Raw genomic sequence first — 57671 nt, 5'->3', positions numbered from 1 at the left:
GCTATTCGTTCCTTGGCCGATCGGGCGAGGTCGCATCTGAAAAGGTCGGTGGCGTATCGTGAACAGCGGGACGGTACTCCCGCATGAGGCCGTGGGGTCATTCCCCCCCGCAAAAACAAAACCCCAGCACGAGTGCTGGGGTTTTGCCATTCAACACCTCGGTCCGTAGCCGACCGAGCGAACCGTTCTTAGTGGAACTGGTTCATGGTGTTGTCTTTACCGCTTGCCTTCAGAGCCGCTTCGCCAGCGAAGTACTCTTTGTGGTTGTCGCCGATGTCGGAACCAGCCATGTTCTGGTGCTTGACGCAGGCGATGCCCTGACGCAGTTCCTGACGCTGGACGCCTTTCACGTAGGCCAGCATGCCCTGGTCGGCGAAGTACCCTTTTGCCAGGTTGTCGGTGGACAGCGCGGCAGTGTGGTAGGTCGGCAGGGTGATCAGGTGGTGGAAGATGCCGGCGTGGGCCGAGCCGTCGCGCTGGAAGGTGCGGATCTTCTCGTCGGCGATCTGGGCCAGTTCGGTTTCGTCGTACTCGACGCTCATCAGCTTGGCGCGATCGTAGGCGGATACGTCCTTGCCTTCGGCAACCATGGCGTCGAACACCTGCTGGCGGAAGTTCAGGGTCCAGTTGAAGGACGGGCTGTTGTTGTACACCAGCTTGGCATTCGGAATGACTTCGCGGATGCGGTCAACCATGCCCTTGATCTGGCCAACGTGCGGCTTCTCGGTTTCGATCCACAGCAGGTCGGCGCCGTTCTGCAGCGAGGTGATGCAGTCCAGGACGCAGCGGTCTTCGCCAGTGCCGGCCTTGAACTGGAACAGGCCGGAAGCCAGGCGCTTCGGCTTGAGCAGCTTGCCGTTAGCCTTGACCACGACGTCGCCGTTGGCGATGTCGGCGGCGCTTTCGATGTAGTCGCCATCCAGGAAGCTGTTGTACTTGTCGCCCAGGTCGCCCGGCTCTTTGGTCACGGCGATCTGCTTGGTCAGACCGGCACCCAGGGAGTCGGTACGGGCAACGATCACGCCATCGTCAACGCCCAGTTCGAGGAACGCGTAGCGAACGGCGTTGATCTTGGCGAGGAAGTCTTCGTGCGGGACGGTCACTTTGCCGTCCTGGTGGCCGCACTGCTTCTCGTCGGAAACCTGGTTCTCGATCTGGATGCAGCAGGCACCGGCTTCGATCATCTTCTTGGCCAGCAGGTAGGTCGCTTCGGCATTACCGAAACCGGCGTCGATGTCGGCGATGATCGGTACTACGTGGGTTTCGTAGTTGTCGATCTGGTTCTGGATCTCGGCAGCCTTGGCCTGGTCGCCGGCTTCGCGGGCAGCATCCAGAGCGGTGAACAGCAGGTCCAGCTCACGGGCATCGGCCTGGCGCAGGAAGGTGTACAGCTCTTCGATCAGGCTGGAGACGGCAGTCTTCTCGTGCATGGACTGGTCGGGCAGCGGGCCGAACTCGGAGCGCAGGGCGGCGACCATCCAGCCGGACAGGTAGAGGTAGCGCTTGTTGGTGGTCTTCAGGTGCTTCTTGATGGAGATCAGCTTCTGCTGACCGATGAAACCATGCCAGCAACCCAGGGACTGGGTGTACAGGGAGGAGTCGGCGTCGTACTCGGCCATGTCTTTACGCATGATGGCCGCGGTGTACTTGGCGACATCCAGACCGGTCTTGAAGCGGTTCTGAGCGCGCATGCGAGCGACGGATTCGGGGTTGATAGCGCTCCAGCTGCTGCCGAATTTTTCTTTCAGGGCGGCTACAGCCTTGATGTCGTTCTGATAAGCGGACATGGTCAATCCTTCAAGTTGAATGTGGTTGAGCACCGACTTTCCCACCTAACACCTGCGTATCGATGCTGTAGCAGACGATGCGCGGCAGGGCGTGGAGATCGTGACCGGACGGATTGACCGAGGAGGAGGGGTGTGACGAGACGAACAGTCCGATAACCACAGGGCTGTGGAAGACCTGGTGCGAGCGCTTGCCGGCTCGTGGATGCCGTTGGGCGACCTGCGGGTCTGTCAATCTGGCTGACGCTAAACGCTTCCCCGTCCCTCAGGACAACTTTCGTTCCAGTCGCAACCTCATCGAACTGCCTTGTGGGCGGTAACAACACAGATCGGCCCGAGGGTAACCCGGTGCGCGACCCGGAGGCCTTTAGGGCCTCTGGTTAGCGGGAGCGGCGCCATCATGCGCTTCAAACGCTTGTTCGTCAAATGCTTTGTAGTGCCGTCCGTCTTGCACTACATAATTGCCGACGGGCGACCGGTCGGTCACCGATTCAGTCGAGAACCTCAACCTTGAGGCGCATGCTCATATCGTCACGGCCCTGGGTCGAGTGGCGCCGCAGGAAGTCGCTGTCGGTCCCCTGGCTGCTTTGATTGACGCCGCCGACGGCGATCCATTCGCCGACCCGGCCGTTGACCCGGGTATCGGTACTCTGGATGTCGATGACACCCGGCTGGGACTGGCTGAGACGATCATTGTTGCTGCTCAGGGTCACCGTCACCCGATCGCCGGAGAGATTCGCAGTGACATAGAAACCTCGGGTGACGTTTCGATACTGGGTATTCTGGTAGACTTGGCCGTAGCCGTTGGTGCCAGTGGTGGTAATGGGCACGCTCTGGCCGACCTGGATCAGCGCGGGATAGCCCTCGGTGGCCTGAACCTGCTGGACGCCGCCGCCGCGGCTGTCGGTGCTTCGACGGATGATGCGCACCTGATCGCGGCCCTGGACTTCACCCTGGCCGCTCTGGATCACCACGTTGCCGCCGCTAATGGCGCCATCCACCGCGTAGCCTCGGTCCTGCTGGAAGCTGGACTCGTTGGTGTCGACGCTGATCAGGAGGTGCTTGGGCTGGCTATCGAGGCGGGCGAGCAGTTCGCGCAGTTCCTCGATCTTCTCCGGCGAGGCGTTGACGACCAGTTGGTTGCCATAGGCATTGACCCGTCCTTCATCGCCCAGCAGCGACTCGGCGATGGGTAGCACATCCTCTGCCATGCGGTAGTTCAGCTGGATGATATCGGTGGCGGCCAACGTCGGCAGGCTGACAGCGAACAGCAGGGCGGCGAACAGCGCGCGTGGGGTCATAGCAGGAAGCTCCGCAGGTCCGGATCGGTGATGCTGGTGTCCCAGGCCTGGTCGAACTGCGCCTGGCGCAGTCGCACGCGACCGGGATCACGATAAAGGGCATAGCCGGCATATTGGTCCGGCTCGGGCCGCAACAGCAAGCCGCTGGCATCGGCCAGCAGGAATGCGGCTTCCTCGTTGGGGTAGTCCGGATGCAACTTGCGAATCTGGCAGTTGCTGGGCAGCCGGCGCGATAGGGTGAGTAGCCGATGACCCTCCTTCACCGCACGCGCACTGTCGCGTACAAGGATGCGCAGGCGGTTCCTGGGATGGGCGAGGAGAAAGCGGGTGCAGGCGTCCTGCATGCTGCTGTGGTGGTAGAGCCAGGGCTCGAGATCCGGGCTGTACAGGCACAGGTTGCGCTGGGCCTGCTGCAGCAACGCGAGGGCATGGGCGCGAACGTCATCGGGCAGGCTGAAGCGCTCCAGCCGGTCGTGCTCGCCAAGGCGAAAGGGGGCTGGTTCCCAGCGCTCGGCCTCGGGCAGAAGCGAATCGGGATTGTGCACGGCAAAACGCCCCGGAGAGTGGAAGTCGATGGCTGGAAGATCTTCTTCCGTCGGCAGGTCATCCACTGTCGGGGCGTTTTCGTCGTTCATTGCCTGATCTCAGCCGCTGTGGCGCAGCATGTCGACGTGGGGAATGCCGGCATCGAGGAATTCACCACTGATCACGCTGAAACCGTGCCGTTCATAGAAGGGGGTGGCATGGACCTGGGCGCTGAGTCGTTGCTCGCGCAGGCCGCGGCGTTCGGCTTCGGCGATGACCGCCTTGAGCAACGCATCGCCGACCTTCAGGCCTCGCCAGTCCTTGAGCACCGCAACGCGGCCGATGTGGCCGTCCGGCAACAGCCGCGCGGTACCGATAGGATAGTCGCCCTCGAATGCGAGAAAGTGCACCGCGCTCGCATCTTCGGCATCCCATTCGAGTTCCGGCGGCACCGCCTGTTCGGCGATAAACACCGCTTCGCGTATGCGCCGCAGCTCGGCATTGTCCTTCTGCCAATCGGCGATGCGGACATGAATATCACTCATCGGCAAACTCCAGACTGCCTTGTTTGACCAATTCCCATAGAAGATTACGCCCCTCGTCGTCTGCCAGCCATGGTCCAAGGTTTTCCAGATGCAACGCATCGGCCGAGCAGATCGACTTGAGCAGATCGCGCAGGTGGCCAGGCAACAGGCGGCTCTGGCCGCTGGCGAACAGCAGCAGGCCCAGGTCGACCTCGCTCCAGGCCAGGCGGGCGCTGGGGTTGCGTACCAGTACGGCACCGTCTTCCAGGGCGCCGAGAAACTCTGCTTCCGCCAACTCGGGGCCGGCCACCAGCTCGGGATAGCGTGGCTCGGTCATGTACTGGCCGAACCAGGTGAGCAGCAGGCGCTCGTCGCTCATGTGCTCACTGAGCAGGGCTTTCAGGCGATCGAGGGCATCGTGCTGGATCTGGTGCGGATCGCTGCTGGGTGCTATGCCGGCGTCGCTGTAGCGCTCCTCGTCGGGCAGGAACTGGGCGAGGAAATCGGTGAAATGTGTCAGTACCTCGGCCGCACTGGGAGCGCGGAAGCCCACCGAATAGGTCAGGCAATCGGTCTCGGCAGTGCCGAAGTGCGCCAGGCGCGGTGGCAGGTAAAGCATATCGCCAGGCTCCAGGACCCATTCGTCGGTGCCGTGGAAGTCGGCGAGGATACGCAGATCGGCGTGCTCCAGCAGGGCGCTGTCGGCATCGCACATCTGGCCAATCTTCCAGCGTCGTTGACCTTGCGCCTGTAGCAGGAACACATCGTAGTTGTCGTAGTGCGGGCCGACGCCACCGCCCGGAGTGGCGAAGCTGACCATGATGTCGTCGATGCGCCAACCCGGCAGGAAGCGGAAGTGCTCCAGCAACTCGGCGACCTCTGGAACGAATTGGTCGACCGCCTGCACCAGTAGGGTCCAGTCGCGCTCCGGCAACTGGCTGAAAGCATCCTCGGCGAAGGGGCCGCGACGCAGCTCCCAGGGGCGTTCGCCATGCTCGATCACCAGTCGCGATTCGACTTCTTCTTCCAGGGCCAGGCCAGCCAGCTCATCGGGGGAAATAGGGCTCTCGAAGCCAGGCAGGGCCTGGCGGATCAGCAGAGGCTTCTGCTGCCAGTAGTCGCGCAGGAACTGCCGTGCGCTCAGGCCGCCCAAGAGTTGCAGTGGTGCGTCAGGATTCATTGCTAACACCTTGCTTTAATTAGAAAAGCTGTAAACAAAAACGCCCGGCACTGCCGGGCGTGCAAAGGCTTGAGCTGGCTCAGATACGCTTGGCCTGGGCGACCGCGTTGCCGATGTAGCTGGCCGGGGTCAATTTATGTAGCTCGGCTTTGGCTTCGGCTGGCATCTCCAGGCTGTCGATGAAAGTCTTCAGCGCCTGCGGGCTGATGCCTTTGCCGCGGGTCAGTTCCTTGAGCTTTTCGTAGGGATTCTCGATGGCGTAGCGGCGCATCACGGTCTGGATCGGTTCGGCGAGCACTTCCCAGCAGGCGTCCAGGTCTTCAGCAATTCGTTGAGTATTCAGCTCCAACTTGCTGATTCCCTTGAGGCTTGCCTCGTAGGCGATGACGCTGTGGGCGAAGCCGACGCCGAGGTTGCGCAGCACGGTGGAGTCAGTCAGGTCGCGCTGCCAGCGCGAGATCGGCAACTTGCTGGCCAGGTGCTGGAAGATCGCGTTGGCTATCCCTAAGTTGCCTTCGGAGTTCTCGAAGTCGATCGGGTTGACCTTGTGCGGCATGGTCGAGGAGCCGATCTCGCCAGCGACGGTCTTCTGCTTGAAGTAGCCAAGGGAAATGTAGCCCCAGACGTCGCGGTCGAAGTCGATCAGGATGGTGTTGAAGCGGGCGATGGCGTCGAACAGCTCGGCGATGTAGTCGTGCGGCTCGATCTGCGTGGTGTAGGGGTTCCACTGCAGGCCCAGGTCACCTTCGATGAACTGCTTGGCGTTGGCCTCCCAATCGACGTGCGGGTAGGCGGACAGGTGGGCATTGTAGTTGCCCACGGCGCCGTTGATCTTGCCCAGCAGCGGCACGGCGGCCACCTGCGCGATCTGCCGCTCCAGGCGGTAGACGACGTTGGCCAGTTCCTTGCCCAGGGTGGTCGGCGAAGCCGGCTGGCCGTGAGTGCGAGAGAGCATCGGCACGTCGGCGAACTGCACTGCCAACTGGCGGATGGCATCGGCAACCTGGCGCATCAGCGGCAGCAGCACGTTGTCGCGACCTTCGCGCAGCATCAGCGCGTGGGACAGGTTGTTGATGTCTTCGGAGGTGCAGGCGAAGTGGATGAACTCGCTGACCTTGGCCAGCTCCGGCAGCTTGGCGGCCTGCTCCTTGAGCAGGTACTCCACGGCCTTTACGTCGTGGTTGGTGGTGCGCTCGATTTCCTTGACCCGCTCGGCGTGCTCTATCTGGAAGTTTTCCGCCAGTTGGTTGAGCAGGGCATTGGCTTCTGCAGAGAAGGGCGCCACTTCGGCGATGCCTTCGTGGGCGGCCAGGCGCTGGAGCCAACGGACTTCCACCAATACGCGGCAACGGATCAGGCCGTATTCGCTGAAGATCGGGCGCAGGGCGCTGGTTTTGCCGGCGTAGCGGCCATCGACGGGGGAAACCGCGGTGAGCGAGGAGAGCTGCATGGGGGCGTTCTCGGGCAGTCGGGCAACGAAAGGGGGCGCGTATTTTACACGAAATGTGTTCGCTCACACGCTTGTGTTCGCTCGTCGGGCGCGACGTGGGATCGACAGCAAGCTGGCGGAGAAGATGAGTGCGGCACCGATCAGCGACGTGAGTCCCGGTGCCTCATCCCAGCGCCACCACGCGATGATGCCGGCGAACACGATGGCCAGGTAGGCGAACGGGCCGATGACGCCAGGGGGTGCCAGGCTATAGGCCTTGGACATGACCAATTGGCTCGTGGTGGCCAGCAGGCCGGCGATCAGCAATAGCCACAGTTCGTGGTCATGCAGCGGTTGCCAGGCCCAGCTCAAGGGGACGGCCGAGATCAGCGCACTGAACAGAGAGAAATAGAACACGATGCGGGAAACCGGTTCGGTATCGCTCATCTCGCGAATCGAGACGAAGGCGAAGGCCGCCAGTAGGCTGGCGGCGATGCCGACCAGGGATTGGCTGTCGAGGAGTGCGGCAGATGGCTTGGCCACCAACAGCACGCCGATCAGGCCGATGCCGCTGGTCGCCAGCATGCGCCGGGTCAGCGGCTCCTTCAGCCACCAATGGGCAATCAGCGGAGTGAACAGGGGAGCCGAATAGGTGAACAGCATGGCGTCGGCCAGCGGAAGATGTGCGATGGCGTAGAAGAAGCAGTACATCGCCGCGAGGCCGAAGGCGGTACGCCACAGGTGCGAGTTCAGGCGCTGGGTGCGCAGCGGGCCGAAGCCCTTGAGCAGCAACAGTGGCAGGAAGAACAGCACGCCCACCAGATTGCGGAAGAACACCACCGACTCGTTGTTGACGGTCAGCGAGGCTTCGCGGATGGCGACACCCATCAGCGAGAACAGCAATGCCGACAGGGCTAGCAACAGGGCGCCCTGCACCGGCTTGACCGAGCGGGCGGCGGCGTCAGCCACGCATCAGGCCGTAGAGTTCGTCGAGCAGCTTGCGGCGCTTGATCAGCAGGTGCCAGCGGCGTCCGCCGAGCTGGTGCCATAGTCGCGCCGAGCGAATGCCGGCCAGCAACAGGGCGCGAATTTTCGCGGCATTGTCGGACTGCTGCAGGTGGCGCATGTCGCCGTGAACCTGGATGCGCTGGCGAAAGGTGCTGAGCGTGTCCTGGTAGAGCCCGCCACAGGCGGCGATAACGTTGTCGTGAACCAGCCCGAAGTGCTGCACCTGCTGCTGGATCTGATCCAGGCGGCTGCCGATGATTTGCAGCATGTCGTCCCGCCGCGCCAGTTGCCGTTCCAGACCGAGCATGCCCAGTGCATAGCGCAGGGGTTCGCGCTGCAGGCTGCTGGGTTCGCGTTCGAGGGCGCTGGTCAGGGCTCGATAACCTTCGCGCAGGTTCAGGTCGTCGCCACCGTAGACCTCCAGGGTGCTCTTGGGGCTGCGCACCAGCAGACTGCCGAGCATGCAGCCGAGCGGCGCTTCGCCGGTCTGACCGGTCTTGGCCACCTTGTCGACCAGCGCGGCAGCATTGAACACCGCGCCGAGAGCGACCAGTTGCTCCTGAGTGGGCGTCATGCCGGCTCCTTCCAAGGTTCGGCGGTTTCGATCACGCCGCCACCGAGACAGACTTCTCCGTCATAGAACACCACCGACTGGCCGGGTGTCACGGCCCGTTGTGGCTCGTCGAAGACGGCGCGATAGCCGGAGGCGGTGCGTTCCAGCGTGCAGGCCTGATCGCTCTGGCGATAGCGCACCTTGGCGGTCAGCCGGCGCGGCGCCGAGAGGTCGACGGGGTTCACCCAGTAGACCTCAGAAGCCAGCAGGGAGCGGGAGAACAGCCACGGATGCTCGTTGCCCTGGCCGACCACCAGCACATTGCGTACCACGTCCTTGGCCAGTACGTACCACGGCTCGTCGCTCGCTTCTTTCATGCCGCCGATGCCCAGGCCCTGGCGTTGGCCGATAGTGTGGTACATCAGGCCGTGGTGGCGGCCGATCACTTCGCCTTCGGTGGTTTCGATGTCGCCGGGCTGGGCCGGCAGGTATTGCTTGAGGAAGTCACTGAAGCGACGCTCGCCGATGAAGCAGATGCCGGTGGAGTCCTTTTTCTTCGCCGTGGCCAGGCCGTACTTCTCGGCGATGGCACGTACCTGGGGCTTTTCCAGCTCACCCACCGGAAACAGGGTCTTGGCGATCTGCTCGCCGCCAACGGCATGCAGGAAGTAGCTCTGGTCCTTGTTCGGGTCCAGCCCCTTGAGCAGTTCGGTGCGTCCCCCGGTGTCGCGGCGGCGCACGTAATGGCCGGTGGCGATAAGGTCCGCACCGAGCATCAGCGCGTAATCGAGGAAGGCTTTGAACTTGATCTCGCGGTTGCAGAGGATGTCCGGGTTCGGCGTGCGCCCGGCCTTGTACTCGGCGAGGAAATGCTCGAATACATGGTCCCAATATTCGGCGGCGAAGTTGGCGGTGTGCAGCTTGATGCCGATGCTGTCGCAAACAGCCTGGGCGTCGGCCAGGTCTTCCTTGGCGGTGCAGTATTCGGTGCCGTCGTCCTCTTCCCAGTTCTTCATGAACAGGCCTTCCACCTGGTAGCCCTGTTCAAGCAGCAGCAGGGCGGATACGGAAGAGTCCACGCCGCCGGACATGCCGACGATCACGCGTTCTTTGCTGGAGGCTGGAGTTGAGCTGGGCATGGCGACTGGGTAGTGGCTGTGAAAAGGCGGCGATTCTACCAGAAGAGCGAGAGGCGGGCCGACGAAACCCGGGCCGGGTTAGCGGATCAGGCCAAGGGGGAAGCGGGCACCATCGAGGTAGTCATCGATGCAGCGCAGGACCAGTTCGCTTCTCCAGCGATCCGGCTGACCGGCCAGTTCGTCGCGGGTCAGCCAGTGCGGCCCGATGATGCCATCGTCCAGCGGGTGGTTCGGACGCTGCCGTAGTGGGCGAGCGGCAAAGCACACACGCTGGTAGGTCACTCCGTTGCTCGGCGCGGTGTACAGGTAGAGACCGGTGACCGCAGTCAGCTCCACGTCCCAGCCGGTTTCTTCCAAGGTTTCGCGAAGCGCTGCCTGGGTAAGACTTTCGTCGGCTTCCAAATGCCCGGCCGGCTGGTTAAATACGGCGCGGCCATCGGCCATCTCCTCGACCAGCAGAAAGCGGCCGTGGTCTTCCACTACGGTGGCAACGGTGACGTGCGGGGTAAATCGCATGGGGTTCTCCTTGAAAAGCGACCGCATGTTAGCTGCAAGCGCATGGTCCGGCGAGGGAGGGAGTGAGCTGCTAGGATGAATAGCGTCCTGCGCGGGGTGCGCCGCCCTGCGGACCGCTCGAAGGCCGTCTACGTCGCGCCACGGCCTATATGCCTAGATGGAAAACACGTGACTTTTTGTAGAAAAACTACAAAAATGGCGCGCTTTTCCGAGACCTAAATAACCATCCGCTTCGCCATCCGCGAGGCGGTATGACAGACCACGAGAGCAACGGAGTCCAGCATGGGATACCAAAAGATCCAGGTGCCGGCCAACGGTGACAAAATCACCGTCAATGCCGACATGTCCTTGAACGTGCCGAACAATCCGATCATTCCCTACATCGAGGGTGACGGCATCGGTATCGATATCACCCCGGTGATGATCAAGGTGGTGGATGCCGCCGTCCAGAAAGCCTACGGCGGTGAGCGCAAGATCGCCTGGATGGAAGTCTACGCCGGCGAGAAAGCCACCCAGGTTTACGACCAGGACACCTGGCTGCCGAAGGAAACCCTGGAAGTGGTGCGCGACTATGTCGTCTCCATCAAGGGTCCGCTGACCACTCCGGTCGGTGGCGGCATCCGTTCGCTCAACGTTGCCCTGCGTCAAGAGCTCGACCTGTACGTTTGCCAGCGCCCGGTGCGTTGGTTCAACGGTGTGCCCAGCCCGGTCAAGAAGCCGGGTGACGTGGACATGGTGATCTTCCGCGAGAACTCGGAAGACATCTACGCCGGTGTCGAGTGGAAGGCCGGCTCCGCCGAGGCAGAAAAGGTCATCAAGTTCCTCACCGAGGAAATGGGCGTCAAGAAGATTCGCTTCACCGACATGTGCGGTATCGGCATCAAGCCGGTTTCCGAAGCGGGCACCAAGCGCCTGGTGCGCAAGGCCCTGCAGTACGCCGTGGACAACGATCGCAGCTCTGTGACCATCGTGCACAAGGGCAACATCATGAAGTTCACCGAAGGTGCCTTCAAGGAATGGGGCTACGAAGTGGCTCAGCAGGAGTTCGGCGCCGAACTGCTGGACGGCGGTCCGTGGATGCAATTCAAGAATCCGCGTACCGGCAAGAACATCGTGGTCAAGGATGTGATCGCCGATGCCATGCTGCAGCAAATCCTGCTGCGTCCGGCTGAGTACGATGTTATCGCGACCCTCAACCTGAACGGCGACTATCTGTCCGACGCTCTGGCTGCCGAAGTGGGTGGCATCGGTATCGCTCCTGGCGCCAACCTGTCGGACAACGTGGCCATGTTCGAAGCTACCCACGGTACTGCGCCGAAGTATGCCGGTCAGGACAAGGTCAACCCGGGTTCGCTGATTCTCTCCGCCGAGATGATGCTGCGCCACATGGGTTGGGTCGAGGCCGCCGACCTGATCATCAAGGGCACCGACGGCGCAATCACCGCCAAGACCGTGACCTACGACTTCGAGCGACTGATGGACGACGCCAAGCTGATGTCCTGCTCGGAATTCGGCGACGCCATGATCTCGCACATGTAAGAGCTTTCTGCGAGTAAAAGAAAAGCCGGTCGTATGACCGGCTTTTTTATGCCTCTACCGCCTCGCTCATACTTCGATCGCAGTCTTCTGCGGCTGGCTGGCGGTTGCGGGCGCTTCTGTGGCGACCTGGAGCGGGCTGATATTTATTGCATGCAGTCCCTTCGGGCCCTGCAAGATGTCAAAGGTTACCGCCTGGCCTGCCTTGAGCGTCTTGTATCCGTCCATCTGGATGGCCGAATAATGGGCAAACAGGTCTTCATCACGGCCGTCAGCCAGGATGAATCCATAGCCCTTGGCGTTGTTGAACCACTTGACCTTACCGCTGAGCATGCTGATATCCCTCTGCAAAGGACTCCATCACTGGAGTATCATCCACTTCGACTTCACGCTCTGAACCGGGTTGGGCGAGAGCGCGAAGCCCCGGATACCCGAGAACGGGTATCCACTGTTTGTAACACCGTTTTGCCGATAGTCAAGACTTTGCTGCCGTCGGCTGAGAAACGGGTCAAAATCCGTCTAGCACCTATATCGCCCGCCCCAGAAGCTTTTTGTCCAGCATGCATGCAAGCAGCAAGATTCGACTAACATTCAATCAGGATCGTCCCTCGACGCACGAGGACGACTCCACCGGTCTGGCTGTCCAGGAGTCCAAGCCGGCGTTGCAGGCGCCACCGATGTACAAGGTGGTTATGTACAACGATGACTACACACCGATGGATTTTGTGGTCGAAGTACTTGAAACGTTCTTCGGCCTCAACCGGGAGCTGGCAACAAAGATCATGCTGACGGTACACACAGAGGGGCGAGCGGTGTGTGGGTTATTCACCCGCGACATTGCTGAAACCAAAGCGATGCAGGTCAATCAATACGCAAGAGAATGCCAGCATCCGCTACTCTGTGAGATCGAGAAGGACGGTTAACACCGACCGCTTGGGTAAGAGGTGAACTATGTTAAACCGTGAGCTCGAAGTCACTCTGAACCTCGCCTTCAAAGAGGCTCGCTCCAAGCGTCATGAGTTCATGACGGTCGAGCACCTTCTGCTGGCTTTGCTGGATAACGAGGCTGCTGCCACCGTTTTGCGCGCTTGTGGCGCAAATCTCGACAAGCTGCGGCATGACTTGCAGGAATTCATCGACTCCACCACCCCGTTGATTCCTCAGCATGACGAGGAACGCGAAACCCAGCCAACGCTGGGCTTCCAGCGCGTGTTGCAGCGAGCGGTTTTCCACGTGCAAAGCTCCGGCAAGCGCGAGGTGACCGGCGCCAACGTGCTGGTGGCTATCTTCAGCGAACAGGAAAGCCAGGCAGTCTTCCTGCTCAAGCAGCAGAGTGTCGCTCGCATCGATGTGGTCAATTACATCGCTCACGGCATCTCCAAGGTGCCGGGTCACCATGATCATCCCGAGGGTGAGCAGGAGATGCAGGACGAAGAGGGCGGTGAATCGTCGGCGTCCGGGCACCCCCTGGAAGCCTACGCCAGCAATCTCAATGACCTGGCCCGTCAGGGGCGTATCGATCCGCTGGTTGGGCGCGAGCATGAGGTCGAGCGTGTCGCCCAGATCCTGGCTCGTCGCCGCAAGAACAATCCGCTCCTGGTGGGAGAGGCCGGCGTCGGCAAAACCGCCATTGCCGAGGGGTTGGCCAAGCGCATCGTCGACAGCCAGGTCCCGGACCTTTTGGCCGACAGTGTGGTGTATTCCCTCGATCTTGGGGCGTTGCTGGCCGGCACCAAGTACCGTGGCGATTTCGAGAAGCGTTTCAAGACGCTGCTGAACGAACTGCGCAAACGTCCCCATGCGATTCTGTTCATCGACGAAATCCATACGATCATCGGCGCCGGTGCGGCATCCGGTGGGGTGATGGATGCCTCCAACCTGCTCAAGCCGTTGCTCTCGTCCGGTGAGATTCGCTGCATCGGCTCCACGACCTTCCAAGAATTCCGCGGCATCTTCGAGAAGGATCGGGCGCTGGCGCGGCGCTTCCAGAAGGTGGATGTCACCGAGCCGTCGGTGGAGGACACGATTGGCATTCTTCGTGGCCTGAAGGGGCGCTTCGAGCAGCATCATGGCATCGAATACAGCGACGAGGCCCTGCGAGCCGCGGCCGAGTTGGCCTCGCGCTATATCAACGATCGGCACATGCCGGACAAGGCGATCGACGTGATCGACGAGGCGGGTGCCTATCAGCGTCTCCAGCCCGAGGATCGCAGGGTCAAGCGCATCGATGTGCCTCAGGTCGAGGACATCGTGGCGAAGATCGCGCGCATTCCTCCCAAGCACGTATCCAGCTCGGACAAGGAGTTGCTGCGCAATCTGGAGCGCGACCTCAAGCTCACTGTGTTCGGGCAGGACGCGGCGATCGACTCTCTGGCAACTGCCATCAAGCTATCCCGTGCCGGACTCAAGGCACCGGACAAGCCGGTCGGTTCCTTCCTGTTCGCCGGTCCGACCGGTGTGGGCAAGACCGAGGCGGCGAGGCAGCTGGCCAAGGCGATGGGTATCGAACTGGTGCGCTTCGATATGTCCGAGTACATGGAGCGGCATACCGTCTCCCGGCTCATCGGTGCGCCGCCCGGCTATGTCGGGTTCGACCAGGGTGGTTTGCTGACCGAGGCGATCACCAAGCAGCCGCACTGCGTGCTGTTGCTCGATGAGATCGAGAAGGCGCATCCGGAAGTCTTCAACCTATTGCTGCAGGTGATGGACCACGGCACGCTGACTGACAACAACGGGCGCAAGGCGGACTTCCGCAACGTCATCCTGATCATGACAACCAATGCGGGTGCGGAAACCGCGGCGCGGGCGTCGATTGGCTTCACTCAGCAGGATCACTCGACCGACGCCATGGAAGTGATCAAGAAGAGCTTTACGCCGGAGTTTCGCAACCGTCTGGATACCATCATCCAGTTTGGCCGCCTGAGCCACGAAGTAATCAAGAGCATCGTCGACAAGTTCCTCACCGAACTGCAGGCGCAGCTCGAAGACAAGCGTGTTCAGCTTGAAGTCAGCGATGCCGCGCGCGGCTGGCTGGCGGAGCGGGGCTATGATGTGCAGATGGGCGCAAGGCCGATGGCGCGTTTGATTCAGGATCGGATCAAGCGTCCGCTGGCAGAGGAAATCCTGTTCGGCGAGCTGGCTGAGCATGGCGGTGTGGTGCACATCGACTTGAAGGGCGACGAGCTGACCTTCGACTTCGAAACAACCGCCGAAATGGCATAGAGCCACTAAATGGCAGGCAACAAAAAACGCCCGGCACTAGCCGGGCGTTTTCTATCTGGACGTTCTAGCGGGCGCGATAGGTAATGCGGCCCTTGCTCAAGTCGTAAGGCGTCAGCTCGACACGTACTTTGTCGCCGGTCAGGATGCGGATGTAGTTCTTGCGCATCTTGCCGGAGATATGCGCGGTAACGACGTGCCCGTTTTCCAACTCCACACGGAACATGGTGTTGGGCAGGGTGTCGACGACAGTGCCTTCCATCTCGAAGCTGTCTTCTTTCGACATGCAGTAAAGCCCTCGGTGTTCAATGAATGGCCCGGCGCAAGAGGTGACCAGGCAAAAGCGGCGTGCATTGTGCACGAAAATTGGACCGCAAGCCAAGGGCTTCAGCTCAGCGTGACCCAGCGCTGATTGACAAAGAGCTCGATTGGTCGGTACTGGGTCTTGTAATTCATCTTCCGGCAATTCTTGATCCAGTAGCCGAGGTAGACAGCGTGCAGGCCCAGCCTGGCGGTTTCGCCGATTTGCCAGAGGATGGCGAAGCGGCCCAGGCTGCGACGCTCCTCGTCGGGGTCGTAGAAGGTGTAGACCGCAGACAGGCCGTTGGGCAGCAAGTCGGTGACCGCCACCGCCAGTAGGCGACCGGACAATCGGAATTCGTAGAAGCGGGCGAACGGCAGGTCGCGTACCAGGAAGGTAGAGAACTGGTCACGGCTCGGTGGGTACATGTCGCCATCGGCGTGGCGTTGCTCGATATAGCGCACGTAGAGGGCGTAGTACTCTTCGCTGAAGACAGGGCGAACCGGCCGGATCTCCAGGTCTTCGTTGCGCTTGAGGATACGTCGCTGCTGCCGGTTGGGCCTGAATTCGTTGGCGGGAATGCGCGCCGGCACACAGGCAGTGCAGCGCTGGCAGTGGGGGCGGTAGAGATGGTCGCCGCTGCGGCGGAAGCCCATTTCCGATAGCTCGGCATACACCGCCACATCCATGGGCTGACTGGGGTCGAGGAACAGCGTAGTCGCCTGTTCGTCGGGCAGATAGCTGCATGGATGCGGTTGAGTGGCGTAGAACTTCAGGCGGGCCAGCTCGGTCATGGTGGATTCTCGCGGTTGCCCTCGGTCAAGTGTAAGCCAGGCAATGGAAAGCGCACACTGTCCGTAGTCGGTTGCGCTGCTAGGCGGCCCCAGTCACGCGCCAGTCTGCCTGGCTGGGGGTATCCAGATAGCGATGCAGATAGTCGGCGAACGCGCTGCGAGCGATGGGCTTCGCGCCAAGGCTGTGCAGGTGCTCGGTGGGCATCTGGCAGTCGATCAGCACGAACCCCCAGCGGCGCAGGTGCGTGACCAGCGTGGCGAAGCCGACCTTCGAGGCGTTGTCGGCGCGGCTGAACATGGATTCGCCAAAAAACAGCCGTCCCATGGCCAGGCCGTACAGACCGCCAATCAGCTCTCCAGCTCTCCAGACCTCCACCGAGTGGGCGACTCCGCGCTTGTGCAGTTCTTGATAGGACTCCTGCATGCGAGAAGTGATCCAGGTGCCATCGGCATAGCTGCGGGGTTCGGCGCATCCCTGAATGACGGCGGCAAAGTCATGGTCGAAGCTCACCTCGAAACGGCCTTGGCGCATGCATTTGGCGAGGCTGCGGGAAATGTGCAGATCTTCCGGAAGCAGCACCGTGCGGGGGGCTGGAGACCACCAGAGGATGGGTTGTCCGTCCTGGTACCAGGGGAAGCAGCCGTGTCGATAGGCCTGAATCAGGCGCTCGGGAGACAAGTCGCCGCCGGCCGCGAGCAGCCCGTTCGGCTCATGTAGGGCCTTCTCCAGGGGAGGGAAGTCCAGGGTGTCGCGCTTCAGCCAGGTCAGCATGGGGGAGGGCGGGCGCGTGGCCCGCCTGGCTGGGTCAGATGTCAAGGAATTTTTCGGCGTCCAGTGCTGCCATGCAGCCGGCGCCGGCGGAAGTGATCGCCTGGCGATAGACGTGATCGGCCACGTCGCCGGCGGCAAAGACGCCTTCGATGTTGGTGGCGGTTGCGTCGCCCTCGCTACCGCCCTTGATCAGCAGGTAGCCGTCGCGCATCTCCAGCTGACCCTGGAACAGGTCTGTGTTGGGCTTGTGGCCGATGGCAATGAACACGCCGGTCAGTGGCAGTTCCTTGGCCTCACCGCTGAGGGTGTCGCGCAGGCGCACGCCGGTCACTCCGCTCGCGTCGCCCAGTACTTCGTCGAGGGTGTGGTTCCAGTGCAGGCGAACGTTGCCGTTGGCGGCCTTGTCGAACAGCTTGTCCTGCAGGATCTTCTCGGCACGCAGTTTGTCGCGGCGGTGGATCAGGTGCACTTCCTTGGCGATGTTGGACAGGTAAAGCGCTTCTTCGACCGCGGTGTTGCCGCCGCCGACCACGCAGACGACCTGATTGCGATAGAAGAAACCGTCGCAGGTGGCGCAGGCGGAGACGCCCTTGCCGGCGAACGCCTCCTCCGAGGGAAGGCCCAGGTACTGGGCGCTGGCGCCGGTGGCGATGATCAGGGCGTCACAGCTATAGGTGCCGCTATCGCCCCGAAGAATGAACGGGCGCTGTTGCAATTCGGCGGTATGGATATGGTCGTAGACGATCTCGGTATCGAAACGCTCGGCGTGCTTCTGCATGCGTTCCATGAGCACCGGGCCGGTCAGGCCTTCGACATCGCCGGGCCAGTTGTCCACCTCGGTGGTGGTGGTCAGCTGGCCGCCCGGTTGAATGCCGGTGATGACCACGGGCTTGAGGTTGGCGCGGGCAGCATAGACGGCGGCACTATAACCGGCGGGGCCGGAGCCCAGGATGATCAGGCGGGAATGCTTGACTTCGCTCATAAAAAGACCTCATAAGCCTTTGTCACAAAAGAGAATGCGTGCTCCAATTGAGCCGCTCTGAAGGATGCTGCCGACTATGCTACCCGAAGCAGCGCATGAGCGGGAGCGCATGCGTGGATTGAGGTCTGGAGCACGGGCAGCTGTCTGGCCGGCATGGCATTGGCCCGGCAAAGCCGTACAATGGAGCGCATTTTCGCCGCCAGAAGATCCGCGAAGGGTGCAGGAAAAACGCGTTTTGAAGAATTCCACGACTACCGCTCAGTCGCCGGTTTGGCGCCAACAATTGCATTATCGTCTGAAAGAGGGGGCGCTGATTGCTCTTGTCGCGCTGTGTGCCTACCTCTGGATGGCGCTGCTGACGTATGACCCGTCCGACCCGGGTTGGAGCCATAGCAGCAACGTCCAGCAGGTACAGAATGCCGCTGGCCGCGCTGGTGCCTGGTTTGCCGATGTCCTGTTCATGGCGCTGGGCTATTTCGCCTACATCTTTCCGCTGCTGCTCGTCGTCAAGACCTTTCAGGTTTTCCGCGCCCGTCACCAGCCTTGGCGGTGGAATGGCTGGTTGTTCTCCTGGCGCCTGATTGGCTTCGTCTTTCTGATCCTCTCCGGCTCGGCGCTGGCCTATATCCATTTTCTTACCGGTAGCGGGCTGCCGGCGTCGGCAGGCGGGGCCCTGGGCGAGAGCCTGGGTCAACTGGCCGTCAACGCGCTGAACGTCCAAGGCAGCACGTTGCTGTTTCTCGCGCTGTTTCTCTTCGGTTTGACGGTATTCGCGGACCTGTCCTGGTTCAAGGTCATGGACATGACCGGCAAGATCACCCTTGACCTGATCGAATTGATCCAGGGCCTGGTCAATCGCTGGTGGGCTGCCCGTCTGGAGCGCAAGCAGCTCAGAATGCAGTTGCGGGAAATGGACGAGCGCGTCAGCGAAGTGGCTGCGCCCGTGGTGCACGACCGTCGCGAGCAGGCGAAGGTCAAGGAACGCTTGCTCGAACGCGAGGAGTCGCTGGCCAAGCATATGAGCGCGCGCGATTCGCGGCCGGCGCCGGTCATCACGCCTCCCGCCCCGCCGAAGGCGGCGGAACCGAGCAAGCGCGTGCTGAAGGAAAAGCAGGCGCCCCTGTTCGTCGATAGCGCTATCGAAGGTACCTTGCCACCTATCGCCCTGCTCGATGTGGCGGAGAAGAAGCAGAAAAAGTACTCGCCCGAGTCGCTTGAAGCGATGTCCCGCCTTCTGGAGATCAAGCTCAAGGAGTTCGGCGTCGAGGTCATTGTCGAGTCCGTTCATCCGGGGCCGGTGATCACCCGTTTCGAAATCCAGCCTGCCGCTGGCGTCAAGGTCAGCCGCATTTCCAACCTGGCCAAGGATCTGGCGCGCTCGTTGGCGGTGATCAGCGTGCGGGTGGTGGAAGTGATACCCGGCAAGACCACGGTGGGCATCGAGATTCCCAACGAGGACCGGCAGATCGTGCGCTTCTCCGAGGTACTGTCCTCCACCGAGTATGACGACGCCAAATCGCCGGTCACCCTGGCGCTTGGTCACGATATCGGCGGCAAGCCGGTGATCACCGACTTGGCGAAGATGCCGCACCTGCTGGTCGCCGGTACTACCGGTTCCGGCAAGTCGGTGGGGGTGAACGCCATGTTGCTGTCGATCCTGTTCAAGTCCACGCCGGAGCAGGCGCGACTGATCATGATTGACCCGAAGATGCTCGAGCTGTCGATCTACGAGGGTATTCCACACCTGCTGTGCCCGGTGGTCACCGACATGAAGGAAGCGGCCAATGCCCTGCGCTGGAGCGTTGCCGAGATGGAGCGGCGCTACAAGCTGATGGCGGCCATGGGCGTGCGCAACCTGGCCGGGTTCAACCGCAAGGTGAAGGATGCGGAAGAAGCGGGCACGCCGCTGACTGATCCGCTGTACCGCCGCGAGAGCATGGAAGACGAAGCGCCGCTGCTGAAAACGTTGCCGACCATCGTCGTGGTGGTCGACGAGTTCGCCGACATGATGATGATCGTCGGCAAGAAGGTCGAAGAGCTGATCGCGCGGATCGCACAGAAGGCGCGGGCAGCGGGCATCCATCTGATTCTTGCCACGCAGCGCCCATCCGTGGATGTGATCACCGGTCTGATCAAGGCGAATATCCCGACCCGCATGGCGTTCCAGGTTTCCAGCAAGATCGACTCGCGTACGATCCTCGACCAGGGTGGCGCCGAACAACTGCTGGGGCACGGCGACATGCTCTACCTGCCGCCGGGTACCGGCCTGCCGATCCGCGTGCACGGGGCGTTCGTCTCCGACGACGAGGTTCATCGCGTGGTGGAGGCCTGGAAGCAGCGCGGCGCGCCGGACTACATCGAGGAGATCCTCGCCGGCGTCGAGGAGGCCGGAAGCGGCTTCGACGGAAGTGGAGGCGGCGAGGGTGGTGAGGGCAGCGAGGAAGATCCGCTGTACGACGAAGCGGTACGCTTCGTGACCGAGAGCCGCCGTGCTTCCATCTCCGCCGTGCAGCGCAAGCTGAAAATCGGCTATAACCGCGCCGCTCGCATGATCGAAGCCATGGAAATGGCGGGTGTGGTGACGTCCATGAACACCAACGGCTCGCGCGAAGTCATTGCGCCGAGCCCGGTGCGCGATTAATTTTTCTGGCATTAACGAGGATTTCCATGCGTCTGATCCGCATGCTGCTGTTAGCGGCGTTGTGCTTCCCCTTTGTTCCGGCCCAGGCTGATGATCAGGCCGCGATCCAGCGCCTGACTAAGCTGCTCGACCAGGCGCAGACCATCAGCGCCCGCTTCTCACAATTGACCCTCGATGGCAGCGGCACCCAGTTGCAGGAAACCTCCGGCCAGCTGGCGCTCAAGCGTCCGGGACTGTTCCGCTGGCATACCGATACGCCGATGGAACAACTGCTGGTTTCCAATGGCGAAAAAGTCTGGCTGTACGATCCGGACCTGGAGCAGGTGACCATCCAGACCCTCGATCAGCGCCTGACCCATACCCCGGCCCTGTTGCTGTCCGGAGATATCTCCAAGATCAGCGAGAGCTTCGACATCAGCTTCAAGGAAGCGGGCGATGTGGTCGATTTCATTCTCAAGCCGAAGGCCCGCGACAGCCTGTTCGACAGTCTGCGCCTGTCTTTCCGCGGCGGGGTGGTCAACGACATGCAGTTGATTGACAGTGTCGGCCAGCGCACCAACATTCTCTTCCTCGGCGTGAAGATGAACGAACCGCTGGATTCCGGTCTGTTCAGCTTCGACATTCCCGAAGGCGCCGACGTCATTCAGGAATAAGAGGCTGCGCGCCGACCATGGACCTGTTCCGCTCCGATCCCGTTGCCCAGCCGCTGGCCGCGCGCTTGCGTCCGGCCAGCCTGGACGAGTACGTCGGCCAGGAGCATCTGCTGGCGCGTGGCCGGCCACTGCGCGAGGCGCTGGAGCAGGGCGCGCTGCACTCGATGATCTTCTGGGGCCCGCCGGGTGTCGGCAAAACCACCCTGGCGCGGTTGCTGGCCAAGGTGTCGGACGCCCATTTCGAGACGGTTTCCGCCGTGCTCGCCGGGGTCAAGGAAATCCGCCAGGCGGTTGAGGTCGCCAAGCAGCAGGCTGCCCAGTACGGGCGCCGCACGATCCTGTTCGTCGACGAAGTGCACCGTTTCAACAAGTCCCAGCAGGATGCCTTTCTGCCCTACGTGGAAGACGGCACGCTGATCTTCATCGGCGCGACCACTGAAAACCCGTCGTTCGAGCTAAACAACGCATTGCTGTCTCGCGCCCGCGTCTACGTGCTCAAGAGCCTGGGCGAGGATGCCTTGCGGCTGTTGGTCAAGCGTGCCCTGAATGAAGAACGCGGGCTTGGCAAGCGCCGCCTGAGCCTGCCGGAGGAGAGCTTCCAGATTCTACTGTCCGCGGCCGATGGCGACGGCCGGCGTCTGCTGAATTTCCTGGAAAACGCCGCCGACCTGGCCGATGACGGCAGCGAAATCGGCGTCGAGCTGCTGCAAAACCTGCTCGGCGACAGCCGGCGGCGCTTCGACAAGGGTGGCGAAGCCTTCTACGACCAGATTTCCGCCCTGCACAAATCGGTGCGCGGCTCCCATCCGGATGCCGCGTTGTACTGGTTCGCGCGCATGCTCGATGGGGGTTGCGATCCGCTCTATATCGCCCGTCGGGTCGTGCGCATGGCCAGCGAGGAAGTAGGCAACGCCGACCCGCGTGCCTTGCCGCTGTGCCTGGGTGCCTGGGACGTACAGGAGCGGCTGGGCAGCCCGGAGGGTGAACTGGCCGTGGCGCAGGCCATTGTCTACCTGGCCTGCGCGCCGAAGAGCAATGCGGTCTATAGCGCGTTCAAGGCGGCCATGCGCGATGCCGCCGAGCAGGGCTCCCTGGAAGTGCCGCTGCACCTGCGCAACGCGCCGACCAAGCTGATGAAGGAGTTGGGTTACGGTGACGAGTATCGCTATGCCCACGACGAGCCGGATGCCTACGCCGCTGGCGAGGACTACTTCCCCGAGAACTTGCAGCCGCGCCAGTACTATCGGCCTGTTCCGCGTGGGTTGGAGCTGAAGATCCGCGACAAGCTGCAGCACCTTGCCGCCCAGGACCGGGCCAGCCCTCGGCAAAGGAGAAAGCGGTGATCCGCCTGATCGCATCCGTGGCCATCGGGGGGGTGGCCGGTACCTTGCTGCGCTTCGCTGTCGCCAGCTGGGTCAACAGCCACCTGCCGAAGTACTTTCCACTGGCCACTCTGGCGGTCAACCTGGTCGGCTGCCTGTTGATCGGCTACCTCTACGGTCTGTTTCTCAGTCGCCCGGAAGTGCCTACCGAACTGCGCAGCGGTTTGCTGCTGGGCTTTCTCGGCGCATTGACTACCTTTTCTTCCTTTTCCCTGGATACTCTGCGCCTGCTGGAAAATGGCGAGCTGCCGATCGCATTGGGCTATATCCTGCTCAGCGTGACCGGCGGCCTGCTCGCCACCTGGATGGGCCTGAGTCTGGCCAAACTCTGATAGACGAGAACCGCAAATGCTCGATTCCAAATTGGTACGCACCCAGCTGCACGATGTGGCGCAGCGCCTGGCCGCCCGAGGCTACCAGCTGGACGTAGCCCGTATCGACGCGCTGGAGAACCAGCGCAAGACGGTGCAGACCCGCACCGAACAACTTCAGGCCGAACGCAACGCGCGCTCCAAGTCCATTGGCCAGGCCAAGCAGCGCGGGGAAGACATCGCTCCGTTGCTGGCGGATGTCGATCGCATGGGCGACGAGCTCAATGTTGCCAAGCAGGAGCTGGACGCCATCCAGGTGGAACTGGACTCGGTATTGCTCGGCATTCCCAACCTGCCCCATGAGTCGGTGCCGGTGGGCGAGGACGAGGATGGCAATGTGGAAGTGCGCCGTTGGGGCACCCCGCGTCGCTTCGATTTCGAGGTGAGGGACCATGTCACCCTGGGCGAGCAGCATGGCTGGCTCGACTTCGAAACGGCCGCCAAGCTTTCCGGCGCGCGCTTCGCCCTCATGCGCGGCCCCATCGCCCGGCTGCACCGCGCGCTCGCCCAGTTCATGCTCGATCTGCATACCCGTGAGCACGGCTACGAAGAAGCCTATACCCCTTACCTGGTGCAGGCTTCGGCGCTGCAGGGCACCGGTCAGTTGCCGAAATTCGAGGAAGACCTGTTCAAGATCGAGCGCGATGAGCAGGCCGACCTCTATCTGATTCCCACCGCCGAGGTGTCGCTGACCAATATCGTTGCCGGCGAGATTCTCGAGGCCAAGCAGCTGCCCTTGAAGTTCGTCGCCCATACGCCGTGCTTCCGCAGCGAAGCCGGAGCGTCCGGCCGCGATACTCGCGGCATGATTCGCCAGCACCAGTTCGACAAGGTCGAAATGGTGCAGATCGTCGAGCCGGGCAAGTCCTTCGACGCGCTGGAGGAACTGACCGGCAATGCGGAAAAGGTTCTGCAACTGCTGGAGCTGCCATACCGGGTACTGGCGCTGTGTACCGGCGACATGGGCTTCGGTGCGACCAAGACCTACGACCTGGAAGTCTGGGTGCCGAGCCAGGACAAGTACCGGGAAATATCCTCGTGCTCCAACTGCGGCGATTTCCAGGCGCGGCGCATGCAGGCGCGCTGGCGTAACCCGGAGACCGGCAAGCCCGAGCTGGTGCATACCCTGAACGGCTCCGGCCTGGCGGTTGGCCGCACCCTGGTGGCGGTGCTGGAAAACTACCAGCAGGCCGATGGCTCCATTCGCGTGCCCGAGGCCCTCAAGTCCTATATGGGCGGTATCGAGATCATCGGCTGAGACGCAGAACAGGCTCGCTGGTTGATCGCGGGGGAATCAGAGTGGCGATATTGGCGCTATTGTGACTCCCTCGTTTCTTTTCCGGGGCTGCGGCTCCGTTCCGCTCTAGGCATCGCTCATGGAATTCCTTCCACTGTTTCACAATCTGCAAGGGCGCACCGTATTGTTGGTCGGCGGTGGCGAGGTTGCCTTGCGCAAGGCTCGCTTGCTGGCCGACGCCGGTGCGCGGCTGCGGGTGGTAGCGCCGGAGATCGAGGACCAGTTACGCGAACTGGTGGAGCAGGGCGGTGGCGAGATGTTCGCGCGTGGCTACGTCGAAGCGGATGTTGATGACTGTGTGTTGGTGATCGCGGCAACCGACGACGAACCGCTCAACGCACAGGTGTCGGAGCATGCCCGCGCTCGCGGGGTGCCGGTCAATGTGGTGGATTCCCCTGCGCTGTGCAGTGTGATCTTTCCGGCCATCGTCGACCGCTCACCGCTGCTGATCGCGGTGTCCAGTGGCGGCGATGCGCCGGTGCTCGCTCGGTTGATACGCGCCAAGATCGAAACCTGGATTCCGGCCGCCTATGGCCAGCTCGCAGGGCTGGCGAAAGCCTTTCGGGCCCGTGTGAAAGCCCTGCTGCCGAACGTGCAGCAGCGCAGGGTCTTCTGGGAAGACGTGTTCCAGGGGTCCATCGCCGAGCGGGTGCTGGCCGGGCAGAGCGATGAAGCCGAGCGCCTGCTGGCGATGAAGCTCGAAGACGCGCTGCCGCAGGCGCTGGGAGAGGTCTATCTGGTGGGCGCCGGCCCCGGCGACCCCGACCTGCTGACCTTCCGTGCGTTGCGCCTGATGCAACAGGCGGATGTGGTGCTCTACGATCGCCTGGTGGCCCCGGCGATCATCGAGCTGTGCCGGCGCGATGCCGAGCGCATCTATGTGGGCAAGCAGCGCGCCGAGCATACCCTGCCTCAGGAGCAGATCAACCAGCGTTTGGTCGATCTGGCCAGGCAAGGCAAGCGGGTGCTGCGTTTGAAAGGTGGAGATCCGTTCATCTTCGGCCGTGGCGGCGAGGAAATCGAAGAGCTGGCTGCCCACGGCATTCCCTTTCAGGTGGTGCCAGGCATCACCGCTGCCAGCGGTTGCGCGGCCTATGCCGGAATACCGCTGACCCATCGCGATCATGCCCAATCGGTGCGGTTCGTGACCGGCCATTTGAAGAATGGCAGTTGCGACCTGCCCTGGGCAGACCTGACCGCGCCAGGGCAGACGCTGGTGTTCTATATGGGCTTGGTCGGGTTGCCGATGATTTGCCAGCAGTTGATCGCCCACGGTTGCCGCGCCGAAACGCCGGCTGCCCTGGTGCAACAGGGCACCACCAGCAATCAGCGGGTGTTCACCGGCACCCTGTCCGATCTGCCGGAGCGGGTGGCGCAGCATGAAGTGCATGCGCCGACGCTGGTGATCGTCGGAGACGTGGTCTGCCTGCGCGACAAGCTTGCCTGGTTCGAGGGGGCGGCCGACTCCACGCCGTAGCATGGGCCGACATCGCGCTTACGACCTCTGCCAGATACCTTTGCCCGGAAGACGCTTGCGGTCATGGGCGCTGAGCAGATTAAGTTCCGGGCCCTTGGGCACGATGCCGGTCGGATTGATGGTCTTGTGGCTGGCGTAGTAATGCCGCTTGATATGGTCGAAGTTGACCGTGTCGGCCACGCCAGGCCACTGATACAGCTCGCGCAGCCAGTTGGACAGATTCGCATAGTCCGCGATGCGCCGGCGATTGCACTTGAAGTGCCCGTGGTAGACCGGATCGAAGCGAACGATCGTGGTGAACAGGCGCCAGTCGGCTTCGGTCAGGTACTCGCCGGCCAGGTAGCGATGCTCGCCCAAACGGGCATCCAGCCAGTCCAGCTCGGCAAACAACTGGTCGAAGGCCTCTTCGTAAGCCTCCTGGGTCGTGGCGAAGCCGGCCCTGTAGACGCCGTTATTGACCCGCGGATAGACACGCGCATTGAGTTTCTCTATCTCCTCGCGAAGCGGCTCGGGATAGAGATCCAGTCGCGAGCCCGTCAGCTCGTCGAATGCTGAATTGAACATGCGTATGATTTCCGCCGACTCGTTGTTTACGATGCACTGGCGCTGCTTGTCCCATAGGGTCGGTACCGTTACCCGCCCGGAAAAACCGGGGTCGTCGCGAGTGTAGCGCTGGTGCAAGTAGCGCAGGTCGTCCACGGCATCACCGGTCGAGCCGTGGTCGCGGTCGAAGGTCCAACCCTGTTCGCCCATCAGCCAGCCGACGATGGAAACGCCGATCAGCGACTCCAGCCCCTTGAGCTTGCGAAAGATCAGCGTGCGATGTGCCCAAGGGCAGGCGAGGGAGACGTAGAGATGGTAGCGCCCGGCCTCTGCGGCAAACCCGCGCTCGCCGCTGGGGCCGGGCGAGCCGTCGGCGGTGATCCAATTGCGGCGCTTGGCGGCTTCGCGGTGAAAGCGTCCATCCTTGTTTTCATACCACTGGTCATGCCAGTGCCCTTCGATCAACAGCCCCATGTTCTTCGACTCCGCGGCATTTAGTACTTAGGGCCAGTCTACGGGCGATGGTTCGGACGAAAGGCGCAAAGTGCTGGCGATAACGATCAGTCAGTTCGATGGTTTGCGTGCATCCCAGTAGCGTTGGGCCTGGGCGAAAGCCTCGTCGCGGGGCAAGCCGAGGCCGCGCAGGGCCAGGGCCATGGTGGCAAGCACTGCTTGCATGCCGTAGTTGTCTGCCACTTCGCCGCGCCAGAAGGTAAGCAGATGAGCAGGCTCCAGCCGCTCCGGCTTGACTTGTCGCTGGGCTGACAACGCTGGCCAGTCCTCGTCCCAGTTGTCCCCGGCACTTGTGCCGTACAGATGGCAGATGCCGTCCGGGTTCACTTCGATCTCGCCCCCTTCGCCCTTGATCACGATGGCCGTGTCGCCAAGCAATCGGCTGGCCTCGCGATGTACCGCCTGGTAGCCGGGGTGGAAGATGCTTTGCAAGCCGCAGCGGGCACCGAGCGGATTGAGAATGCGAGCCAGGGAGTGGATCGGCGAGCGCAGGCCGAGCGTGTTGCGCAGGTCGATCATGCGTTGCAGCGGAGGCATCCAGGCGCCTAGCGGAATGAACGCCAGCCCCTGGGCATCCAATGCGCTGCCGACTGCGCGCCAGTCGTGGCAGACGGGTATCGCCAGCGTATCGAGCACCTGTTCGCTGAACAGGCGCCCGGCCGTGTGGGCGCCGCCGCCATGCAGCAGGATGCGCACCCCGTTCTCGGCCAGGCATCTGGCGGCCAGCAGGTACCACGGCAGGTGGCGCTTCTTGCCGGCATAGCTTGGCCAGTCGAGATCCACGGCAATCGGCGGCGCATGCAAGCGCTCGCGAACCGCCTCGGTGAATCCGGCAAGCTCGTCGGCGCTTTCCTCCTTGTGCCGCAGCAGCATTAGAAAGGCGCCGAGCTGGGTGTCCTCGACCCGGCCGTCGAGCAGCATGCCCATGGCTTCGCGGGCTTCCTCGCGGCTCAGGCTGCGCGCTCCGCGCTTGCCCTTGCCAAGGATGCGCACGAACTGGGCGAAGGGGTGTTCGGACGGCGTGATCAGGTTCATAGGCAATTGGTCGGCTTTGGCAGGCCCGCCAGCTTGGCGGCCAGTTTTGCGGGTGTGCCCTTGAACAGGCGGTTGAGATGCAGGCTGTTGCCCTTTTCCGGGCCCAGCTGGAGTGCCACGTATTTGATCAGCGGCCGGGTGGCAGGCGCCAGTTGGAACTCGCGATAGAACGCGCGCAGCACCTCGAGAATTTCCCAGTGCTCGGTGCTCAGCGTTAGCGCCTCCCTTTCGGCAAGGGCTTCGGCGACCTCCGGCGACCAGGCGCCGAGTTCGGCCAGGTAGCCATCCTGGTCCAGGGCAATGCGTCGGCCGGAAACGATAAGCTCGTTCATAGCCAGCTATTGACCTTGGCGTAGCGGCCGCAAAGTTCGACGAAGGCGGGGTAGTCGATAGCGTGCAGTCGCGCGGGCCTTTCGGCCAGCCCACGGGCCAGCAGGTCTTCGTCGAGGGCAAACAGGCTGATGTCTGCGGGCATCAGCTCCAGCGCCTGGCGCTGGGCTGTACCGCTCTGCAGGGCGTAGACCGCATCGCCGGTGAGCAGCAGCCCGTCCCCGCTACCGATCAGGCGCAGGCAGCTGGCCAGGCGGCCATCGGTAAAGGGCGAATGGGAAAGCAGATGCAAGGTGGCCATCAGATCGTGATCATCATGTCGTAGCGGTCGATTAGGGCACGCAGTTCGGTGTCATCGAGCACCTCCACCGGCAGTGCCAGCGACTCCGGGCTCAGGCCGCGCTCATCCAGGCTGTGCCGTGAGGCGTAGAGCGCCTCCACGCCAAACATCGGCAGTGCCTGCAGGTTGGCACCGAAGTCCTTCTGTTGCAGCTCACTCGGCAGCTGCCTGCTGGCGAGTTGGAGCACACCGTCATCGAGGAACAGGAAGCCTATCGGTAGATCGAAGGCGCCGCCAGCGAGAGCAACGTCCAGGGCTTCGCGAGCGCTTGGGCCCGCCCAGGGCGCCTGGCGGCTGACGATCAGCAAGGACTTGGCCATATCAAGTCCCTCCGAAACAGATCAGGCGGTCGGCGAGCTGCGCCGCTTCGTGCAACTGCCCCAGTCCGGACAGCTCCCAGGGCTGCTCCAGGTTCACTGCCGCGCGTTGGTAGCGCCGGGCTTCCTCGGCGTCCAGCACGCCTCGTCGCAGGGCGGCGGCGATGCACACGACGGCGTCGAGATTCTGCTCGCGCACGAAAGCCCGCCATTCGCTGGGAAGGTCGCATTCGTCTTGAGGTGTCACGACGCCATGGGACGCGCTGTGCACGCCGTCCTGATAGAAGAACAGCCGCACGATTTCATGGCCGGCAGCCAGCGCGGCCTGGGCAAAGCGCAGGGCTCGCCGGGAGGAAGGGGCGTGGGGAGGGGCGAACAGGGCGATGGCGAATTTCATGGTCTACCGGCAGCGCGAATTCTGCGGAAATGATAAGGCCTGAAGCGCCAAGATGCTCGTTGCAGGCATGAAAAAGCCCGCCAAGGCGGGCTTCGTTCACTTGCAGGGCGCTTTAATCGTCGCTAAGTGCGCCTGTCAGGTGCAGCAAGCTGACGAACAGGTTGTAGATCGATACATACAGGCCGATGGCAGCCATGATGTAGTTGCGCTCGCCGCCGTGGATGATGTTGCTGGTTTCAAAGAGAATGCAGGCCGACGCGAACAGCACGAAGCCCGCGCTGATGGCCAGTTGCAATCCGCTGATCTCGAACAGCCAGGCGGCCAGCATGGCCCCGAGCAGCACGAAGAAGCCGGCAATGATGAAGCCGCGGAGGAAGCTCATGTCCTTGCGGGTGGTCAGCACGTAGGCGGACAGGCCGAAGAACACCAGAGCGGTCATGGCGAACGCGGTGCTGACCACCTGGCCGCCATTGGGCATGCTCAGGTAGTAGCTGAGCAGCGGGCCGAGGGTGTAGCCCAGCAAGCCGGTCAGGGCGAAGGTGGTCAGCAGTCCCCAGGCGGAGTTACGCAGTTTGGCGGTCGCGAAGAGAAGCCCGTAGAAGCCGACCAGCATGGCGATGGGGTGGAGGCGAGGCGCATGCATTTGGTAAGCGATGAAAGCGACGACGCCGCTAAAGGCCAAGGTCATGGCCAGCAGGCCGTAGGTATTACGCAGGATCTTGCTGACTTCCAATTCCCCGGCGTGGGCTTGGTCCAGCGCATAGTTTTGTTCTTGCATGGCAACACTCCTGAAGAGATGTAGGGTTCCGTGACCAGAGTCTCGGCGATCATAACAGAGGCAAGATGGCTGCCAAGCTGCAGAGTTTGACAGTGTGTTGCGATCCGGTAGTATTGCCGCCCGCACTGATGCGGAGGTGTGGCCGAGTGGTTTAAGGCAGCGGTCTTGAAAACCGCCGAAGGGGAAACTCTTCCGTGAGTTCGAATCTCACCGCCTCCGCCATTTCCCAGCGAATGGCGGCCCGCAGAAAGATTTTCTGACGTTTGCTATTTGACGGTTATGCGCCAAGCTAGGTCTAGCCGGGGCTATTTGCTAGAGTAGTCCGTCTATTTCAGAGACCGCTGCAGGGAGCGGCGTTGACGCACAACGAGGTGTCGCTTGATTAGGGTGCTGGTGGTCGACGACCACGATCTGGTTCGTACAGGCATCACGCGCATGCTGGCCGACATCGATGGCCTGCAAGTCGTAGGGCAGGCCGATTCCGGCGAAGAAGCGCTGAAGCGGACGCGGGAACTCAAGCCCGATGTGGTGCTGATGGACGTCAAGATGCCCGGCATCGGCGGCCTGGAGGCGACTCGCAAGCTGTTGCGCAGCCACCCCGATATCAAGGTCGTCGCAGTCACCGTCTGTGAAGAAGACCCTTTTCCTACCCGTCTGTTGCAGGCCGGCGCCGCCGGTTATCTGACCAAGGGGGCGGCGTTGGAAGAAATGGTACAGGCGATTCGCCTAGTCTTCGCCGGCCAGCGCTATATCAGCCCGCAGATTGCCCAGCAACTGGCCCTGAAATCCTTCCAGCCCCAGGTCAACGGTTCGCCTTTCGACCTCCTGTCCGAGCGGGAAATCCAGATTGCGCTGATGATCGCCAGTTGCCAGAAGGTGCAGAGCATTTCCGACAAGCTCTGCCTGTCGCCGAAAACGGTGAACACCTACCGCTATCGCATTTTCGAAAAACTCTCGATTACCAGCGACGTAGAACTGGCTCTCCTCGCCGTGCGGCACGGCATGGTCGACGCCACCAGTTGAGATGACCGAGCCGCTCGACACCGGCGCCTTCCTCGCAACCTGCAGCAGTCGCCCGGGCGTCTACCGCATGTTCGACGCACAGGGCAAGCTGCTCTACGTCGGCAAAGCGAAGAACCTGAAGAAGCGTCTGTCGAGCTACTTCCGCAAGACCGGCCTGGCACCCAAGACCGCTGCGCTGGTCGGCAAGATCGCCCAGCTCGAAACCACCATCACTGCCAATGAAACCGAGGCGCTTCTGCTCGAGCAGACGCTGATCAAGCAGTGGCGCCCTCCCTACAACATTCTGCTGCGGGACGATAAATCCTATCCGTACGTCTTTCTTTCCGATGGCGAGTTTCCGCGGCTGGGCATCCATCGCGGGGCGAAGAAGCAGAAGGGGCGCTATTTCGGTCCCTATCCGAGCGCGGGAGCGATTCGCGAAAGTCTGGGGCTGCTGCAAAAGGCCTTCCTTGTGCGCCAATGCGAGGACAGCTATTTCAAGAATCGTACCCGGCCGTGCCTGCAGTACCAGATCAAACGCTGCAAGGGCCCCTGCGTCGGGCTGGTCGAACCTGGGGAATACGCCGAGGACGTGCGTCACTCGGTGATGTTCCTGGAGGGACGCAGCAGTGCCTTGAGCGGCGAGTTGTCCGCCAACATGGAGCAGGCGGCGATGCGCCTGGACTTCGAGAAAGCCGCCGAACTGCGTGACCAGATTGCTTTGCTGCGTCGGGTGCAGGACCAGCAGAGCATGGAAGGCGGTAGCGGCGACGTCGATGTGGTGGCGGCAGTGGTCAATCCCGGCGGCGCCTGCGTACATCTGATCAGCGTGCGCGGCGGGCGAGTGCTGGGCAGCAAGAATTTCTTCCCGCAGGTAACCATCGAGGCGGAGGTTGGCGAAGTGCTGCTGGCCTTCCTCGCCCAGTACTTCCTCGGCAGTCAGGAGCACGACCTGCCGGGAGAGCTGATCGTCAACTGCATGCACGAAGATCTTCCGACGCTATCGGCGGCCATCGCCGAGCTGCGCGGGCGGGCGCCGGAGATCAGTCATCGCGTGCGGGGGACCCGTGCGCGATGGCAGCAACTGGCGCTGACCAATGCCGAGCAGGCCCTGTCGGCGCGCTTGGCGAACCGCCAGCACCTGTCGGCGCGCTTCGATGCCCTGGCCGAAGCGCTGGACCTGGACGAGGCGCCGCAGCGCCTGGAGTGCTTCGACATCAGCCACTCCAGCGGGGAAGCCACAGTCGCCTCCTGCGTGGTGTTCGGGCCGGAAGGTCCGCTGAAATCCGATTATCGACGCTACAACATCGAAGGCGTCACCGCCGGGGATGACTATGCCGCCATGCACCAGGCGCTCACTCGGCGGTTCAGCAAACTCAAGGAAGGCGAGGGTAAATTGCCTGACATTCTGCTGGTGGACGGCGGCAAGGGCCAATTGGCCATGGCGCAGGACGTCTTGCAGGAGTTGGCGGTGCCCGAGTTGATCCTGCTGGGCGTGGCCAAGGGGGTGACGCGCAAACCGGGCCTGGAAACGCTCTACCTGAATGACGCCAGTCACGAATTTACCTTGCCCGGCGACTCGCCGGCCTTGCACCTGATCCAGCAGGTGCGCGACGAAGCGCACCGGTTCGCCATCACCGGCCACCGGGCGAGACGCGGCAAGGCACGACGCACGTCGACCCTGGAGGAGGTGGCTGGAGTAGGGCCTAAGCGGCGCCGTGAGCTGCTCAAGCATTTCGGCGGCCTGCAGGAGTTGCAGCGCGCCAGTGTCGAGGAGATCGGCAAGGCGCCAGGAATCAGTAAAAAGCTCGCAGAGTCGATTTATGCCGCTCTGCACAGCGAGTAGAATGCCCGGACTACTTCGCCGTCCAAGCGTGCCGATGAATATCCCAAACCTGCTCACCGTTCTGCGCGTCCTACTGATCCCCATCTTCATCCTGCTGTTCTACTTGCCGTTTTCCTGGAGCTACCTGGCCGCCAGCATCGTCTTCGCCCTCGCGGCCGCTACCGATTGGCTGGACGGCTACCTGGCCCGGCGCCTGCAACAAAGCACTCCGTTCGGAGCATTTCTCGATCCCGTGGCGGACAAACTGATGGTGGCCGTGGCGCTGGTGCTGCTGGTCGAGCACCATTCCAACCTCTGGCTGACCTTGCCGGCGGTCATCATCATCGGGCGCGAAATCGTGGTTTCGGCGTTGCGCGAATGGATGGCCGAACTGGGCGCGCGTGCCCAGGTGGCGGTGTCGAACTGGGGGAAATGGAAGACCGCCGCGCAGATGGCGGCGCTGGTTATCCTGCTGGCCAATCCTCCGGTACTGAATTTCTGGGTGGGCGTAGGCTATCTGTTGCTGATCGTCGCAGCGGGCCTGACCCTGTGGTCCATGCTGCAGTATCTGCTAGCCGCCTGGCCGCACCTGAGCACCAGTACCGAAAAGAAATAAAACTTTTTTGAATCAAGAGCTTGACGCGGCGATTCGAATCTATAGAATGGCGCCCGTCACCAAGACGCGGGAATAGCTCAGTTGGTAGAGCACGACCTTGCCAAGGTCGGGGTCGCGAGTTCGAGTCTCGTTTCCCGCTCCAATTTGTTTACGTTGACGCCGCAGCATGCGGCGTCTTCGTTTGAGGCCGGGTGGCAGAGTGGTCATGCAGCGGATTGCAAATCCGTGTACGCCGGTTCGATTCCGACCTCGGCCTCCATCATAGAAGAGCCCCGTAACTCGTTGAGTTATGGGGCTTTTTCTTTTCGGTTACTGCGATTGCCTGCCGGTTTCCTAGGCATATGCATGCTTGCTTCATGGAGGTGGGCTGTATATATTCCTGCCCTCGCTACGGGGTAGGCGGTGCAAACCGACTTGTCTCGTTCAGCCGCTCTACCGCCCGGATGGCGAAATCGGTAGACGCAAGGGACTTAAAATCCCTCGGGGGCAACCCCGTGCCGGTTCGACCCCGGCTCCGGGCACCAGTCTTCTGCGGTTTCAGGTGTGTCCAGAAACCGTCCTGCAACGAATTCAATCCTTTCCGTATACGCTCCTCGACCAAACCTTCCCGGTCATTCTTCGCGGCAGTTTCTGTCGTTTATGGCGGCCTGGCATGGGGTGGTGGCGTGCCGTATGCTCGCGCGGACCAAACACTTGGCCTGCCAGGGAGTCCAACGACCTGAATGGCCCGCGGGCGGAGCATAGGGGAAAACGGCTGCGATGATCTTGGGAGACCCTTGAGCGTATGAGTGACCTTTTGTCGACGGGGCCCGCTGGCGCAGTGGATCGAGCAGCGCCTGATCACGAACAGGTGTGGCGCCTGCAACCAGGGATAGTCGCGGTGGCATCGCCGATGGGTGGATTGCTGAAGGTCAATCCGGCATTCAGCGCGGTGCTTGGCTGGACCTCGCAGCAGGCCCGGGAGAGTGGCCTGCTGGCGCTGGTGCACCCGGAGCAGCGCGCCACGTTCGCCGCGCGCCTGGCAGCGCTGGCCGAAGGCGAGCCGCTGGGGGAGTGCGAGCTGCGCTGCCTCTGCCAGAACGGCGACTATCGCTGGTTGTCCTGGACCGGAGCCTGGGATGGGGCCTTCGTTTATCTGTGTGGCCAGGATGTCAGTGCGCGGCACGCCCTGTCCGGTGCAGAGCGCGCGTTGAGGCAATCGCAGAAGATGGAGTCGCTGGGGCATTTCGCCGGTCGCGTATCCCACGACCTCAATAACCTGCTGACCAGCATCATGTTCGGTCTGGACTTGCTCAACCGGCGAATCGCCGCTGGGCGAACCCAGGATCTCGAGCCGCTGATCGAGGTCGCGGTCAGTTCGGCCAAGCGGGCGACTGGCCTGACCGAGCGCTTGCTGGCGTTTTCCCGCAAGCAGGCGTTGCACCCGCAAGCGGTCGACCTCAACCAGCATTTGAAGGCGCTGCAGCAGTCGCTGCAGGAGCACCTCGGTGAACAGGTCGACCTGGAATTGCAGTTGCAGGACGATATCTGGCCGATCGAAACGGACGCTGGCCAGTTGGACAAGGCGCTGCTGAATCTGGCCGCCAATGCTGCCGAGGCGATGCCTGGCGGAGGGCGCGTCGTGGTGGAGACGCGGAATGTTCGCGTCGACGCTGGGACCCCACCAGCCCTGGCGGGGCTGAAACCCGGCGAGTATGCCTCGATCCGTTTCAGCGATACCGGGGTGGGCATGACGCGGGAGGTGCTGGAACGGGCCTTCGATCCGTTCTTCACCACCAAGGCGGGTCCGCAGGGCGGCGGCATGGGCTTGTCCCTGGTGTACAGCTTCGCCAGGCAGGTGCACGGGCATGTGCAGCTCCATAGTGAGGAAGGCCGCGGAACGGTGGTTTCCTTGTATTTGCCAAGATTTTTGACCTGATCGGGGAACCCCGGCCGGCACAACAGCCTAATGCTCAAGGACTTTCATTGGAGAGGGAAGACCGCATTGGGGGATGGCTCCATGGATATGCCTCGACTGAGCAGTGGACGCAGTCAGATCGCCTCGTCGGTTGTACTCGACGATCTGGTTCTGGAAATACTGCCGGCGGCTGTTTACGTCTGCGATGCCGACGGAATAGTGATCCGTTACAACCGCAAGGCCGCCGAATTGTGGGGGCGTGCGCCGCAGCCCGGTGACACCGAAGAACGCTTCTGCGGCGCCCATCGCTTGTTCTGGCCGGACGGCAGGGCGCTACCCCATGACCAGACCCCGATGGCCGAGGTACTGCGCAGCGGCATTGCCGTGCGAGATGCCGAGGTTCAGCTGGAACAGCCCAACGGGACGCGCTTCTGGGTGTTGGTGAATATTGCGCCGATCTTCGATGCCAATGGTGAAATCGGAGGTGCCGTCAATTGCTTCCAGGACATCACCGAGCGCAAACGAGCCGATCAGGCATTGCAGGAAAGCCAGGCATTTCTGCAGGCGGTCATCGAAACTACGCCCGAGGCCGTCAGCGTGGTGGCGGCCGATACCACGCTCCTGCGCCTGAATGGCGCCGGAATGCGCGCGATCGAAGCGAGCGGCGCGGACGCGGTGATTGGGCGGAGCATGCTCGGGCTGATCGCGGAGGAGCATCGGGATGCCTGGTGTCGCCAGCATCAGCGCGTGTGCCGCGGTGAACAACTGAGCTGGACCTTCGACCTCATAGGTTTGCTCGGTACGCGCCGGCACATGGAAACCCATGCGGTGCCGTTGCAGATGCCGGACGGTCGCTCCGCGCAATTGGCGGTGACGCGCGACATCAGCCAGCAGCGGCATGCCGAGCAGGCGCTCAGGGAGAGCCAGTGTCGGCTGAGCGCGGTACTGGAAGGCCTTCCGGCCGCGGTCTATACCACCGATCTCGACGGCAACCTGACGTTCTATAACCACGCGGCGGTGGAGCTTTGGGGCTATTCGCCGATCCTGGGCGAAGCAATCTGGTGTGGCTCGTGGCGCCTGCGCTGGCCGGACGGGCGTCCCATGGCCCATGACGACTGTCCGATGGCCATCTCGCTCAAGGAGCGGCGCAGCGTGCGTGGCGAGGCGATCGCCGAACGCCCTGACGGCAGCCTGGTACCTTTCTCCGCCTTCCCCACGTTGCTCTACGACGTGGGCGGCCAGTTGGTGGGAGCGGTCAACATGCTGCTGGATATCAGTAAGCAAAAGCAGGCCGAGGCAAGGCAGACGCTGCTGATCAACGAGCTCAACCACCGAGTCAAGAACACCCTGGCTACGGTGCAGTCGATCGCCACCCACAGTCTGCGCGGCGCCAACTCGACCCAGCAATTCAGCGAGACCTTCGATGCCCGCCTGTTGGCGTTGAGCAAGGTGCACGACCTGCTGACCCGCAGTCATTGGAAGAGTGCCAGCTTGCGTTCGGTACTGGCCGAGGAGTTCGCGCCCTACGGCGTCGGCTCCGCGCCCCGTATTCGCATGCTGGGGGAAGACCTGGAACTGGCTCCGCGGGCGGCGTTGACGCTGGCGATGGTCTTCCACGAACTGACGACCAATGCGGCGAAGTACGGCGTTTTGTCATGCGACACTGGCCGTCTCGAGGTGCAATGGTGGGTGACCATCGACGAGCTGGTGCTGCGCTGGAGCGAGTGCGGCGGACCGGCGGTTCTGCCGCCGAAACGACGAGGCTTCGGCTCGCGGCTGGTGGAGCGCAGCATTGGCAGGGAGCTGAAGGGCAGCGTGCAGTTGAACTTCGCGGCCGAGGGCATGGAATGCCGCATCAGGATTCCGCTGGCGAGTGCCCAGGCGCTGGAGCTGAGTTAACGAGTGTTTGAAGGGGGCGTTATCAAGGATTGTCGCGTATTGCTGGTCGAAGACGAAACCATGGTCGCGCTGCTGCTGGAGGACATCCTCCACGAGATCGGCTGCGAACTGGTGGGTGTCGCCGCGTCTGTCGAGCATGGCGTGCAACTGGCGGCCAGCCTCGATATCGATGTGGCGATACTGGATGTCAACGTGGCGGGAGTATCGGTCTACCCGGTTGCCGAGCGCCTGGCCAAGCGGGGGATTCCGTTCATTTTCTCCACCGGCTACGGCGCCGAGGCGCTCGCCGAGCAGTGGCAGGGCCGGCCTGTGCTGGGTAAGCCCTACCTGCTGGAGGATCTGCAGCAGGCGCTGCGCAATGCGATGGGCGCCTTGCCCGGGTCCTGTGGCAAGGCCTGAGGCCCGCGGCTCAGTACACCCAAACCTCCACGCGGCGATTCTTGATGCGTCCTTCGTCGCCGCTGTTGGCGGCCACCGGCAGCTCGTCGCCATAGCCGCTGACGTCGCGGAAGACGGCACCGCCCTTGGCCAGCTCGCGACGTACCGCCATGGCGCGCAGCTTCGATAGCAACTGTGCCCGTGCCGAATCCGACTTGGCGTCGCCAAATCCCACCAGGACCGCCTGGTGTTCCAGCTTGTTCTCGCGCTTGAGGTACGCCAGGACCCGCTGGATGTCCCGCTGCGCCTTGTTGTCCAGCGTTGCGCTGCCTTCGTTGAAGCGGAAGTTCACCGACAGCCGCCGGGCCTCCTGGGCCAACTGCCGATAGCCTTCCGGCATCTCGGCGCTGGGCTCGATGGTGACCGCCTGCACCGTCTGGGCGATGAAGCCGTTCTGTTCGACGATCTCCTGGCCTCTCGGGCTCTGGGCAAACTGCATCAGCGCCTGAACCCAGGGGTCCTTCGCCTGCTCGGCCGCGTACAGGTACAACCGGCGCGAGAGCGGGTAGTCCTCGGTGGCGATCAGGGTGGCGCTTGGCGGCATCGGTTGCGACGCGCCGGCGGAAATCGCCACCGCCTTGGCGCGACGGATATAGGGTAGGCCGATGAAGCCGATGCCCTGGGCGTCGAGGCTCACGGCGTCGGACAACTGCTCGCTGGATTCGAAGCGATTGGCGTGGCTGGACAAGGTCTTGCCGTTGGCCGCCAGCACCAATTCCTTGAAGGTATCGTAGGTGCCGGAGCGATCGTCCCGGGCATACAGCTTGATGGCGCCGCCGCGCCCGCCGACTTCCTCCCAGGTCTTGGCTTCGCCGGAAAAGATGCGCGCCAGTTGCTCGACGTTCAGTGCGTCGAGGCGGTTGCTCGGATGGATGATGATGGCCAGGCCGTCGATGGCGATCACTTGTTCGGCGGTGGCGCTCTTGAGGTTGCCCATGGAGGCGGCGAGGGCCTCGGCTTCACTGTCCTTGACCGGACGCGAGGCGGCAGCCACGTCGGCGGTACCGTCCTGCAGGGCGACGAAGCCGGTGCTGGAGCCGTGGGCGGCGACTTCGGCGACGACCGGGCGGCCGTCGGCCTGGGTGGCGGTTATGCGCTGTTCGTTTTCGGCGCGGCTGGGTTGCAGCTGGACGTCCTTCAGCCCCTGGGCCTCGAACAGACCCATGATCAGCGCCGGAGCGAGCTTGCCGCCGATGGTGTTCGAGCCCTGGATGCGCAGTACCGGACGGTCGTCCGAGGGTATCGGCAGCGCGGCCATGGACAGGGTAGGGAATAGGTTGGCGAGAAAAACGAGCAGCAGCAGGAGGCTGGTGCGGCTCCGGGTATCGCGTTCGCGAACGGCCTGGACGCGCGACATGCGGTGGACACCTTCTTGACGGGGGGAATGGGCGGGAAGAATAAGACAGAAACGTTTCAGTTGTGTGAATGCAGGTCGCGGCGCGGCCATCGAAACGACCGCGCCGTGCTGTCGATCAGGCGAACTCGGCCCAGATCGGTGCGTGGTCCGATGGCTTCTCCATGGCGCGCAGGTCGTAGTCCACGCCGGCGGACCGCAGGCGCGACTGCAAGGCGCCGGAGGTGAGGATCAGGTCGATGCGCAGCCCGCGCTTGGGGTCGTCCTCGAAGCCGCGGCTGCGGTAGTCGAACCAACTGAAGCGGTCGCTCACCTCCGGGTAGAGATGGCGAAAGCTGTCCACCAGGCCCCAGCTCTTCAGCCGCGCCAGCCACTCGCGCTCCTCCGGCAGGAAGCTGCACTTGCCGGTGCGCAGCCAGCGCTTGCGATTTTCCTCGCCGATACCGATGTCGCAGTCTTCCGGTGAGATGTTGAAGTCGCCCATCAGGGCCAGCGGCCGGTCGGGCTGGCATTGGCTTTCCAGCAGTTCCTGCAGGTCGGCATAGAAGCGCGTCTTGGCCGGGAACTTCACCGGGTGATCGCGGCTTTCGCCTTGGGGAAAGTAGCCATTCATGATGGTCACCGGCTGGCCGGAGGCGTCGGCATAGGTTCCCCAGATGAAACGCTTCTGCGAATCCTCTCCATCGCCGGGGAAGCCCTTGTGCAGGCTCAGCGGAGCCTGGCGGGAGAGCAGGGCGACGCCGTAGTGGCCTTTCTGCCCGTGGTAGTGCACGTGGTAGCCGAGCGCTTCGATTTCGGCCTGGGGGAATTGCTCGTCGGCCACCTTGGTTTCCTGCAGGCCGATGACATCCGGCTGGTGCTTCTCGATCAGTGCCGACAGTTGATGAGGGCGCGCACGCAGGCCGTTGATATTGAAGGAGACGATCTTCATGGGGGGCAGCCGTTCGGGGAAAAGGGCGATCCTAGCGGATCGCTCCCGGGGCGGCCAGCGCCTGGCGGGTGCGGGAGGGCGGTGCTACCTTGGCTGCAGGCCCGATAACCATAACGGGCCGTTGCAGGGGCGGCATCGCAGGCAAGCGGGCGCCGGCCGTGCCAATGGCCTGACCACAACTGAGGTCGCCCGCATGCCCAACCGTCTCGCCGATGTTCGCTTCCTCGATAGCGGCTACGCCCGCGAAGCACGCTCGCTGCTCTACCATGCCTATCGCCACGATCCGACTTTCGCCTACCTGTTCGATGCCGAACGACCGGGGTTCGACCAACGGGTGCGCGCCACCGTGCGTGAGCTGGTGCAACGGCATTTCTCCGAGGAGCTGCCCGCCATCGGCCTGTTGATCGATGATCGCCTGGTGGGCATCGCCTTGATTGCCCCGCCGCAGCGCCGGCTGGACATCACCGAGAGCTGGTCCTGGCGGCTACGCATGTTGCTCACCGCAGGCCTGCGCGGTACCCGGCGATATCTCGACTATCACAACGCGGTGCTTTCCTGCCTGCCGCCCGGGCCTTATCACGTGCTGCCGCTGATCGGCATCCATCCGGAGTTCCAGGGGCAGCATCTGGGTGAGCAGCTGCTCGGCGCCCTGCATGACTGGTGTGCCGAAGACAGCGGTTCGCGCGGCCTGGTGCTGGATACCGGCAATGCCCGCTACCTGGCCTTCTACAAGCGCCAGGGCTACGAGGAGATCGGTGAAGTGGCAGTAGGGCCGATTCTCGAGCACGTGTTCTTCCATGCGAACCCGCAACCGGCAGCCGCGGCCGGCGCCTGAACGTTTTCCCAGCGTGGCGGTCATCCCAGGCAAGTGAAAGGGCCTGTTAGGATGCGGCCTCATGACCGTTCATACCTTCGTCCGTCTCCTGGCACTGCCTGCGATGCTGCTGTTCGCGCCGCTGGCGGTCGGCGCGGAGGCGAAGCTGGACATCCGCATCCGTCCGCCCGACGCCAGGCTCAAGGACAACGTCCAGGCCTACCTCGGCAGCCTCGGCGAGCGCGACGCCGAAGCCCTGCGGCGCTACAAGCCGATTGCCGAGAAGAGCGCGGAGCGCGCCCTGCAGGCGCTCGGCCATTACCGTTCGACCGTCTCCAGTCGGGTGATCGAGGGGCAGCCACCGGTGCTGCGCCTGCGCATCGAGGCCGGCCCACCGGTGCGGTTACGCGAGGTGGAGCTGCGGGTGGAGGGCGAAGCGGCGCGCCTCGACGCCTTTCGCATTCCCGATCCGCCGGCGCTGCAGGCCGGTGCGGTGCTCGACCAGGGGGCCTATGAGGATGCCAAGAAGCTGATCGAGAACCAGGCACTGCGCTTCGGTTTTTTCTCCGGTCATTTCGCGGCCCACGAGATACGCGTCGACCCGGACGCCGGCGCCGCCGATATCCACCTGGTCTACCAGAGCGGGCCGCGCTACAGCCTGGGCGACGTGACCTTCACAGGTGATCTCCCGGTCAACCGGGGGCTGCTGCGGCGCATGGTGCCTTTCGAGCCGGGCACGCTCTACGACACCGACCTGATCGCCCGGCTCAATAACGACCTGCGTGCCAGCGGCTACTTCGAAGACGTGCGGGTGGCGGCCGATCCGCAGACGGCCGAGAGCCAGCGCATACCGGTCACGGTCAACCTGACGCCGCGGGAGCCGCGTTCGCTCGGCCTGGGCCTGGGCTATTCCACCGATGTGGGGCCGCGGGCGCGGGCGACCTGGACACGCCACTGGGTCAACCCGGAGGGCCACAGCCTGGGGGGCGAGGTGGCGCTGTCGGCGCCTCGCCAGGAGATCGGCGCCTGGTACGAGGTGCCGTTGGACCCACCGCTCGGCGATCGCCTGCGCTTCTCCAGTGGCTTCCAGGACGAGCGGCTGGAGGATATCGACAGCCGTCGCTTCAATCTGCTCGGCCAGCGCCAGACCGATCTGGACAGCGGCTGGCAGCGCAGCCTGTCGCTGCGCTGGGAACGGGAGTGGTACCAGGTTGGCGATGACGATGCCGAGGTGAGCAACTTCGTCCTGCCGGGCATCGGCTTCGCCGTGACCCGCAGCGACCACCAGCTCGATCCAACCCACGGCTACCACCTGCAGGCGGACTTGGCCGTCGCCAAGCAGGACGTGCTTTCCGATGCCGACCTGCTGCGGGTGAACGCGGTCGCCAAGGCGCTGACCACCCTGGACGGCGGGCACCGCCTGCTCGGACGGGTGCAGGTCGGCGCCATTGCCACCAACGACTACCAGGCGATTCCACCCTCGTTGCGTTTCTTCGCCGGCGGCGACCAGAGCGTTCGCGGTTATGACTACCAGAGCCTGTCGCCCGAGGACCACCAAGGCAACAAGGTGGGCGGGCGCTACCTGCTGGCGCTGAGCGCCGAGTATCAATACCCGATCCGCGAACGCTGGCGCCTGGCCACCTTCGTTGACCATGGCAACGCCCTGGACTCCCTCGGCGAGCCGCTCAAGACCGGTGTCGGCATCGGTGTGCGCTGGGTGTCGCCGGTCGGACCGCTGCGCCTGGACCTGGCCCATGCCCTGGATGGCGACGGCGGTTTCCGCCTGCACTTTTCCATGGGGCCCGAGCCATGAGGCGAACGGCGGTCGGCCTGCTGCTGACCCTGCTGGGCCTGCTCCTTGCGCTGCTGCTGGGGATCGGCTCGCTGCTGGGCACTCAGGCGGGCAGCCGGTGGCTGCTGCAGCGGGTGCCGGCGTTGCAGGTCGAGGGCTTCCAGGGGCGTCTCGGCGGCAGTTGGCAGGCACAGCAGTTAACCTGGCAACAGGGCGGGACCAGCGTGCGTGTTGTGCAGCCGAAGGCGGTCCTGCGGGCGAGCTGCCTGTGGCGCCTGACCCTGTGCCTCGAACGGCTGGCCGCCGAGCGAGTGACGGTGGACCTGCCGGCGAGCACGCCGGGACCGCAGCCGTCGACAGGGCTCGCCGAGCTGGAACTGCCCGTGGCGGTGGAGGTCGCGCAGCTGGAGCTGGGTGAACTGGTGATCGACGGCCAGTCGCATCTGCAAGCGGCCCATTTGCGCGGCGAGTGGCGGGGAACCGGGCTCCACATCGAGCAGCTGCAAGTGCGCCGGGACGCGTGGCAGCTCGAACTGCAGGGCCAGTTCGATCCCCATGGCGACTGGCCGCTGCAGGCGACCGGCAAGCTACGCCTGCCGGCGCCTGACGGACAGGCCTGGCACGTCGATGTGCGGCTCGCCGGCAATCTGCGACAACGCTTGGCGGTGCAGGCGAACAGCCAGGGCTATCTGCAGGCCCGGTTGCAAGGCGGCGTGCGGCCACTGGACGAGCGGTTGCCGGCCGATCTCACACTGACCGTCGAGGATTTCGACCTGCCTTCGGCAATACGGCTGGAGACCCTGCAGCTGGAGCTGGCCGGGGACCAGCAGAAAGGTTACCGGCTGGCGGGGCAGGGGGCGCTGCAGGGCGCCGGCGGGGCTGTTGCCCTGGACCTGGACGGCCAGCTGGACAAGGCCGGGCTGAGCCTCGACGAGCTGCAGCTGACTGCCGACGAGCAGGGCCATCTGCGCCTGCAAGGGCGGCTCGACTGGCGCGATGGCCTCGCTGCGGAAGTCGTGCTCGATTGGCAGACGTTCCCCTGGCAACGCCTGTACCCGCCTGAACAGGACCTGCCGGTCGAACTGCGCCTGGCCCAGGCTCAGCTGAGTTATCGGGACCAAGGCTACCAGGGGCGCTTCGAGGCCCGGCTGCTCGGCCCGGCCGGCCCTTTTCGCCTGGCGAGCACGCTGGAGGGCGATTTGCGGGCGCTGCGTCTGCCCCAATTGCGGCTGGAGGCTGGCGGCGGAGGCGTCGAGGGCGACCTGGCGTTGGGTTTCGCTAATGGTCTGCGCTGGCAGGCCGACCTGGCGGTGCACGATCTCGACCCCGCCTATTGGCTGGCCGAGCTGCCGGGCCGGCTCGACGGCGTGCTCGACAGCAGCGGGAACCTGCACAACGGTGTGCTGGATGCGCAGGCGCAAGTGCAACTGAGTGGCCGCTTGCGTGGCCAGCCGAGCCGGGTGCAGGCCAAGCTGCAGAGTGATGGCGAGCGCGCCCAGGTGTCCGGGCTCGAGCTGCGCATGGGCGACAACCGCGTACAGGGCCATGCCAGCCTCGGCGAACATCTCGAGGGAGCGCTGCAGCTCGAACTGGATCGCCTCGCCCAGCTCTGGCCTGGGCTCTCGGGCAGCGCCGAAGGCAGCCTCTCGCTGTCCGGAAACCGACAGGCTCCAGCGGGCCGACTGCAGCTCAGCGGCCGGCAACTGGCGTTCGGCGAGCAGCGGGCGGCTGCCCTCAACCTCACTGCCCGGCTGGACGATGCGGGCGGCGGCTCGCTCGATCTGCTCGCCGAGGGCGTGCGTGCGGGCGGGCGCGAGCTGGGCAGGCTGCACGTCGAGGGCAGCGGCGACCGACAACGCCAGCACGCCGAGCTGAGCCTCACCGGTGGCCTGGCGGACCTGCAACTGGCCGTCAACGGCGGTTGGCAGGGCAACGACTGGCAGGGCCAGATCACTCACGGTGCGCTGGACAGTGGCGGATTGGATTGGCGGCTGACTCGACCGGCGGCCCTGCAGCGGCTGGCCGACGGCAGCCTGATGCTCGGCGAGCACTGCTGGCGCCATGCCGAGGCCAGCCTGTGTGGCAAGCGGCAGCGGCTATATCCGGAACCCCGACTGGCGTTCCGGTTGGAGGATTTCCCGCTGGCCAGCCTACAGCCCTGGTTGCCGCGGGACCTGGAATGGCAAGGCCGGCTGAATGCGCAGATCGATCTGGATCTCAGCGGCGCAGGGCCCAACGGCCAGGTCGAGGTGGATGCCGACGGCGGCCTGCTGCGCCTTCGCGAAGGCCAGCAGTGGCTGGAGTTTCCCTACCAAACCCTGCGCCTGGACAGTCGCTTGCAGCCCCAGGGTGTGGACAGCCGGCTACGCTTCGCCGGCGCGCGGCTGGGGGAGCTGCAGTTCGACCTGCACATCGACCCACGGTCGGCTGCCAAGCCCATTGACGGCGAGTTCCAGTTGAGCGGCTTCCAGCTCGGCGTGCTGCGGCCGTTCCTGCCCCGGGTCGAGCGCCTGGAGGGACGGCTGGAGGGTACTGGGCAACTGGGCGGAACCCTGCAAGAGCCGCGGGTCGACGGGCGGCTGAACCTCCGCGACGGCCAGGTTTCCGGCGGCGAACTGCCTACCACGCTGGAAAACCTTCAGCTACAGGTGACCATCGCCGGCGAGCGCGCCGAGCTGGAGGGCGGTTGGCGCGGTGGCGAGAACGGCGAGGGGCGGATCGACGGGCAGGTGGCCTGGGCGGGTGCGCCCGAGGTGGATATCCGCATTCGCGGCGACCACCTGCCGGTAATCGTCGAGCCCTATGCCGACCTGCAAGTGGCGCCGGACCTGCGCTTGCAGCTGGTGGAGCGGCAACTGGCACTGAGCGGCACGCTGGCCGTGCCGCGCGGGCGCATCACCATTCCCGAACTGCCGGAACATGCGGTGAAGGTGTCGGACGACGTGGTGCTGGTCGATACCGAGGTGCCGGAGGCCGAAGCGCTGGAGCTGCGCCTGGACGTCGATGTGGTGGTGGGCGAGGACCGTTTGCGCTTCAAGGGCTTCGGCCTGACCGGCGAGCTGTACGGGCAGCTGCATGTCGGCAACCGCATGCGCGTGCGCGGCGAACTGAACATGCGCGACGGCCGCTATCGTGCCTATGGTCAGCGGCTGGAGCTGCGCCGAGCGCGGCTGTTGTTCGCCGGTTCGCTGGAGCAGCCGTTCCTCGACATCGAAGCGGTGCGCCAGGTCGATGATGTCACCGTCGGCCTGCGTCTGAGCGGCCGCGCCGACCAGCCGCGCAGCGAACTGTTCTCGACGCCGGCGATGAGCCAGGAACAGGCGTTGTCCTACCTCGTGCTCGGGCGGCCGCTGGGTGGCAGCGGCGACCAGGATGTGGTCGGGCAGGCGGCCCTGGCCCTGGGGCTGGCGGGCAGCGCGCCGATTGCCAGCGGCCTGGCCAGTCGTCTCGGCATCGAGGACTTCCAGTTGGAGAAGCAGGGCAGCGGGCTGACCACCAGCGTGGTCGCCAGCGGCCAGCTCAGCGACCGGCTGAGCCTGCGCTATGGCGTCGGCCTGTTCGAACCGGTGAGCACGGTGGCGCTGCGCTATGAGCTGAGCAAGCGGCTCTATCTGGAAATCGCCAGTGGTCTGGCCAGTTCAGTCGATCTGTTCTATCGGCGAAATTTCTAGCCAGCGGGAGCACGCGACCTGTCTGGCCAGGGGCTTGCAGCGGCAATGGCAAGCCGGGGACGGTCGATGCGAGATATCAGCGATTGCCACTGCACGCTGTGCGGATATTCCGGCAATAATTCCGGAAAATGTAAGTTATGCCGGAAAAGCGTCCGTCCATTCGTGGCTAAACAGTGAAAACCACTAAGTATCCCTTCATATACTGGCGCCCCCTGCTGCCTGGGCGAGTCCGTTACCGGGAACTTGCCTGGCGTTGCCCGATCAGTTGTTCACTGAAATTGCCCCGCAGGCAATCGCAGCCAACTGAGCCTACCCGGCGATCGAGCAGGCGAGGGGCACCATCCTCGCGTCTACAACAACAATAAGGAGCCTTACATGGAATTCCTCAACACCCTGGTGAACAGTGTCAACGGCCTGGTCTGGGGGCCGCCCATGCTGGTGGCGATCCTCGGCACCGGTCTTTTCCTGATGTTCATGCTCAAATTCATGCCGCTGGCGAAGATCCCGGCGGGTTTCCGCCTGATGTGGCAGGGACGCGCCAAGGGCGACGCCAGCTCCGGCGAGATCAGCCCGTTCCAGGCGCTGATGACCACCCTGGCCGCCACCGTGGGTACCGGCAATATCGCCGGCGTGGCCACCGCGATCTTCCTCGGCGGCCCTGGCGCGCTGTTCTGGATGTGGTGCACCGCCCTGGTGGGCATGGCCACCAAGTACTGTGAAGTGGTGCTGGCCGTGCATTACCGCGAGAAGGACGACCGCGGCGAGCACGTCGGCGGGCCGATGTATGCGATCAAGAACGGCCTGGGCAAGAAGTGGGTCTGGCTGGGCACAGTGTTCGCCATCTTCGGCGGCCTCGCCGGCTTCGGCATCGGCAATATGGTGCAGGTCAACAGCATGGCGCTGGCCCTCGAAAGCACCTTCCACGTCCCGATGTGGGTGACCGGCGTGGCCTCCATGATCCTGGTCGGCCTGGTCATCCTCGGCGGCATCCAGCGCATCGGCAAGGTTGCCGCGACCCTGGTGCCGATCATGTGCGTGGCCTACATCATCGCCGCCATCGTGGTGCTGGTGGTCAATGTCTCCGCTATCCCGCAAGCCTTCGCGCTGATCTTCCACCATGCCTTCAGCCCGGCCGCAGCCACCGGCGGTTTTGCTGGCGCCGCGGTGATGGCGGCGATCCGCTACGGCGTGGCCCGCGGCATCTTCTCCAACGAAGCGGGCCTTGGTACCGCCGGTATCGCCCAGGCCGCTGGCACCACCGATAGCGCGGTGCGTTCCGGACTGATCGGCATGCTCGGTACTTTTATCGATACCCTGGTCATCTGCAGCCTGACCGGCCTGGCGATCATCTGCTCCGGCGTCTGGAGCAGCGGCCTGAGCAGCTCGGCGCTGTCGGCAGCGGCCTTCGAATCGGCCATGCCGGGCTTCGGCGGCGCGGTACTGACCGTCGCCCTGGTGGTCTTCGCCTTCACCACCATTCTCGGCTGGAGCTATTACGGCGAGAAGTGCTGGGAATTCCTGGTCGGCACCAAGTCGATCCTGCCGTTCCGCATCGTCTGGGTCGTGGCAGTGCCGTTCGGCGCCATCGCTCATCTGGAATTCGCCTGGCTGCTGGCCGACACCCTCAATGGCCTGATGGCATTGCCGAACCTGCTGGCGCTGCTGCTGCTGAGCCCGGTGGTGGTCAAGCTGACCAAGGATTATTTCGCCAAGGAACAATGTGTCGTGGGTCGGCAACGGGAAGTCTGACTTGGCGGTCAGGACATTTGCGCCTGACCGTGCTTAACTCGCTTTCTTCCCACACCAATGCACAGAGGAATGGTTCATGGCTCAAGTGACTCTCAAGGGCAACCCGGTACAAGTCGAAGGTCAACTGCCGCAGGCTGGCCAGCAGGCCCCGGCATTCAGCCTGGTCGGCCTCGATCTGAACGACGCTGCGCTGAGCAGCTTTGCCGGCAAGCGCAAGGTGCTGAACATCTTCCCCAGCGTGGATACTCCCACCTGCGCCACCTCGGTTCGTAAATTCAACGCCGAGGCGAGCAAGCTGGCCAACACCGTGGTGCTGTGCATCTCCGCCGACCTGCCGTTCGCCCAGAAGCGTTTCTGCGGCGCCGAAGGGCTGGAGAACGTCGTGAACCTGTCGACCATGCGCGGCGGCGCGTTCCTCAAGGACTACGGCGTAGCCATCGCCAACGGCCCGCTGGCCGGTGTCGCGGCCCGTGCCGTGGTGGTGCTGGATGAAAACGACAAGGTGCTGCACAGCGAGCTGGTTTCTGAAATCGGCAACGAGCCGAACTACGAAGCCGCCATCGCCGCGCTGAAGTAAGCACACAGGCGAGAAACATCCCGAAACGGCCTGCTCAAAGCAGGCCGTTTTTTTATGCGCGTCATGCACTTAGCCGAGTAAAGCGAAGGTAAAAAGGCGGTAAAGGCACTTTGCTTGGCGACTGCCACTGCTTATCGTGCACGCTCCTTTTGCTGCGAACCGCTGATATGTCCGTTTCCGCCCCGTCCCATGCCTCTCGCTCCTCCCGTCGCTGGTTGCTACCGGCCCTTGGCCTGGCCGCATTGGCGCTTGTGCTGTGGTGGTTCTGGCCGCAACCGCCGGAACAACCGAAAGGTGGTCGGGGGCGCTTTGGCGGCGGCGAGTTTGGCGGACCGGTACCGGTACGAGTGGCGCCGGCAGAGCAGGGCGACTTCGCCGTCGAGCTGAAGGCGCTCGGCACCGTGACGGCGTTCAACACGGTGAACGTGCGCAGCCGCGTCGACGGCGAGCTGGTCAAGGTGCTGTTCGAGGAAGGGCAGCGGGTCAAGGCCGGCGAGCTGCTGGCGGTGATCGACCCGCGCCGCTATGAAGTGGCGCTGCAGCAGGCCGAAGGTGCCTTGCAGCAAAGCCGCGCGCAGTTGCAGAACGCCGAGATCGACCTCAAGCGCTATCGCGGCCTGTACGCCGAGGACTCCATCGCCAAGCAGGCCCTGGACACCCAGGAAGCGCTGGTCAACCAGTACCGCGGCACTGTCAAGACCAACCAGGCGGCGGTCAACGACGCCAAGCTCGACCTGCAGTTCACCCAGATCCGCGCGCCCATCGACGGCCGCCTCGGCCTGCGCCAGGTGGACGTCGGCAACCTGGTCAGCGCCGGCGACGCCACACCGCTGGTGACCATTACCCAGACCCAGCCGATTTCGGTCAGCTTCACCTTGCCGGAGGGCGAACTGCCGCAAGTGCAGCAGGCGCGCAAGGCGGACCCGCAGTCGCTGCTGGTCGAAGCCTGGGACCGCAGCGAGAAGCAGCGCCTGGCTGAAGGCGGCCTGCAAAGCCTGGACAACCAGATCGATCTGGCCACCGGCACGGTCAAGCTCAAGGCGCGTTTCGAGAACGCCGAGGAAACTCTGTTCCCCAACCAGTTCGTCAACGTGCGCCTGCGCGTGCGCACCCGCGAACAGGCCACGCTGATTCCCTCGGCGGCCTTGCAATATGGCTCCCGGGGGACCTTCGTGTATCTGCTCAAGGACGATTCGACGGTGGTGGTGACGCCGGTGCAGGCCGGCCCCAGCAATGGTGAGCGCACCCTGATCGAAAGCGGCGTCGCGGTTGGCGACCGCCTGGTGCTGGAGGGCACCGACCGGCTCAAAGACGGCGCCAAGGTCGAAGTGATCGGCGATGAGCCGACGGTCGCCAAACCGCAAGCCGACAAGCAGCCGAAGCGCGACGCATGAACCTGTCGCGCACCTTTATTCTGCGGCCGGTGGCCACCACGCTGGTGATGCTGGCGATCTTCCTCAGCGGCATCATCGCCTACCGCCTGCTGCCGGTATCGGCGCTGCCCGAGGTGGACTACCCGACCATTCGCGTGCTCACGCTGTATCCTGGCGCCAGCCCGGAAGTGATGACCAGCGCGGTGACCGCGCCGCTGGAGCGCCAGCTGGGGCAGATGCCGGGGCTCAAGCAGATGTCCTCGACAAGTTCCGGCGGCGCTTCGGTGATCACCCTGCGCTTCAACCTGGAAGTGGCGCTGGATATCGCCGAGCAGGAAGTGCAGGCGGCGATCAACGGCGCCACCAATCTGCTGCCCAACGACCTGCCGGCACCGCCGGTGTACAACAAGGTCAACCCGGCCGACACCCCGGTGCTGACCCTGGCTATCACCTCCGCAACCTTGCCGCTGCCGCAGGTGCATGATCTGGTCGACACGCGCATGGCCCAGAAAATCGCGCAGATCAGCGGCGTCGGTCTGGTCACTCTGGCGGGCGGCCAGCGTCCGGCGGTACGCATCCGCGTCAATCCCGAGGCGCTGGCCGCCTATGGCTTAAACCTGTCCGACGTGCGCACGCTGATCGGCAAGTCCAACGTCAACCAGCCCAAGGGCAACTTCGACGGCCCGACGCGGGTGTCGCAACTCGATGCCAATGACCAACTCAAGTCCGCCGAGGAATACCGCGAGCTGATCGTCAGCTACCAGAACGGCGCCGCGCTGCGCCTGAAGGACGTAGCGCAGATCGTCGATGGCGCGGAGAACGAGCGCCTGGCCGCCTGGGCCGACCGCCAGCAGGCGGTGCTACTGAATATCCAGCGCCAGCCTGGCGCCAACGTGATCGAGGTGGTCGAGCGCATCCAGCAATTGCTGCCGCAGATCACCGCCGGCTTGCCGGCCAACGTAGAGGTGACGCTGCTGTCCGACCGCACCCAGACCATTCGCGCGGCGGTGCATGACGTGCAGTTCGAGCTGCTGCTGGCGGTGGCGCTGGTGGTGCTGGTGACGTTCCTGTTTCTGCGCAAGCTGTCGGCCACGGTGATTCCATCGATCGCCGTGCCGCTGTCGCTGATCGGCACCTTCGGCGTGATGTACCTGGCCGGTTTTTCGATCAACAACCTGACGCTGATGGCGCTGACCATCGCCACCGGCTTCGTGGTCGACGATGCCATCGTCATGCTGGAGAACATCGCCCGCCACCTGGAGCAGGGCGAGACGCCGTTGAACGCCGCGCTCAAGGGCGCCAGACAGATCGGTTTCACCCTGATCTCGCTGACCTTCTCGCTGATCGCCGTGCTGATCCCGCTGCTGTTCATGGCCGACGTGGTCGGCCGGCTGTTCCGCGAGTTCGCCATCACCCTGGCGGTGGCCATCCTGATTTCCCTGGTGATTTCACTGACGCTGACGCCGATGATGTGCGCACGCCTGCTCAAGGCGGAAAAGGACCAGGAACAGGGACGCTTCTACCGCGCGGCCGGTGCCTTTATCGACGGCATGATCGAGCGCTACGGCCAGGGCTTGCAGTGGGTGTTGCGGCATCAAACGCTGACCCTGCTGGCTGCGGTGGCCACCCTCGGCCTCACCGTGCTGCTGTACCTGGCGGTGCCCAAGGGCTTTTTCCCGGTGCAGGACACCGGGCTGATCCAGGGTATTTCCGAAGCGCCACAGACCGTCTCGTTCCGCGCCATGAGCGAGCGCCAGCAGCGCCTGGCCGAGGTGATCCTGGGTGACCCTGCGGTGGCCAGCCTGTCGTCCTACATCGGTGTCGACGGCGACAACCCGACGCTGAACAGCGGCCGGCTGCTGATCAACCTCAAGCCCCACGGCGAGCGCGACCTGACCGCCAGCGAGGTGATCGAGCGCCTGCGCCCGCAACTGGCCGGTCTACCGGGCATCCAGCTGTACCTGCAACCGGTGCAAGATCTGACCATCGAGGACCGGGTCAGCCGTACCCAGTTCCAGTTCAGCCTGGAGTCGCCGGACACCGAGCTGCTGGAGGCCTGGACACCGAAGCTGGTGGAGGCGCTGCGTGAGCAGCCGCAGCTCACCGATGTCGCCAGCGATTTGCAGACCCGCGGCCTGCAGGTGTTCCTCGATATCGACCGCGATGTAGCGGGACGCCTCGGCGTCAGCGTCGCGGATATCGACAACGCGCTCTACGACGCCTTCGGCCAGCGGCAGATCTCGACCATCTTCACCCAGGCCAGCCAGTACCGCGTGGTGCTGGAAACCCAGGCCGCCGACCGGCTTGGCCCCGACGCGCTGCGTCAGGTGCATGTGGCCACCGCCGAGGGCGGGCAGGTGCCGCTGTCGTCGTTGGCGCGCATCGACCAGCGCGCCACACGCCTGCTGATCAACCACATCGGCCAGTTCCCGGCGACCACGGTGTCGTTCAACCTGGCGCCCGGTGTGGCGCTGGGCGAGGCGGTCGAGGTGATCGAACGGGTGCAGCACGAAATAGGCCTGCCCGGCGGAATCCAGACGCGCTTTCAGGGCGCCGCGGAGGCGTTCCGCGCCTCGCTGTCGAGCACGCTGCTGCTGATCCTCGCCGCCATCGTCACCATGTACATCGTGCTCGGCGTGCTCTATGAAAGCTTCATCCACCCGGTGACCATCCTCTCCACACTGCCCTCAGCCGGCGTCGGCGCGCTGCTGGCGCTGCTGCTGACCAGCAACGATCTGGGGTTGATCGCCATCATTGGCATCATCCTGCTGATCGGCATCGTCAAGAAGAATGCGATCATGATGATCGACTTCGCCCTCGACGCCGAACGCACCCAGGGCATGGCGCCCGAGGCGGCGATCTACCAGGCCGCGCTGCTGCGCTTCCGGCCGATCCTGATGACCACCCTGGCGGCGCTGTTCGGTGCCGTGCCGCTGATGTTCGCCAGCGGCTCCGGCGCAGAGCTTCGCCAGCCGCTGGGCCTGGTGATGGTCGGCGGTCTGCTGGTCAGCCAGGTGCTGACGCTGTTCACCACGCCGGTGATCTACCTGTATTTCGACCGGATATCGCGGCGCCTGCTGGGACGCAGCGCGGCGGGAGTGGCAGCGTGAACCTGTCGGCGCCGTTCATCCTGCGCCCGGTCGCCACCCTGTTGCTGAGCCTGGCGATCCTGCTGCTCGGCGGGGTGAGCTTCGGCTTGTTGCCGGTGGCGCCGCTACCGAAGATGGATTTCCCGGCGATCACCGTGCAGGCCAGCCTGCCCGGCGCCAGCCCGCAGGTGATGGCGGCCACTGTGGCGACACCGCTGGAGCGCTCCCTCGGCACCATCGCCGGGATCAGCGAGATGACCAGCCGCAGCAGCCAGGGCAGCACCCGGATCATCCTGCTATTCGATATCGACCGCGATATCGACGCCGCCGCCCGCGAGGTGCAGGCAGCGATCAATGCTGCGCGCAAACTGCTGCCCAGCGGCATGCGCAGCATGCCCAGCTACCGCAAGGTCAATCCGTCACAGGCGCCGATCATGGTGCTGTCGCTGACCAGCGAGGTGCTGAACAAGGGCCAGCTGTACGACGTTGCCTCGACCATCCTGGCGCAGAAGCTGTCCCAGGTCAGCGGGGTCGGCGAGGTTCAGATCGGCGGCAGCTCGCTGCCGGCTGTACGCGTATCGCTGCAACCACGCCTGCTCGACCAGTACGGCATCGCCCTCGACGAGGTGCGCCAGGCCATCGCCGACGCCACTGGCCAACGGCCCAAGGGCGCGGTGGAAAACGACGCCCGACACTGGTTGGTGCAGGCCAACGACCAACTGGAGCGTGCTGCCGACTACGCGCCGCTGATCATTCGCCAGGAGAACGGTGCCAGTGTGCGTCTGGGCGACGTGGCCAGCGTCGTCGACGGCGTCGAGGATCGCTACAACAGCGGGTTCTACAACGACAACGAAGCTGTGCTGCTGGTGATCAACCGCCAGTCCGGCGCCAATATCATTGAGACCATCGCCGATATCCGCGCGCAGTTGCCGGCATTGCGCGAGGTGATCCCGGCCAGCGTCAAGCTGGAGGTGGCGATGGACCGCTCGCCGGTGATCCGCGCCACCCTGCACGAAGCCGAGCGCACGCTGCTGATTGCCGTGGCCCTGGTGATCCTGGTGGTCTACGTCTTTCTCGGCCGCTGGCGCGCGGCGCTGATTCCGGCGCTGGCGGTGCCGGTGTCGCTGGTCGGCACCTTCGCCGTGATGTACCTGTGGGATTTCTCGTTGAACAACCTGTCGCTGATGGCGCTGATCATCGCCACCGGCCTGGTGGTGGACGATGCCATCGTGGTGCTGGAGAACATCTCGCGGCATATCGACAACGGCGAGAAGCCGCTGCAGGCGGCGCTGAAAGGCTCGCGCGAGGTGGGCTTCACGCTATTGTCGATGAACCTGTCGCTGGTCGCGGTGTTCGTCTCCATCCTCTTCGTTGGCGGCATCGCCGAGCGGCTGTTCCGCGAGTTCTCCATCACCCTGGCGGTGGCGATCATCATCTCTTTGCTGGTGTCGCTGACGCTGACGCCGATGCTTTGCGCGCGCTGGTTGAAGGCCGAGGCCAAGCGCGAGCCGGGGCCGCTGCAGCGTTTCGGCGCGCGCCTGCAAACGCGGGTGCTGGAGGGTTACCGGCGCAGCCTGGAGTGGGCGCTGGCGCACTCGCGGCTGATGCTGCTCGGCCTGCTGGCGACCATCGGCCTCAACCTGTACCTGTACGTCGCGGTGCCGAAGACCTTTATGCCGCAGCAGGACACCGGCCAGTTGATCGGCTTTATCCGCGGCGACGACGGTCTGTCGTTCCAGGTGATGCAGCCGAAGATGGAAATCTACCGTCGCGCGGTGCTCGCCGATCCGGCGGTGGAAAGCGTGGCCGGCTTCATCGGCGGCAATGGCGGCATCAACAATGCCTTTATGATCGTGCGCCTGAAGCCCATCGACGAGCGCGGTGTATCGGCCCAGGACGTGATCGAGCGGCTACGCAAGACCGTGCCCAAGGTACCGGGCGGGCGCATGTTCCTGATGCCCGACCAGGACCTGCAGTTCGGCGGCCGTCAGGGACGCAGCTCGGACAACGAATACGTACTGCTGGCCAGCGATCTGGACGACCTGCGCGTCTGGCTGCCGAAGGTGCGCGATGCCCTGGCTGCCTTGCCGGAGCTGACCGATATCGACGCCAACGAAGGCGAGGGCGCCCAGCAGGTCAGCCTGGTGATCGACCGCGACACCGCCAAGCGCCTGGGCGTGGACATGGCGATGGTCACTTCGGTGCTGAACAACGCGTTCAGCCAGCGCCAGATCGCCACCATCTACGACAGCCTCAACCAGTACAGCGTGGTCATGGAAGTCGACCCGCGCTACGCGCAAAACCCGGAAGTGCTGGATCAGGTGCAACTGATCGGCGCCGACGGCGCGCGCGTGCCGCTGTCAGCCTTCGCTCGCTGGGAGCGCAGCCTGGAGGAAGACCGGGTCAACCACCAGGGCCAGTTCGCCGCGGAGAGCATCGGTTTCTCCCTAGCCCCGGACGTGACCCTGGAGCAGGCCAGCGCCGCCATCGAACAGGCGGTGGCTCGGGTCGGCCTGCCGACCGAGGTGCAAGGCATGCTTGGCGGCACCGGCGGCGCCTTCCAACAGGCGGCCGAGGGCCAGCCGCTGATGATCTTCGCCGCGTTGCTGGTGGTCTACATCGTGCTCGGCGTGCTTTACGAGAGCTATATCCACCCGCTGACGATCCTCTCGACGCTGCCGTCAGCCGGCGTCGGTGCGCTGCTGGCGATTCTGCTGGTGGGCGGGGAGTTCAGCCTGATCTCGCTGCTCGGGTTGTTCTTGCTGATCGGCGTGGTGAAGAAGAACGCCATCCTGATGATCGACCTGGCGCTGCAACTGGAGCGCCAGGAGCAGTTGAGCCCGGAGGAGTCGATCCGCCGCGCCTGCCTGCTGCGCTTCCGGCCGATCATCATGACCACCCTGGCGGCGATCCTCGGCGCGCTACCGTTGATCCTGTCCAGCGCCGAGGGCGCGGAAATGCGCCAGCCGCTGGGCATCGCCATCGTTGGCGGGCTCGTGCTCAGCCAGTTGCTGACGCTCTACACCACCCCGGTGGTTTACCTGTATTTCGACCGCCTGCGCCACCGCTTCAACCGCTGGCGCGGCGTGCGTAGCGATGCTGCCCTGGATACCCCGTTATGAATGCCTCGACCCTGCGTCCGCTGTACCTCGCCATCGCCGTGCTCAGCCTGGGTGCCTGCACCCTGGGCCCTGACTATCAGCGGCCGGCCCTGGAGATCCCCGCCGAATTCCGCTATGCCGAGGGTTGGACACAGGCGCAGCCGGCCGATGCCCTGGCCCGTGGGGCCTGGTGGGAGCTGTATGGCGATGCCGAGCTGAACGAGCTGATCAGCAAGCTCAATGTCGACAACCAGAACCTCGCCGCCGCCGAGGCGCAATACCGCGAGGCCCGTGCCCTGGTACGCGGTGCGCGGGCGAGCTTTTACCCGAGCCTGTCCGGCAGCGGCGGGGTGACGCGTTCCGGCCAGGGCGCGGGCTCCAATAGCACCCTGGGCAACGCCAGCTCGGTGGGCAACAGCTATGAATTGGGCCTCAACGCCGCGTGGGAACTGGACCTCTGGGGCAAGCTGCGCCGCGGCCTGGAGTCCAGCCGGGCCGGTGCCGCCGCCAGCGCCGCCGACCTGGCCGCCGCACGCCTGAGCCTGCAATCCGAACTGGCGCAGAACTACCTGCAACTGCGCGTGCTGGATGAACAGAAACGCCTGCTCGATGCCACCGTGGCGGCCTATGCGCGGGCGTTGAAACTGACCGAAAACCAGTACCGCGCCGGCATAGTGCCGCGCTCCGACGTGGCCCAGGCGCAGACCCAGCTGAAAAGCACCCAGGCCCAGGCCATCGACCTCGAATGGCAGCGCGCGCAGCGGGAGCACGCCATCGCCGTGCTGACCGGCGCCGCGCCGGGCTCGTTGCGCATTTCGGTGCGCGAAGAGCTACCGCAGTTGCCTGCGATTCCCCCGGCGCTGCCTTCGCAACTGCTGCAACGCCGACCGGACATTGCCGCCGCCGAACGCCGGGTAGCCGCCGCCAATGCCGAGATCGGCGTGGCCGAAGCGGCCTGGTACCCGGACCTGACGCTCTCGGCCAGCGGCGGTTACCGCAACAGCAGCTTCGCCGACCTGATCAGCGTGCCCAACCGCTTCTGGTCCCTGGGCCCGGCGCTGGCGCTCAAGCTGTTCGACGGCGGCGCCCGCCGCGCCGAGCTGGAGCGGGCCGAGGCCAGCTACGACCAGACCGTGGCGCAATACCGCCAGGCCGTGCTGGACAGCTTCCGCGAAGTGGAAGACTACCTGGTGCAGCTCGCGGTATTCGAACGCGAGGCCGTGGTGCAGCAGGAGGCACTGGAGTCCGCCCGCGAATCCCTGCGCCTGATCGACAACCAGTACCGTGCCGGCACGGTGGACTACAACAGCGTGGTCAACGTGCAGGCCACCGCGCTGAACAACGAACGCACGGCGCTGACCCTGCTCGGCAACCGCCTGACCGCCAGCGTGCAACTGATTGCCGCGCTGGGCGGCAACTGGAATTCGGACCGGTCTGCGACGGATACGGAGTAGAGCTGGTTGGGGCCACCCCCTTGCGTCTCTTGCTTGAGCATCTACGGGAACCACTGGACCCCGGCCTTCGCCGGGGCGACGGGCTGGGTAGAGTGAAGCCGGGCTGTGCCTTCTGCGCGCTGTTATCAGGCGGCGGTAGGCCACGGCGGGGCGGCGACTACGGCGGACCAACACCACCGTCATACCGGCGCAGGCCGGTATCCAGTGCCAAGCAACCCGGTGGCCATTGAGTCCGGCGGAAACCAAGGCACTGCGACTGGACCCCGGCCTTCGCCGGGGAGACGGGCTGGGTAGCGTGAAGCCGGGCTGTGCCTTCTGCGCGCTGTGGTCAGGCGGCGGTAGGCCATGGCAGGCAGGCGCCTACGGCGACAAGCCCCACCGTCATACCGGCGCAGGCCGGTATCCAGTGCCAAGCAACTCGGTGGCCATTGAGTCCGGCGGAAACCAAGGCA

Annotated in this window: 48 protein-coding genes and 4 tRNA genes; 28 read left to right on the top strand and 24 right to left on the bottom strand. The window is 64.0% G+C overall.

Annotated elements, in window-relative coordinates:
• Positions 1–188 precede the first annotated feature (188 nt).
• From ACWKV7_RS00420 to ACWKV7_RS00375, 10 genes are all read right to left on the bottom strand, one after another.
• Entirely contained in the window at positions 189–1787 is a 1599-nt protein-coding gene (locus ACWKV7_RS00420; RefSeq protein WP_483855656.1) for an isocitrate lyase, read from the bottom strand.
• A gap of 488 nt (positions 1788–2275) precedes the next feature.
• Positions 2276–3085 carry a secretin N-terminal domain-containing protein gene (locus ACWKV7_RS00415; RefSeq protein WP_483855655.1) on the bottom strand — a complete coding sequence of 270 codons (810 nt, stop codon included), beginning with the start codon at positions 3083–3085 and terminating at the stop codon, positions 2276–2278.
• Positions 3082–3720: a DUF7931 domain-containing protein gene (locus ACWKV7_RS00410; protein WP_483855654.1), complete on the bottom strand. Its 639-nt coding sequence runs from the start codon at positions 3718–3720 to the stop codon at positions 3082–3084. The genes ACWKV7_RS00415 and ACWKV7_RS00410 overlap by 4 nt, the downstream gene beginning before the upstream one ends.
• A 9-nt stretch (positions 3721–3729) precedes the next feature.
• Positions 3730–4155, bottom strand: coding sequence for a GNAT family N-acetyltransferase (locus ACWKV7_RS00405; protein ID WP_483855653.1), 426 nt, complete (start codon positions 4153–4155; stop codon positions 3730–3732).
• The gene (locus ACWKV7_RS00400) at positions 4148–5314 is read right to left on the bottom strand and encodes a ribosomal protein uL16 3-hydroxylase (RefSeq protein WP_483855652.1); all 1167 of its coding nucleotides are present in this window, start codon (positions 5312–5314) and stop codon (positions 4148–4150) included. The genes ACWKV7_RS00405 and ACWKV7_RS00400 overlap by 8 nt, the downstream gene beginning before the upstream one ends.
• Before the next feature lie 79 nt (positions 5315–5393).
• Positions 5394–6764, bottom strand: coding sequence for an adenylosuccinate lyase (gene purB, locus ACWKV7_RS00395; protein WP_483855651.1), 1371 nt, complete (start codon positions 6762–6764; stop codon positions 5394–5396).
• Positions 6765–6827: 63 nt separating this feature from the next.
• The gene (locus tag ACWKV7_RS00390; RefSeq protein ID WP_483855650.1) at positions 6828–7712 is read right to left on the bottom strand and encodes a DMT family transporter; all 885 of its coding nucleotides are present in this window, start codon (positions 7710–7712) and stop codon (positions 6828–6830) included.
• On the bottom strand, positions 7705–8325 hold the full coding sequence (gene hflD / locus ACWKV7_RS00385) for a high frequency lysogenization protein HflD (protein ID WP_483855649.1): 621 nt from the start codon (positions 8323–8325) through the stop codon (positions 7705–7707). The genes ACWKV7_RS00390 and hflD overlap by 8 nt, the downstream gene beginning before the upstream one ends.
• Positions 8322–9443: a tRNA 2-thiouridine(34) synthase MnmA gene (mnmA, locus tag ACWKV7_RS00380; protein WP_483855648.1), complete on the bottom strand. Its 1122-nt coding sequence runs from the start codon at positions 9441–9443 to the stop codon at positions 8322–8324. The genes hflD and mnmA overlap by 4 nt, the downstream gene beginning before the upstream one ends.
• 78 nt (positions 9444–9521) lie before the next feature.
• Positions 9522–9959: an NUDIX hydrolase gene (locus ACWKV7_RS00375; protein ID WP_483855647.1), complete on the bottom strand. Its 438-nt coding sequence runs from the start codon at positions 9957–9959 to the stop codon at positions 9522–9524.
• 282 nt (positions 9960–10241) lie between these two features.
• Here ACWKV7_RS00375 and icd point away from each other — a divergent pair, with 282 nt between their 5' ends.
• Positions 10242–11498, top strand: a complete 1257-nt coding sequence (gene icd / locus ACWKV7_RS00370) for an NADP-dependent isocitrate dehydrogenase (RefSeq protein WP_483855646.1) — start codon at positions 10242–10244, stop codon at positions 11496–11498.
• A gap of 66 nt (positions 11499–11564) precedes the next feature.
• Here the strand turns inward: icd and cspD are convergent, their stop codons facing one another.
• Entirely contained in the window at positions 11565–11828 is a 264-nt protein-coding gene (cspD, locus tag ACWKV7_RS00365) for a cold shock domain-containing protein CspD (RefSeq protein WP_483855645.1), read from the bottom strand.
• A 227-nt stretch (positions 11829–12055) separates the two neighbouring features.
• Between cspD and clpS the strand changes: the two genes are divergently transcribed.
• Both clpS and clpA read left to right on the top strand, forming a co-directional pair.
• Entirely contained in the window at positions 12056–12418 is a 363-nt protein-coding gene (gene clpS / locus ACWKV7_RS00360) for an ATP-dependent Clp protease adapter ClpS (protein WP_483855644.1), read from the top strand.
• Between the two features lie 28 nt (positions 12419–12446).
• Positions 12447–14717 carry an ATP-dependent Clp protease ATP-binding subunit ClpA gene (clpA, locus tag ACWKV7_RS00355; protein ID WP_483855643.1) on the top strand — a complete coding sequence of 757 codons (2271 nt, stop codon included), beginning with the start codon at positions 12447–12449 and terminating at the stop codon, positions 14715–14717.
• A 64-nt stretch (positions 14718–14781) separates the two neighbouring features.
• Here clpA and infA read toward each other — a convergent pair whose 3' ends face one another.
• From infA to trxB, 4 genes are all read right to left on the bottom strand, one after another.
• Positions 14782–15000: a translation initiation factor IF-1 gene (gene infA / locus ACWKV7_RS00350; RefSeq protein WP_002553999.1), complete on the bottom strand. Its 219-nt coding sequence runs from the start codon at positions 14998–15000 to the stop codon at positions 14782–14784.
• A gap of 101 nt (positions 15001–15101) precedes the next feature.
• Positions 15102–15809: an arginyltransferase gene (locus tag ACWKV7_RS00345; protein WP_483855642.1), complete on the bottom strand. Its 708-nt coding sequence runs from the start codon at positions 15807–15809 to the stop codon at positions 15102–15104.
• A gap of 79 nt (positions 15810–15888) precedes the next feature.
• Entirely contained in the window at positions 15889–16581 is a 693-nt protein-coding gene (gene aat / locus ACWKV7_RS00340; protein ID WP_483855641.1) for a leucyl/phenylalanyl-tRNA--protein transferase, read from the bottom strand.
• Between the two features lie 34 nt (positions 16582–16615).
• Positions 16616–17563: a thioredoxin-disulfide reductase gene (gene trxB / locus ACWKV7_RS00335; protein WP_483855640.1), complete on the bottom strand. Its 948-nt coding sequence runs from the start codon at positions 17561–17563 to the stop codon at positions 16616–16618.
• A 235-nt stretch (positions 17564–17798) separates the two neighbouring features.
• On the opposite strand from trxB, the gene ftsK reads away from it, so the two are divergent.
• The 6 genes from ftsK to cysG all read left to right on the top strand — a co-directional run bounded on the left by ftsK (position 17799) and on the right by cysG (position 25384).
• Positions 17799–20204 (top strand): DNA translocase FtsK, encoded by a 2406-nt coding sequence (ftsK, locus tag ACWKV7_RS00330; RefSeq protein ID WP_487249185.1) that lies wholly within the window; start codon positions 17799–17801, stop codon positions 20202–20204.
• A 26-nt stretch (positions 20205–20230) separates the two neighbouring features.
• Positions 20231–20857, top strand: a complete 627-nt coding sequence (gene lolA / locus ACWKV7_RS00325; RefSeq protein ID WP_483855638.1) for an outer membrane lipoprotein periplasmic chaperone LolA — start codon at positions 20231–20233, stop codon at positions 20855–20857.
• Between the two features lie 17 nt (positions 20858–20874).
• Positions 20875–22200, top strand: coding sequence for a replication-associated recombination protein A (locus tag ACWKV7_RS00320; protein WP_483855637.1), 1326 nt, complete (start codon positions 20875–20877; stop codon positions 22198–22200).
• Positions 22197–22571 carry a fluoride efflux transporter CrcB gene (gene crcB, locus ACWKV7_RS00315; RefSeq protein WP_483855636.1) on the top strand — a complete coding sequence of 125 codons (375 nt, stop codon included), beginning with the start codon at positions 22197–22199 and terminating at the stop codon, positions 22569–22571. The genes ACWKV7_RS00320 and crcB overlap by 4 nt, the downstream gene beginning before the upstream one ends.
• 16 nt (positions 22572–22587) lie before the next feature.
• Entirely contained in the window at positions 22588–23868 is a 1281-nt protein-coding gene (serS, locus tag ACWKV7_RS00310; RefSeq protein WP_483855635.1) for a serine--tRNA ligase, read from the top strand.
• A 118-nt stretch (positions 23869–23986) separates the two neighbouring features.
• Positions 23987–25384, top strand: a complete 1398-nt coding sequence (cysG, locus tag ACWKV7_RS00305; protein WP_483855634.1) for a siroheme synthase CysG — start codon at positions 23987–23989, stop codon at positions 25382–25384.
• A gap of 18 nt (positions 25385–25402) precedes the next feature.
• Here the strand turns inward: cysG and ACWKV7_RS00300 are convergent, their stop codons facing one another.
• The 7 genes from ACWKV7_RS00300 to ACWKV7_RS00270 form a co-directional block, all read right to left on the bottom strand.
• Positions 25403–26401 carry a glutathione S-transferase family protein gene (locus ACWKV7_RS00300; protein WP_483855633.1) on the bottom strand — a complete coding sequence of 333 codons (999 nt, stop codon included), beginning with the start codon at positions 26399–26401 and terminating at the stop codon, positions 25403–25405.
• 90 nt (positions 26402–26491) lie between these two features.
• A complete protein-coding gene (locus ACWKV7_RS00295; protein WP_483855632.1) occupies positions 26492–27475 on the bottom strand; it encodes a glycosyl transferase family protein in 984 nt (327 codons plus the stop codon).
• A complete protein-coding gene (locus ACWKV7_RS00290; RefSeq protein WP_483855631.1) occupies positions 27472–27807 on the bottom strand; it encodes a TusE/DsrC/DsvC family sulfur relay protein in 336 nt (111 codons plus the stop codon). Before ACWKV7_RS00290 ends, ACWKV7_RS00295 begins: the two co-directional genes overlap by 4 nt.
• Positions 27804–28106, bottom strand: a complete 303-nt coding sequence (tusB, locus tag ACWKV7_RS00285; RefSeq protein WP_483855630.1) for a sulfurtransferase complex subunit TusB — start codon at positions 28104–28106, stop codon at positions 27804–27806. The genes ACWKV7_RS00290 and tusB overlap by 4 nt, the downstream gene beginning before the upstream one ends.
• On the bottom strand, positions 28106–28465 hold the full coding sequence (gene tusC / locus ACWKV7_RS00280; protein WP_483855629.1) for a sulfurtransferase complex subunit TusC: 360 nt from the start codon (positions 28463–28465) through the stop codon (positions 28106–28108). Before tusC ends, tusB begins: the two co-directional genes overlap by 1 nt.
• A 1-nt stretch (position 28466) precedes the next feature.
• Positions 28467–28859, bottom strand: a complete 393-nt coding sequence (gene tusD / locus ACWKV7_RS00275) for a sulfurtransferase complex subunit TusD (protein WP_483855628.1) — start codon at positions 28857–28859, stop codon at positions 28467–28469.
• Between the two features lie 112 nt (positions 28860–28971).
• Complete coding sequence (locus ACWKV7_RS00270) at positions 28972–29637, bottom strand: Bax inhibitor-1/YccA family protein (RefSeq protein WP_483855627.1); 666 nt, start codon at positions 29635–29637, stop codon at positions 28972–28974.
• A 132-nt stretch (positions 29638–29769) separates the two neighbouring features.
• On the opposite strand from ACWKV7_RS00270, the gene ACWKV7_RS00265 reads away from it, so the two are divergent.
• The 10 genes from ACWKV7_RS00265 to ACWKV7_RS00220 all read left to right on the top strand — a co-directional run bounded on the left by ACWKV7_RS00265 (position 29770) and on the right by ACWKV7_RS00220 (position 37275).
• Positions 29770–29859, top strand: a tRNA-Ser gene (locus ACWKV7_RS00265).
• A gap of 156 nt (positions 29860–30015) precedes the next feature.
• Complete coding sequence (gacA, locus tag ACWKV7_RS00260) at positions 30016–30660, top strand: response regulator transcription factor GacA (protein WP_483855626.1); 645 nt, start codon at positions 30016–30018, stop codon at positions 30658–30660.
• Between the two features lies 1 nt (position 30661).
• Positions 30662–32485 carry an excinuclease ABC subunit UvrC gene (uvrC, locus tag ACWKV7_RS00255; protein WP_483855625.1) on the top strand — a complete coding sequence of 608 codons (1824 nt, stop codon included), beginning with the start codon at positions 30662–30664 and terminating at the stop codon, positions 32483–32485.
• Between the two features lie 34 nt (positions 32486–32519).
• Positions 32520–33080, top strand: coding sequence for a CDP-diacylglycerol--glycerol-3-phosphate 3-phosphatidyltransferase (pgsA, locus tag ACWKV7_RS00250; RefSeq protein ID WP_483855624.1), 561 nt, complete (start codon positions 32520–32522; stop codon positions 33078–33080).
• A 66-nt stretch (positions 33081–33146) separates the two neighbouring features.
• Positions 33147–33222: transfer RNA gene (locus tag ACWKV7_RS00245), tRNA-Gly, on the top strand.
• Between the two features lie 43 nt (positions 33223–33265).
• Positions 33266–33339, top strand: a tRNA-Cys gene (locus ACWKV7_RS00240).
• A gap of 178 nt (positions 33340–33517) precedes the next feature.
• Positions 33518–33604 (top strand) — tRNA-Leu (locus tag ACWKV7_RS00235).
• 260 nt (positions 33605–33864) lie between these two features.
• Positions 33865–34998 (top strand): two-component system sensor histidine kinase NtrB, encoded by a 1134-nt coding sequence (locus ACWKV7_RS00230; RefSeq protein ID WP_483855623.1) that lies wholly within the window; start codon positions 33865–33867, stop codon positions 34996–34998.
• An 81-nt stretch (positions 34999–35079) separates the two neighbouring features.
• A complete protein-coding gene (locus ACWKV7_RS00225) occupies positions 35080–36876 on the top strand; it encodes a sensor histidine kinase (protein WP_483855622.1) in 1797 nt (598 codons plus the stop codon).
• A 39-nt stretch (positions 36877–36915) separates the two neighbouring features.
• Entirely contained in the window at positions 36916–37275 is a 360-nt protein-coding gene (locus ACWKV7_RS00220) for a response regulator (protein ID WP_483855621.1), read from the top strand.
• Between the two features lie 10 nt (positions 37276–37285).
• Here the strand turns inward: ACWKV7_RS00220 and ACWKV7_RS00215 are convergent, their stop codons facing one another.
• Entirely contained in the window at positions 37286–38671 is a 1386-nt protein-coding gene (locus ACWKV7_RS00215) for a phosphate ABC transporter substrate-binding/OmpA family protein (protein WP_483855620.1), read from the bottom strand.
• Between the two features lie 115 nt (positions 38672–38786).
• Positions 38787–39599, bottom strand: coding sequence for an exodeoxyribonuclease III (xthA, locus tag ACWKV7_RS00210; protein ID WP_483855619.1), 813 nt, complete (start codon positions 39597–39599; stop codon positions 38787–38789).
• A gap of 193 nt (positions 39600–39792) precedes the next feature.
• Between xthA and ACWKV7_RS00205 the strand changes: the two genes are divergently transcribed.
• The 9 genes from ACWKV7_RS00205 (at position 39793) to ACWKV7_RS00165 (ending at position 57219) form a co-directional block, all read left to right on the top strand.
• Positions 39793–40434 carry a GNAT family N-acetyltransferase gene (locus ACWKV7_RS00205; protein WP_483855618.1) on the top strand — a complete coding sequence of 214 codons (642 nt, stop codon included), beginning with the start codon at positions 39793–39795 and terminating at the stop codon, positions 40432–40434.
• Between the two features lie 61 nt (positions 40435–40495).
• The gene (locus ACWKV7_RS00200) at positions 40496–42226 is read left to right on the top strand and encodes an autotransporter assembly complex protein TamA (protein WP_483855617.1); all 1731 of its coding nucleotides are present in this window, start codon (positions 40496–40498) and stop codon (positions 42224–42226) included.
• Positions 42223–45876: a translocation/assembly module TamB domain-containing protein gene (locus tag ACWKV7_RS00195; RefSeq protein ID WP_483855616.1), complete on the top strand. Its 3654-nt coding sequence runs from the start codon at positions 42223–42225 to the stop codon at positions 45874–45876. Before ACWKV7_RS00200 ends, ACWKV7_RS00195 begins: the two co-directional genes overlap by 4 nt.
• Before the next feature lie 375 nt (positions 45877–46251).
• On the top strand, positions 46252–47625 hold the full coding sequence (locus ACWKV7_RS00190) for an alanine/glycine:cation symporter family protein (RefSeq protein WP_483855615.1): 1374 nt from the start codon (positions 46252–46254) through the stop codon (positions 47623–47625).
• A gap of 76 nt (positions 47626–47701) precedes the next feature.
• Positions 47702–48202: a thiol peroxidase gene (gene tpx, locus ACWKV7_RS00185; RefSeq protein WP_483855614.1), complete on the top strand. Its 501-nt coding sequence runs from the start codon at positions 47702–47704 to the stop codon at positions 48200–48202.
• 167 nt (positions 48203–48369) lie between these two features.
• Positions 48370–49596 carry an MdtA/MuxA family multidrug efflux RND transporter periplasmic adaptor subunit gene (locus tag ACWKV7_RS00180; RefSeq protein WP_483855613.1) on the top strand — a complete coding sequence of 409 codons (1227 nt, stop codon included), beginning with the start codon at positions 48370–48372 and terminating at the stop codon, positions 49594–49596.
• Entirely contained in the window at positions 49593–52685 is a 3093-nt protein-coding gene (locus ACWKV7_RS00175) for an MdtB/MuxB family multidrug efflux RND transporter permease subunit (protein ID WP_483855612.1), read from the top strand. The genes ACWKV7_RS00180 and ACWKV7_RS00175 overlap by 4 nt, the downstream gene beginning before the upstream one ends.
• Positions 52682–55786 (top strand): multidrug efflux RND transporter permease subunit, encoded by a 3105-nt coding sequence (locus ACWKV7_RS00170; RefSeq protein WP_483855611.1) that lies wholly within the window; start codon positions 52682–52684, stop codon positions 55784–55786. Before ACWKV7_RS00175 ends, ACWKV7_RS00170 begins: the two co-directional genes overlap by 4 nt.
• Entirely contained in the window at positions 55783–57219 is a 1437-nt protein-coding gene (locus ACWKV7_RS00165) for an efflux transporter outer membrane subunit (protein ID WP_483855610.1), read from the top strand. The genes ACWKV7_RS00170 and ACWKV7_RS00165 overlap by 4 nt, the downstream gene beginning before the upstream one ends.
• The last annotated feature ends 452 nt before the right edge of the window (positions 57220–57671 follow it).

Source organism: Zestomonas ipomoeae (genome assembly GCF_057128665.1).
This window is presented reverse-complemented; position numbering and strand designations above follow the sequence as displayed.

Coding starts and splice junctions, on each gene's coding strand:
- ACWKV7_RS00420 (WP_483855656.1), bottom strand. CDS start 1,787: ATGTCCGCTTATCAGAACGACATCAAGGCTGTAGCCGCCCTGAAAGAA.
- ACWKV7_RS00415 (WP_483855655.1), bottom strand. CDS start 3,085: ATGACCCCACGCGCGCTGTTCGCCGCCCTGCTGTTCGCTGTCAGCCTG.
- ACWKV7_RS00410 (WP_483855654.1), bottom strand. CDS start 3,720: ATGAACGACGAAAACGCCCCGACAGTGGATGACCTGCCGACGGAAGAA.
- ACWKV7_RS00405 (WP_483855653.1), bottom strand. CDS start 4,155: ATGAGTGATATTCATGTCCGCATCGCCGATTGGCAGAAGGACAATGCC.
- ACWKV7_RS00400 (WP_483855652.1), bottom strand. CDS start 5,314: ATGAATCCTGACGCACCACTGCAACTCTTGGGCGGCCTGAGCGCACGG.
- purB (WP_483855651.1), bottom strand. CDS start 6,764: ATGCAGCTCTCCTCGCTCACCGCGGTTTCCCCCGTCGATGGCCGCTAC.
- hflD (WP_483855649.1), bottom strand. CDS start 8,325: ATGACGCCCACTCAGGAGCAACTGGTCGCTCTCGGCGCGGTGTTCAAT.
- mnmA (WP_483855648.1), bottom strand. CDS start 9,443: ATGCCCAGCTCAACTCCAGCCTCCAGCAAAGAACGCGTGATCGTCGGC.
- ACWKV7_RS00375 (WP_483855647.1), bottom strand. CDS start 9,959: ATGCGATTTACCCCGCACGTCACCGTTGCCACCGTAGTGGAAGACCAC.
- icd (WP_483855646.1), top strand. CDS start 10,242: ATGGGATACCAAAAGATCCAGGTGCCGGCCAACGGTGACAAAATCACC.
- cspD (WP_483855645.1), bottom strand. CDS start 11,828: ATGCTCAGCGGTAAGGTCAAGTGGTTCAACAACGCCAAGGGCTATGGA.
- clpS (WP_483855644.1), top strand. CDS start 12,056: ATGCATGCAAGCAGCAAGATTCGACTAACATTCAATCAGGATCGTCCC.
- clpA (WP_483855643.1), top strand. CDS start 12,447: ATGTTAAACCGTGAGCTCGAAGTCACTCTGAACCTCGCCTTCAAAGAG.
- infA (WP_002553999.1), bottom strand. CDS start 15,000: ATGTCGAAAGAAGACAGCTTCGAGATGGAAGGCACTGTCGTCGACACC.
- ACWKV7_RS00345 (WP_483855642.1), bottom strand. CDS start 15,809: ATGACCGAGCTGGCCCGCCTGAAGTTCTACGCCACTCAACCGCATCCA.
- aat (WP_483855641.1), bottom strand. CDS start 16,581: ATGCTGACCTGGCTGAAGCGCGACACCCTGGACTTCCCTCCCCTGGAG.
- trxB (WP_483855640.1), bottom strand. CDS start 17,563: ATGAGCGAAGTCAAGCATTCCCGCCTGATCATCCTGGGCTCCGGCCCC.
- lolA (WP_483855638.1), top strand. CDS start 20,231: ATGCGTCTGATCCGCATGCTGCTGTTAGCGGCGTTGTGCTTCCCCTTT.
- ACWKV7_RS00320 (WP_483855637.1), top strand. CDS start 20,875: ATGGACCTGTTCCGCTCCGATCCCGTTGCCCAGCCGCTGGCCGCGCGC.
- serS (WP_483855635.1), top strand. CDS start 22,588: ATGCTCGATTCCAAATTGGTACGCACCCAGCTGCACGATGTGGCGCAG.
- cysG (WP_483855634.1), top strand. CDS start 23,987: ATGGAATTCCTTCCACTGTTTCACAATCTGCAAGGGCGCACCGTATTG.
- ACWKV7_RS00300 (WP_483855633.1), bottom strand. CDS start 26,401: ATGGGGCTGTTGATCGAAGGGCACTGGCATGACCAGTGGTATGAAAAC.
- ACWKV7_RS00295 (WP_483855632.1), bottom strand. CDS start 27,475: ATGAACCTGATCACGCCGTCCGAACACCCCTTCGCCCAGTTCGTGCGC.
- ACWKV7_RS00290 (WP_483855631.1), bottom strand. CDS start 27,807: ATGAACGAGCTTATCGTTTCCGGCCGACGCATTGCCCTGGACCAGGAT.
- tusB (WP_483855630.1), bottom strand. CDS start 28,106: ATGGCCACCTTGCATCTGCTTTCCCATTCGCCCTTTACCGATGGCCGC.
- tusC (WP_483855629.1), bottom strand. CDS start 28,465: ATGGCCAAGTCCTTGCTGATCGTCAGCCGCCAGGCGCCCTGGGCGGGC.
- tusD (WP_483855628.1), bottom strand. CDS start 28,859: ATGAAATTCGCCATCGCCCTGTTCGCCCCTCCCCACGCCCCTTCCTCC.
- ACWKV7_RS00270 (WP_483855627.1), bottom strand. CDS start 29,637: ATGCAAGAACAAAACTATGCGCTGGACCAAGCCCACGCCGGGGAATTG.
- uvrC (WP_483855625.1), top strand. CDS start 30,662: ATGACCGAGCCGCTCGACACCGGCGCCTTCCTCGCAACCTGCAGCAGT.
- pgsA (WP_483855624.1), top strand. CDS start 32,520: ATGAATATCCCAAACCTGCTCACCGTTCTGCGCGTCCTACTGATCCCC.
- ACWKV7_RS00230 (WP_483855623.1), top strand. CDS start 33,865: ATGAGTGACCTTTTGTCGACGGGGCCCGCTGGCGCAGTGGATCGAGCA.
- ACWKV7_RS00225 (WP_483855622.1), top strand. CDS start 35,080: ATGGATATGCCTCGACTGAGCAGTGGACGCAGTCAGATCGCCTCGTCG.
- ACWKV7_RS00215 (WP_483855620.1), bottom strand. CDS start 38,671: ATGTCGCGCGTCCAGGCCGTTCGCGAACGCGATACCCGGAGCCGCACC.
- xthA (WP_483855619.1), bottom strand. CDS start 39,599: ATGAAGATCGTCTCCTTCAATATCAACGGCCTGCGTGCGCGCCCTCAT.
- ACWKV7_RS00205 (WP_483855618.1), top strand. CDS start 39,793: ATGCCCAACCGTCTCGCCGATGTTCGCTTCCTCGATAGCGGCTACGCC.
- ACWKV7_RS00200 (WP_483855617.1), top strand. CDS start 40,496: ATGACCGTTCATACCTTCGTCCGTCTCCTGGCACTGCCTGCGATGCTG.
- ACWKV7_RS00195 (WP_483855616.1), top strand. CDS start 42,223: ATGAGGCGAACGGCGGTCGGCCTGCTGCTGACCCTGCTGGGCCTGCTC.
- ACWKV7_RS00190 (WP_483855615.1), top strand. CDS start 46,252: ATGGAATTCCTCAACACCCTGGTGAACAGTGTCAACGGCCTGGTCTGG.
- tpx (WP_483855614.1), top strand. CDS start 47,702: ATGGCTCAAGTGACTCTCAAGGGCAACCCGGTACAAGTCGAAGGTCAA.
- ACWKV7_RS00180 (WP_483855613.1), top strand. CDS start 48,370: ATGTCCGTTTCCGCCCCGTCCCATGCCTCTCGCTCCTCCCGTCGCTGG.
- ACWKV7_RS00175 (WP_483855612.1), top strand. CDS start 49,593: ATGAACCTGTCGCGCACCTTTATTCTGCGGCCGGTGGCCACCACGCTG.
- ACWKV7_RS00165 (WP_483855610.1), top strand. CDS start 55,783: ATGAATGCCTCGACCCTGCGTCCGCTGTACCTCGCCATCGCCGTGCTC.